At 72.0% G+C, this 57671-nt stretch carries 46 protein-coding genes (1 of these 46 running past the window's edge); 20 read left to right on the top strand and 26 right to left on the bottom strand.

The annotated features are described in order from the left end of the window. The 6 genes from dnaB to HCU62_RS10835 form a co-directional block, all read left to right on the top strand. Nucleotides 1-681 carry the final stretch of a replicative DNA helicase gene (dnaB, locus tag HCU62_RS10860; protein ID WP_163297599.1) on the top strand. Its footprint begins 690 nt before the window's first position, so the window shows 681 of its 1371 coding nt (coding positions 691-1371); its start codon lies beyond the left edge, outside the window; the stop codon is at nt 679-681. Then, entirely contained in the window at nt 650-1336 is a 687-nt protein-coding gene (rsmG, locus tag HCU62_RS10855; protein ID WP_163297595.1) for a 16S rRNA (guanine(527)-N(7))-methyltransferase RsmG, read from the top strand. Before dnaB ends, rsmG begins: the two co-directional genes overlap by 32 nt. Beyond that, nucleotides 1333-1839, top strand: a complete 507-nt coding sequence (locus HCU62_RS10850) for a CDP-archaeol synthase (protein ID WP_163297594.1) — start codon at nt 1333-1335, stop codon at nt 1837-1839. Before rsmG ends, HCU62_RS10850 begins: the two co-directional genes overlap by 4 nt. Then, nucleotides 1836-2531, top strand: coding sequence for a PHP-associated domain-containing protein (locus HCU62_RS12750; protein WP_163297593.1), 696 nt, complete (start codon nt 1836-1838; stop codon nt 2529-2531). Before HCU62_RS10850 ends, HCU62_RS12750 begins: the two co-directional genes overlap by 4 nt. A 128-nt stretch (nt 2532-2659) precedes the next feature. Then, nucleotides 2660-4810: an LPS-assembly protein LptD gene (locus tag HCU62_RS10840; protein ID WP_163297592.1), complete on the top strand. Its 2151-nt coding sequence runs from the start codon at nt 2660-2662 to the stop codon at nt 4808-4810. A gap of 264 nt (nt 4811-5074) precedes the next feature. Then, nucleotides 5075-7165, top strand: coding sequence for a putative bifunctional diguanylate cyclase/phosphodiesterase (locus tag HCU62_RS10835; protein ID WP_163297591.1), 2091 nt, complete (start codon nt 5075-5077; stop codon nt 7163-7165). 20 nt (nt 7166-7185) lie between these two features. Here the strand turns inward: HCU62_RS10835 and HCU62_RS10830 are convergent, their stop codons facing one another. The 3 genes from HCU62_RS10830 to HCU62_RS10820 are packed head-to-tail and all read right to left on the bottom strand — an operon-like array spanning nt 7186 to nt 9619. Continuing rightward, a complete protein-coding gene (locus HCU62_RS10830; protein ID WP_163297590.1) occupies nt 7186-7920 on the bottom strand; it encodes a segregation and condensation protein A in 735 nt (244 codons plus the stop codon). 17 nt (nt 7921-7937) lie between these two features. After that, on the bottom strand, nt 7938-8972 hold the full coding sequence (gene trpS / locus HCU62_RS10825) for a tryptophan--tRNA ligase (RefSeq protein WP_309474753.1): 1035 nt from the start codon (nt 8970-8972) through the stop codon (nt 7938-7940). Next, nucleotides 8969-9619, bottom strand: coding sequence for a site-2 protease family protein (locus HCU62_RS10820; RefSeq protein WP_163297589.1), 651 nt, complete (start codon nt 9617-9619; stop codon nt 8969-8971). Before HCU62_RS10820 ends, trpS begins: the two co-directional genes overlap by 4 nt. Before the next feature lie 292 nt (nt 9620-9911). Here HCU62_RS10820 and HCU62_RS10815 point away from each other — a divergent pair, with 292 nt between their 5' ends. Beyond that, the gene (locus HCU62_RS10815) at nt 9912-10184 is read left to right on the top strand and encodes a hypothetical protein (protein WP_163297588.1); all 273 of its coding nucleotides are present in this window, start codon (nt 9912-9914) and stop codon (nt 10182-10184) included. A gap of 301 nt (nt 10185-10485) precedes the next feature. Here the strand turns inward: HCU62_RS10815 and HCU62_RS10810 are convergent, their stop codons facing one another. The 3 genes from HCU62_RS10810 to HCU62_RS10800 all read right to left on the bottom strand — a co-directional run bounded on the left by HCU62_RS10810 (nt 10486) and on the right by HCU62_RS10800 (nt 16977). Beyond that, nucleotides 10486-13455 (bottom strand): PKD domain-containing protein, encoded by a 2970-nt coding sequence (locus HCU62_RS10810; protein ID WP_163297587.1) that lies wholly within the window; start codon nt 13453-13455, stop codon nt 10486-10488. Nucleotides 13456-13755: 300 nt separating this feature from the next. Then, entirely contained in the window at nt 13756-16566 is a 2811-nt protein-coding gene (locus tag HCU62_RS10805; RefSeq protein ID WP_163297586.1) for a PKD domain-containing protein, read from the bottom strand. Between the two features lie 30 nt (nt 16567-16596). Next, nucleotides 16597-16977: a cytochrome C gene (locus tag HCU62_RS10800; RefSeq protein WP_163297585.1), complete on the bottom strand. Its 381-nt coding sequence runs from the start codon at nt 16975-16977 to the stop codon at nt 16597-16599. Nucleotides 16978-17648: 671 nt separating this feature from the next. Here HCU62_RS10800 and HCU62_RS10795 point away from each other — a divergent pair. Next, complete coding sequence (locus HCU62_RS10795; protein ID WP_163297584.1) at nt 17649-19112, top strand: PAS domain-containing sensor histidine kinase; 1464 nt, start codon at nt 17649-17651, stop codon at nt 19110-19112. Continuing rightward, nucleotides 19075-19767 (top strand): response regulator, encoded by a 693-nt coding sequence (locus HCU62_RS10790; protein WP_163297583.1) that lies wholly within the window; start codon nt 19075-19077, stop codon nt 19765-19767. Before HCU62_RS10795 ends, HCU62_RS10790 begins: the two co-directional genes overlap by 38 nt. A gap of 96 nt (nt 19768-19863) precedes the next feature. Here the strand turns inward: HCU62_RS10790 and HCU62_RS10785 are convergent, their stop codons facing one another. The 18 genes from HCU62_RS10785 to HCU62_RS10700 form a co-directional block, all read right to left on the bottom strand. Continuing rightward, nucleotides 19864-22680, bottom strand: coding sequence for a PKD domain-containing protein (locus HCU62_RS10785; protein ID WP_163297582.1), 2817 nt, complete (start codon nt 22678-22680; stop codon nt 19864-19866). Between the two features lie 18 nt (nt 22681-22698). Further along, on the bottom strand, nt 22699-23097 hold the full coding sequence (locus HCU62_RS10780; RefSeq protein WP_163297581.1) for a cytochrome C: 399 nt from the start codon (nt 23095-23097) through the stop codon (nt 22699-22701). Nucleotides 23098-23555: 458 nt separating this feature from the next. Beyond that, a complete protein-coding gene (locus tag HCU62_RS10775) occupies nt 23556-24746 on the bottom strand; it encodes a multiheme c-type cytochrome (protein WP_163297580.1) in 1191 nt (396 codons plus the stop codon). A 123-nt stretch (nt 24747-24869) separates the two neighbouring features. After that, nucleotides 24870-26522, bottom strand: coding sequence for a cytochrome c3 family protein (locus HCU62_RS10770; protein WP_163297579.1), 1653 nt, complete (start codon nt 26520-26522; stop codon nt 24870-24872). A 10-nt stretch (nt 26523-26532) separates the two neighbouring features. Then, nucleotides 26533-27582, bottom strand: coding sequence for a 6-bladed beta-propeller (locus HCU62_RS10765; RefSeq protein ID WP_163297578.1), 1050 nt, complete (start codon nt 27580-27582; stop codon nt 26533-26535). Continuing rightward, entirely contained in the window at nt 27579-28169 is a 591-nt protein-coding gene (locus HCU62_RS10760; RefSeq protein ID WP_169755625.1) for a hypothetical protein, read from the bottom strand. Before HCU62_RS10760 ends, HCU62_RS10765 begins: the two co-directional genes overlap by 4 nt. Then, complete coding sequence (locus tag HCU62_RS10755) at nt 28166-28999, bottom strand: cytochrome c3 family protein (protein ID WP_163297576.1); 834 nt, start codon at nt 28997-28999, stop codon at nt 28166-28168. The genes HCU62_RS10760 and HCU62_RS10755 overlap by 4 nt, the downstream gene beginning before the upstream one ends. Then, nucleotides 28986-29525 (bottom strand): hypothetical protein, encoded by a 540-nt coding sequence (locus HCU62_RS10750; RefSeq protein WP_163297575.1) that lies wholly within the window; start codon nt 29523-29525, stop codon nt 28986-28988. Before HCU62_RS10750 ends, HCU62_RS10755 begins: the two co-directional genes overlap by 14 nt. Before the next feature lie 31 nt (nt 29526-29556). Continuing rightward, a complete protein-coding gene (locus tag HCU62_RS10745) occupies nt 29557-31521 on the bottom strand; it encodes a hypothetical protein (RefSeq protein ID WP_163297574.1) in 1965 nt (654 codons plus the stop codon). A 15-nt stretch (nt 31522-31536) separates the two neighbouring features. Continuing rightward, nucleotides 31537-32100 (bottom strand): cytochrome c3 family protein, encoded by a 564-nt coding sequence (locus HCU62_RS10740; RefSeq protein ID WP_163297573.1) that lies wholly within the window; start codon nt 32098-32100, stop codon nt 31537-31539. Between the two features lie 38 nt (nt 32101-32138). Next, on the bottom strand, nt 32139-33278 hold the full coding sequence (locus tag HCU62_RS10735) for an NHL repeat-containing protein (RefSeq protein ID WP_163297572.1): 1140 nt from the start codon (nt 33276-33278) through the stop codon (nt 32139-32141). A gap of 123 nt (nt 33279-33401) precedes the next feature. After that, nucleotides 33402-34157 (bottom strand): cytochrome c3 family protein, encoded by a 756-nt coding sequence (locus HCU62_RS10730; protein WP_163297571.1) that lies wholly within the window; start codon nt 34155-34157, stop codon nt 33402-33404. 523 nt (nt 34158-34680) lie between these two features. Further along, nucleotides 34681-36048, bottom strand: a complete 1368-nt coding sequence (locus HCU62_RS10725; RefSeq protein ID WP_163297570.1) for a cytochrome c3 family protein — start codon at nt 36046-36048, stop codon at nt 34681-34683. A gap of 1 nt (nt 36049) precedes the next feature. Further along, the gene (locus HCU62_RS10720; protein ID WP_163297569.1) at nt 36050-37561 is read right to left on the bottom strand and encodes a sigma-54-dependent transcriptional regulator; all 1512 of its coding nucleotides are present in this window, start codon (nt 37559-37561) and stop codon (nt 36050-36052) included. Beyond that, the gene (locus tag HCU62_RS10715; RefSeq protein ID WP_163297568.1) at nt 37527-39476 is read right to left on the bottom strand and encodes a two-component system sensor histidine kinase NtrB; all 1950 of its coding nucleotides are present in this window, start codon (nt 39474-39476) and stop codon (nt 37527-37529) included. The genes HCU62_RS10720 and HCU62_RS10715 overlap by 35 nt, the downstream gene beginning before the upstream one ends. Before the next feature lie 281 nt (nt 39477-39757). Beyond that, entirely contained in the window at nt 39758-40588 is an 831-nt protein-coding gene (locus HCU62_RS10710; RefSeq protein WP_163297567.1) for a cytochrome c3 family protein, read from the bottom strand. Nucleotides 40589-40798: 210 nt separating this feature from the next. Then, nucleotides 40799-43435: a CBS domain-containing protein gene (locus HCU62_RS10705; protein ID WP_246325469.1), complete on the bottom strand. Its 2637-nt coding sequence runs from the start codon at nt 43433-43435 to the stop codon at nt 40799-40801. Nucleotides 43436-43485: 50 nt separating this feature from the next. Beyond that, nucleotides 43486-43938, bottom strand: coding sequence for a universal stress protein (locus HCU62_RS10700; protein ID WP_163299783.1), 453 nt, complete (start codon nt 43936-43938; stop codon nt 43486-43488). 245 nt (nt 43939-44183) lie between these two features. Between HCU62_RS10700 and HCU62_RS10695 the strand changes: the two genes are divergently transcribed. From HCU62_RS10695 to HCU62_RS10635, 11 genes are all read left to right on the top strand, one after another. Continuing rightward, nucleotides 44184-46124 carry an aconitate hydratase gene (locus HCU62_RS10695; protein ID WP_163299786.1) on the top strand — a complete coding sequence of 647 codons (1941 nt, stop codon included), beginning with the start codon at nt 44184-44186 and terminating at the stop codon, nt 46122-46124. Between the two features lie 11 nt (nt 46125-46135). Continuing rightward, entirely contained in the window at nt 46136-46978 is an 843-nt protein-coding gene (locus HCU62_RS10690; protein WP_169755623.1) for a shikimate dehydrogenase, read from the top strand. A gap of 2 nt (nt 46979-46980) precedes the next feature. Next, nucleotides 46981-48276 (top strand): 3-phosphoshikimate 1-carboxyvinyltransferase, encoded by a 1296-nt coding sequence (gene aroA, locus HCU62_RS10685; protein ID WP_169755621.1) that lies wholly within the window; start codon nt 46981-46983, stop codon nt 48274-48276. Beyond that, on the top strand, nt 48273-48818 hold the full coding sequence (locus HCU62_RS10680; protein WP_163298933.1) for a shikimate kinase: 546 nt from the start codon (nt 48273-48275) through the stop codon (nt 48816-48818). Before aroA ends, HCU62_RS10680 begins: the two co-directional genes overlap by 4 nt. A gap of 2 nt (nt 48819-48820) precedes the next feature. Next, the gene (gene aroC, locus HCU62_RS10675; protein ID WP_163298934.1) at nt 48821-49906 is read left to right on the top strand and encodes a chorismate synthase; all 1086 of its coding nucleotides are present in this window, start codon (nt 48821-48823) and stop codon (nt 49904-49906) included. Beyond that, complete coding sequence (locus HCU62_RS10670) at nt 49903-50751, top strand: prephenate dehydrogenase/arogenate dehydrogenase family protein (RefSeq protein WP_163298935.1); 849 nt, start codon at nt 49903-49905, stop codon at nt 50749-50751. The genes aroC and HCU62_RS10670 overlap by 4 nt, the downstream gene beginning before the upstream one ends. A 14-nt stretch (nt 50752-50765) precedes the next feature. Further along, on the top strand, nt 50766-51065 hold the full coding sequence (locus tag HCU62_RS10665; RefSeq protein WP_163298936.1) for a DUF167 domain-containing protein: 300 nt from the start codon (nt 50766-50768) through the stop codon (nt 51063-51065). Nucleotides 51066-51182: 117 nt separating this feature from the next. After that, nucleotides 51183-52394 carry a type II secretion system F family protein gene (locus tag HCU62_RS10660; RefSeq protein WP_163298937.1) on the top strand — a complete coding sequence of 404 codons (1212 nt, stop codon included), beginning with the start codon at nt 51183-51185 and terminating at the stop codon, nt 52392-52394. A 94-nt stretch (nt 52395-52488) separates the two neighbouring features. Beyond that, nucleotides 52489-54498, top strand: a complete 2010-nt coding sequence (gene cobM / locus HCU62_RS12310) for a precorrin-4 C(11)-methyltransferase (RefSeq protein WP_163298938.1) — start codon at nt 52489-52491, stop codon at nt 54496-54498. Further along, a complete protein-coding gene (gene cobJ / locus HCU62_RS10640; RefSeq protein ID WP_343066734.1) occupies nt 54459-55259 on the top strand; it encodes a precorrin-3B C(17)-methyltransferase in 801 nt (266 codons plus the stop codon). Before cobM ends, cobJ begins: the two co-directional genes overlap by 40 nt. Continuing rightward, nucleotides 55256-55702: a PPC domain-containing DNA-binding protein gene (locus HCU62_RS10635; protein WP_163298939.1), complete on the top strand. Its 447-nt coding sequence runs from the start codon at nt 55256-55258 to the stop codon at nt 55700-55702. Before cobJ ends, HCU62_RS10635 begins: the two co-directional genes overlap by 4 nt. A 20-nt stretch (nt 55703-55722) precedes the next feature. Here the strand turns inward: HCU62_RS10635 and HCU62_RS10630 are convergent, their stop codons facing one another. After that, nucleotides 55723-57033: a radical SAM protein gene (locus HCU62_RS10630; RefSeq protein WP_163298940.1), complete on the bottom strand. Its 1311-nt coding sequence runs from the start codon at nt 57031-57033 to the stop codon at nt 55723-55725. 26 nt (nt 57034-57059) lie between these two features. Then, a partial coding sequence (locus tag HCU62_RS10625) for a hypothetical protein (protein ID WP_220096331.1) occupies nt 57060-57671 on the bottom strand: 612 nt, incomplete at its 5' end.

The raw sequence follows: 57671 nt of genomic DNA, 5'->3' as shown, positions 1-57671 counted from the left end.
ATCGCCCAGCATGCGGCCCTGGAGCACGGGGTGCCCGTGGCCGTCTTCTCGCTGGAGATGTCCAAGGAGCAGCTGGCCCTCCGGTTGCTCTGCTCCGAGGCCCGGGTGGACGCCCAGAAGGTCCGGACGGGCTTTCTCTCGGAGCAGGACTGGCCGCGGCTCATCCGGGCGGCCGGGAACCTGTCGGAGGCCCGGATCTTCATCGACGACACCCCGGCCCTCTCCGTGCTCGAGATGCGCGCCAAGGCCCGGCGGCTCAAGGCCGAGCACGGCCTGGGGTTGGTGGTGGTGGACTACCTCCAGCTCATGCGGGGCCGGGGGGGCAGCGAGCGCCGGGAGCAGGAGATCTCCGAGATCTCCCGGTCCCTGAAGGCCATGGCCAAGGAGCTGGACGTGCCGGTGGTGGCCCTCTCCCAGCTCAACCGAAAGGTGGAAGACCGGCCCAACAAGCGGCCCCAGATGGCGGATCTGCGGGAGTCGGGGGCCATCGAGCAGGACGCCGATGTCATCGCCTTCATCTACCGCGACGAGGTCTACAACCGCTCCGAGGACAACCCCAACCGGGGCACGGCCGAGGTCATCGTGGGCAAGCAGCGCAACGGTCCCACGGGGGTGGTCCGCCTGGCCTTCGTCTCGAAGTACTCCACCTTTGAAAACCTCGCCCGGGACCCCCTCGCCTGAGGCCCTCATCCGGGCCCTCCTGGCCGAGGCCGGAGAGGCGGGGGATGCCGCCGCGGCCCTCGGGGCCTACTTCGAGGAACTGGCCCGTTGGAACCGCCGGTTCAACTTGACCGGCCTGCGCGACCCCGCCGCCCGGGTCCGAAAGCACCTCGGCGACACCCTGACTCTCCTGCCCCTGGTCCCGCCGGGCCCCGCCCGGGTGATCGACATCGGGACCGGGGCGGGCGTTCCGGGCCTGCTGCTCAAGATCCTTCGCCCCCGCCTCCAGGTGGTGTTGGTGGACGCCGTGGCCCGGAAGGTCTCCTTCCTGCGCGCGGTCATCGCGCGCCTCGGCCTCGAGGGAATCTGGGCCGAGCACGGTCGGGTGGGGGAGCCGGAGGTGCCTCGGCGGCGGCCCGGGGGCGGCTTCGACCTCGCGGTGAGCCAGGCGGTGGGATCCCTGGCGCACCTGGCGGCGCTGGCCGGGCCGGTCCTCGGCCCCCGGGGGATGCTGGTCGCCATGAAGGGGCCAGGTGGGGCGGCGGAGCTCGAGGCCGCGCGGGCGGGGCTCCGGGCCGCCGGCTGGGCGGCGGAGCCGGTGACGGCCCGGGTTCCCCTCACCGGGCACCCGCGGTGCCTGGTGGTCCTCCGCCGCGTGGGGGAGGCGGCGCCGTGACCTCCGGGTTCCAGGAACTCCTCTCCCGGGACGCCGCCCTGCTGGCCGTCCTCGGGGCGGCGAACTTCCTCCCCATCCTGGGCCGGGCGCTCCTGGGGGAGCGCCTCGGGGCGCCGGTGGACCTCGGACGCCGCTTCCGGGACGGCCGGCCCGTCTTCGGGGACCACAAGACCTGGCGGGGGCTGGCGCTGGCGGTGGCGGGCGGCGCGGCCGTCGGCGGACTGACGCCCTTCGGCCGGGGCGGCGGCGCCCTCCTGGCGGCCCTTTCCATGGCGGGCGACCTCGCGGCCAGCTTCGCCAAGCGCCGGATGGGGCTCGAGGGCGGCCACCCCGTCCCGCTCCTCGACCACACCCTGGAGTCCCTGGTCCCGCTCCTCTTCGTCCGCCGGGGCGCCGGGCTCGGGTGGATCGAGACCGCGGTGCTGGTGGGGGCCTTCGCCGGGGCGGCGCGTCTCTTCTCCCCCGTCCTCCACCGGCTGCGCCTCAGGCGGAGACCGGCGTGACGGCCCTGCTCAAGGCCGACTTTCACCTCCACACCGCGGAGGACCCGGAGGACCTCGTCCGCTACACGGCCGAGGACCTCATCGACATGGCACGGGCGGCGGGCTACGGCGTGCTCGCCATCACCAACCACAACCGGGTCACCTGGAACGAGCGCCTGGCCGCCTACGCCCGGGACCGGGGCATCGTGCTGATCCCCGGCATGGAGGCCACCATCGAGGGGCGCCACGTCCTTCTCTACAACGTGGACCCCGCCGAGGTGGACCGATCCAGCCTCGAGGCCCTGGTGCGGCTGCGGCGGGAGGAGACCCTGGTCATCGCCCCGCACCCCTTCTACCCGAGCCCCTGTGCCCTCCGCGGGCGCTTCCGGGCCAACGTGCACCTCTTCGACGCGGTGGAGTACTGCCATTTCCGGGGGCGGGGCGTGGATTTCAACCGGCCGGCCCAGGCGCTGGCCGCCCGGTACGGCCTGCCCATGGTGGGGACCTCCGACGCGCACCAGCGGGTCCAGTTCCACACCACGTACACCCTGGTGGAGGCCGAGCCGGACGCGGCCTCCGTCATCCGGGCGGTGAAGGCCGGCCGCGTCCGGGTGGTGAGCCGGCCGCTCCCGCTGGCCACCCTGGCCCGGATCTGGCTCCGCATGACCTGGCGGAACAAGGTGGTCCGCCGCTTGTCCCGGCCCCGGGCTTGATGGAGGTGCCGGGGGCGGATCGAGGCCGCGCGCGGGCGGTGCGGCGCGCCCCGGCGGCGCCGGGATTGACCCGCCGGCGGCGTCCCCGTAGGGTAGGGCCGTCGAGCCCACGGAGACCCGGATACGACATGGCGAGATCCTCCTCTGCAGCGCACTGGTTTGCGGCCCTGGCCTGGGCGGTGGCCGTCCTCGCGGCCGGAACGGCGGCGGGAGCGGCCGTGCCCTGGCGGGTGGAGGCGGACCGGATCACCTACCATGCCGACGGGGACCTGGTGGTGGCGGAGGGGCACGTGCGTGCGAGCCGCGGCGGGATGACCTGCGAGGCGGACACCGTGGCCTACGACCGGCGCCGGTCCCGGCTGCAGGCCTGGGGCAACGTCACCCTCCGCACGGGGGGCGACGTGCTCCGGGGCAGCCGGGCCGACCTCGACCTCGCCACCGCCACCGGCACGGTGGAGGACGCGGAGCTCTTCCTGAGCCGGAACAACGTGACCCTGGCCGCCCGGACGATCCGGCGGACCGGCGAGGACGAGTACGAGGTGGAGGACGCCGTGGTGACTACCTGCCCGGTGCCGCGGTCGGCCTGGAGCTTCCGGTGCCGGCGGCTCCGGGTCCGGGCCTCGGGCCTGGCGGTGGCCGCCCACACCACGTTTCGGGTCAAGGATGTACCGGTCCTCTACGCGCCCCTGGCGGCCTGGCCCGTGAACCAGGAGCGGGAGACCGGGTTCCTCACCCCTTACTACACCTCCTCGAGCCGGAACGGGTTCGAGCTGGAACTGCCCTTTTTCTGGGCCTTGGGCGACAGCTTCGACGCCACCTTCTCGCCCCGGTACCTGGCCAACCGGGGGATGCTCCTGGGCGGGGAGTTCCGGTACGCTCTCTCCCCGGCATCCCTCGGGGTCATCCGGTACAGCTACCTCCACGACAACCTCGTGGACGACGACTTCGACGGGGACGGCCAGGTCCGCGGCAATGCCCGCCGGTGGTGGGTCCGGGCCAAGGCCGACCAGGACCTGCCCCTGGGCGTCGCGGCCAAGCTGGACGTGGACCTGGTGAGCGACCGCGACTACTTCGAGGAGTTCCGGGAGGGGCCCATGGGATTCGGCGCCACCAACCGGATGTTCCGGAAGTGGTTCAACCGCAGCCTCAACGACGAGACGGACGTGATCCGGCTCTCCACCTTCCAGTTGGCGCGGACGTGGGAGGACCACTTCTGGGGGGCCGAGGCGCGCTTCCACCAGAATCTGTTGGAGGACGCCCAGGACGAGACCCTGCAGACGCTCCCCCGGGTGGCGGTGGAGGGGTTCCGGCGCCGGCTGTGGCGGACGCCCCTCTACTACGACTGGCGCGCCGAGTACGTGAACTACTGGCGCGAGCGCGGACTCGAATCGCAGCGCCTCGACCTCGCCCCGCGCCTCGCCCTCCCGGTGGACTTCGGCGGCGTGGCGGACTTCCTCGTGAGCGCCACCGCGCGGGAGACGCTGTACCGGATCGGCGGCGACTGCCAGGGCTGGGCCACGGACCTCGACCGCAACCGTTTCACCCACGAGCTGGCGGCGGATCTCGGCACCACCCTCGGCCGGACCTTCGACCTCGGCGGCGGGCGGTTCGTCCGGCATACCCTCCGCCCCGTCCTCTCCTACCGTTACCGGCCGCCCAAGGACGTGGACGGCCTGCCGGGCATCGACGCCGTGGACCGGCTCGGCCAGGAAAACCTCCTCGTCCTATCCCTCCTGAACTTCGTGACCACCCGCCGGGATCGGCCGGGGGGGCGTTTCACCTACCGGGATCCCCTCGTCCTCCGGCTCGAGGAGGGCTTCGACGTCCGCGAGAGCCGGCGGCGCCTCGGCCCAGGGGAGAAACGGCGGCCCTTCACCGATCTCCTCGCCGAGCTGGAGCTGAACCCGAACGAGTTCGTGACCCTCCGGAGCGACACCACCTTCGGGGTCTACGGCCAGGGGGTGACCACGCACCGGACCCAGGCCACCTTCCGGTCCCCGGCCGGGGACCGGCTCGGCCTCACCTACCGCTACCACCGGGCGAAGCGGATCCATACCCTGGACGCCGTCCTGGACGCGGTGCTCACCCCCGCCTGGACCCTCACGCTGCGGACCCAGCGCTCCCTGGAGGAGCCCTGGGAGGAACTCCGCTCTTCTTACGGCTTCCGCTACAAGGCCGGGTGCTGGAGCCTCGAGTTCCGGGTCGACCACACCCCCGACGAGGATTCCTTCGTCTTCTACATCGACCTGGCCGGCCTCGGCGGCTGGGGCACCCGCTGAACCGCGGCCCCGGGGCCTCGCCGGGCCGGCGCCGCGTCTCGGCCCCTGCGGCTGCATTTTTGGTCCAAAAATTGCAAAAAGGTTCGGGCGGCGGTCATGCCCCGATTTCATGGCCCCGGACGGTTTTTTTTGACCATGCGCGACGGCTCTGGCATAATTCCACGAGGTTTCCACGAGGTGCCCGCCGGCGAGGCGGGCGGGGGCGGCCGGTCGTCCCGCTCCCGGGTTCGTGGAGCCGATTCCCCCGACGGGGGTGGGGGCCGCGTGGGAGATGGCGATTTCCGCATCCTGGTGACCGGGGATCCCGGCGCCTGGACGCCGCCGGGCGCCGGCGCGGGGGTGTCCTTCGTCTTCGAGTGGGTGGCCGGGCGGGGCCGGGTCCTGGCAGCGCTCCGCCGCGACCGTTACGATGCCGTCCTGGTGGATGCCGCCGGCCCGGGGTCGGAGGGCCTGGACCTCGCCCGCCGGATCCGGCGGCGGTACCCGGCCCTCCCGGTGGTGATGGTGCTGGGGCCCGAGGCCCCGGGGCCGCTCCAGGAGGCGGCCGAGGCCGCCGGGGTCCTGGAGTGCGTGGCCGCGGGCGCGCTGGATAGGGCCTTCTTCCGGCGGCTTCGCGGGGTCTTGGCCGCCCTGAGGGCCGGCCGGGAAGGGGCGCGGGCGATGGCCGCCCGGTGCGAGGCCCTGGCCCGGTGCCTTCCCCCGGAGTCGTGGGAGTGGGATCTGGCGGCCGGGACCTTCACCTGCAGCCCGGCGCTCGGGACGGCCCTCGGCCTCGGACGGGGTGAAGCCGCCGCCGGGGACCCCGAGGCGTTCTTCGCGCGCGTCCATCCCGACGACCGGCCGCGGCTGGAGGCCCGGATCGGGATGCACCTCGAGGGCGGCAACGAATGCTGGGAGTGCGACTTCCGGCTCCGGCAGGCCGACGGCGCCTACCGGTGGGTGAAGGGACGCGGGGCCGCCGTGCGGGACGGCGCGGGATGCCCGGTGCGGCTCCTCGGCGGGCACGAGGACCACAGCACCCGGGAGTCCGCCGGTGCCGAGGCGGTCCGGGCGGCCTTCCACGATCCCCTGACGGATCTCCCCAACCGGGTCCTCTTCCTCGACCGGCTCGGCCAGTGCCTGCGGTCGGCGCCCCGCCGCCGCCGGCGTTTCGCCGTGCTCTTCCTCGACCTCGACGGGTTCAAGCAGGTGAACGACACCTTCGGCCACCCGGCGGGCGACCGGGTGCTGCGGGAGGTGGGCCGGCGCCTCCTCCAGTGCGTCCGTCCCGGCGACACCGTGGCCCGGCTCGGCGGGGACGAGTTCACGGTGCTCGTGGACGGGATCCGGCACATCCGGGACGCCACCCGGGTGGCGGAGCGGATCCAGCGCGCCCTGGAGGCGCCCTTCCCCCTCGGCGACCGACGGGTCCGGGTCTCCGCCAGCATCGGGATCGCCTTCGGCGGCCAGGGTGCCGCGCGGGCGGAGGACCTCATCCGGGACGCCGACATGGCCATGTACCGGGCCAAGTCCCTGGGAAAGTCCCGCCACGAGGTCTTCGACGTTCAGCTCCACGCCCTGGCCGCGGAGAGCGAGCGGATCGAGGCACAGCTGCGCCGCGCCGTCGAGGCCGGCGAACTGCAGGTCTTCTACCAGCCCATCGTCACCCTCCGGACCGGCCGGGTGAGCGGCTTCGAGGCCCTTGTCCGGTGGCGGCACCCGGAGCGGGGGCTCCTCGAGCCCGAGGCCTTCCTCCCGGCCGCCGAGCGGGCCGGGCTCATGGAGCGCCTCGACCTGTGGGTGCTCCGGGAGGCGAGCCGCCAGGTCCACGATTGGCACCGGCGGATGAACGGCGGGCCGCGTCTCTTCCTCGGTGTCAACATCGGGGGCGGCACCCTGTCCCGGCCGGGCTTCGGCGGGGAGGTCCGCCGCGTGCTCGCCGACACGGGCCTGGAGCCGTGCCGGCTCCGCCTGGAGATCGCGGACCGGTCCCTGCTCTCGGACCCGGCGGCCTTGGCCGGGGCCCTCCTCGACCTTGCCGCCCTGGACGTCCAGGTGGGCATCGACGACTTCGGGGCCGGCGACGCCTCCTTGTCGCTGGCGGCCCTGGACCGCCTTCCCATCCATTCCCTCAAGATCGACCCCACCTTCATCCGGCGGGTGGGCGAGGGGGACGCCGGGCTCGAGATCGCCCATGCCATCGTGACCTTGGCCCACAACCTCGACATGGACGTCACGGCGGAGGGGATAGAGAGCGAGGCGCAGCTCGTCCACCTCCGGACGGTGGAGTGCGACTACGGGCAGGGGGCGGTGTTCTCCATGCCCATCGAGGCCGCCGCCGCCGAGGGGCTCATCGCCGACCGGTTCCGGGGGTAGCCCGCCCCCGCCGCCGTTCCCTACGATCCGTGGGCCGCCGCGGGTTCGGCGGTTTCCGGCTCCGGCGCGCGGGGCAGGATGAGGATGTCGCCGCCCGGGACCTCCTGGAGGAGGCGGATCTGGGCCAGCCGCGCCAGCTCCAGGATGGCCAGGAAGGTCACGATGGTGACCTGGAGGTCCTCCGGGGTGAAGAGGTCGAAGAAGCGGAGGCGGCCCGCGGCCGCCAGGCGCGCCGACAGTTCCTCCATCCGCTCCGACAGGCTCACCCGGGCCCGGGCGATCTCGAGGACGTGGGGCAGGCTCCGGTTGCCCAGGACCTTCCGGAAGGCGTCCAGGAGGTCGTAGAGGCTGGCCTCGATGGGGCGCGAGGCCTCCGCCTCGGCGCCGGAGACGGGGATCCCCATCTCCGCCAGGCTCTCCTCCAGGCGCCGTCCCCGCGTGAAGACGTCCCGGCCGAGGAGCGGCCGCCGTTCCAGCTGCTCGGCGGCGGCACGGACGGCCATGAGTTCCTGGAGCGGGCGGACGATCTCGAGGCGGGGGTCGTCCTCCGGCGAGAGGGGCTCCGGCCGCGGCAGCAGCATCCGCGACTTGATGTGCATGAGGGTCGCGGCCATGACCAGGTATTCCCCGGCCACCACGATGTCGAGGGCCTGCATGAGCTCGATGTACTCGAGGTACTGGCGCGTGACCAGCGCCATTGGGATGTCGGTCACGTCGAGCTTGTTCTTCGTGATGAGGTGGAGGAGAAGGTCCAAGGGACCTTCAAAGGCCTCTAGCCGGATCTGGCACTCGGGCTCCAAAGGGCGCTCCTGACCTGTTCCATGGTGGCGCGGGCCTCGTCCCGGGCCCGCTCCGCCCCCCGGCGCAGCAGCCGGTGGAGGCCTTCCCTGTCGTCTCCCAGGGCCGTGCGGCGTTCCCAGATGGGGGCCAGGGCGCGGACCACGGCCTCGGCGAGTTCCTTCTTGCAGGGGACGCAGCCGAGGGTGGCCGCCTTGCAGGCCTCGACGATCTCCCGGCGCCGGTCCGGCGCCACGTAGAGGCGGTGAAGGTTGAAGGCCACGCACCGGTTCTCGGGGTCACCGGGATCGGATTTGCGGGGGCGCTCGATGTCGGTGATCATGGTGGCGATCTTGCGCCGGACCTCGTCGGGCGTGTCCGAGAGGAAGATGGCGTTGCCGTAGCTCTTGCTCATCTTCCGGCCGTCGAGCCCGGGCAGTTTCGCCACCTCGGCCAGCATGGCCTCGGGCACCGGGAAGGTCTCCCCGTAGAGGTAGTTGAACCGCCGCGTGATCTCCCGGGTCAGTTCCACGTGGGGCAGCTGGTCCACCCCCACGGGCACCTTGTGGGCCCGGTAGATGATGATGTCCGCGGCCTGGAGGACGGGATAGCCGAGGAAGCCGTAGGTGGCCAGGTCCCGCTCCTTCAGTTCCTGCTGCTGCTCCTTGTAGGTGGGGTTCCGCTCCAGCCAGGAGACGGGGGTGATCATGGAGAGCAGGAGGTGGAGTTCCGCGTGTTCCTTCACGTCGGACTGGACGAAGACGGTGGCGCGCTCCGGGTCGATCCCCACCGCGAGCCAGTCGAGGACCATCTCCTCGGTGTCGGCGGGGATGCCGCCCGGGGACTCGTAGCAGGTGGTGAGGGCGTGCCAGTCGGCGGCGCAGAAGAAGCACTCGTAGGCCTCCTGGAGGCGCAGCCAGTTCTGGAGGACCCCGTGGAGGTGGCCGAGGTGCAGCCGCCCGGTGGGGCGCATGCCGCTCAGCACCCGAACGGATCGGTTCTCGGTGTCGGTACCTGGGGGAGGAGTCACGCCTGGAGTCCCATGAAGAGGCCGTAGATGCGGAAGACCAGCGGGACTATAATCCGGCCCGTCACCCCTGTAAAGACGAGCAAAAGGATGAGGACGAAGCCGTAGCGCTCGAAGCGGCGCCAGGGTTCGGCCAATCCCTCGGGGAGCAGCCCTTCCAGGACCTTGCTGCCGTCCAGGGGCGGGACCGGCAGGAGGTTGAAGACCGCGAGCCCGATGTTGACGAGGATGCCGACCTGGAGCATGGCCACCAGGGGGGCGAGGAAGGCGGCCCCCGGCGGGAGGTGGATGACGCCCGACGGTCCGGCGGCGAGCCCGCGGAGGAGCGCGGCGCCCGCGGCGGCCAGGGCCAGGTTGGCCGCGGGGCCGGCCAGGGAGACCCAGAGCATCCCCCGCCGGGGGTCCCGGAAGTGGTAGGGATTGACGGGGACGGGTTTCGCCCAGCCGATGGCCCGGGTCAGGAAGAAGACCAGGGTCCCCACCGGGTCGAGGTGGCGGAGGGGGTTCAGGGTGAGCCGCCCCGCCCGCCGGGGGGTCGGGTCCCCGAGCCGGTCCGCCGTCCATGCGTGGGCCGCCTCGTGGGCGGTCACGGCCAGCAGGATGGGCGGGGTGAGGAGCAGGACGTGGCGGATGGTGGCGTGGAGGTCCATGACGCCTGCACTATAACCACGGCCGCGGGCCGGCGCCATCCCCGGCGGAAGGGCCGGGGGCGGCGTTTGCAGTCCGGGACCAGGGGAGGCTTGGGCGGTGGGCTTCACCTGCGAATTCTTCAAGGTCTGGAATCGAAAAGTGGATGGGCGAGTTCGGCTGATCCGGCGAGGCGCGGCTGTCCCCGGGGGGAATCCCGCATGGCGTCTCTGAGAGTCTGAACAAACGAGGGGCACTTCTCATGTGTGTTTACTTCAAGGCGTTCCCACGGCGCCGTTGTGTTGATTTAAAGTCATGGAAATTTCGCTGGCCATCGCAACATTGCTTGGGGTAATCTCATCTGTATGCTTTTTCTGGGACAAGTTTAGAAACAAAGAAGATCAAAAAGAGACACGTAAAAGTATTCATGGAATGAAATCAGAAAAACATGAGGCTGTCCAACAGACAAAAGCAGAATTAAGTGACACCACTCTCAAAATACTGATGCCCTTTTTTGATTCTGGTGCAATGGTGGTCATTGACGCCTTTATCTCAGGGTTGTCGCTAACCAAATCTGAAGTTGGGTAACACTTAGATATCCTTTTGAAGAAAGGTCTCATCGCCCATACTGAAGCATTTGAGCCCGCAGACTAAATTACCGCTAAAGGAGGAGACTACACATATGTGTCAGCTGTATGTACAGCAAACTTTCTTTTCCGCCTGCCCGGCCGCCAGGGGTGAAGCCCTCGCGGCCAAGACCCACGGACGGGAATCGTAAAACTTGACGTCCCCTAACTTCGTAAAAGTTGGCGTCCCTTGACACTTGTCGAAAAGGCGGGGGCCCGGCCGGACGGCCGGGCCCCCGCGTGCGGCAGGCCGGCGAACCGGCTCAGGGGTTGTCCGCCTTGGGGATGGAGACCACCGCCTGCTTGACGTCCACCCGGGTGCTGCCGTCGTAGACGTAGGCCGTGACCTTGAACTCGTAGTGGTCGCCCTTGTCGTACTTGGCGTAGAGGCGGAAGTCGTGGTCCACGTCCTTGGGTGAGACGGTGTCGTAGACCCGTGACTTCAGCCCGTCCCCCCAGAAGATGTAGAGCATGGTGTGGGCCGGAAGGTTGGCGAAGCGGATGGTCTGGACGCCGCTTACGGTTCCCACGTAGGAGATGTCCGCCGCCGGTAGGTTGACGGCGTTCACCTCCTGGGAGACCTGGGCGAGCTTTCCCTCCTCGTCGGTCACCTTGAGGGTGACGAGCCAGGTGCCCACGGTGGAGAAGGTCTTCGAGACCGTGGCCCCGGGGAGGACCTCCCCCGCCGCATCGCTGGAGATCCATCCGTAGTCGATGTAGCCGGCGGTGTTCACGCTGGTGTCCGCCGCGAGCGTCACGGGCTCGCCCACCCGGACCGTGATGGGGGTGCCGCTCCCGTCGGGGACGGTGCCGTTGATGCTCGCGATCACCGCCACGGGGTCCACCCCGATCCCGTTGTCCGCCGCGGTGACTAGGTCCAGGCCGGCCGCCTCGGTGGCGGACAATCCCAACAGCTCGTAGCGCCTCGGGTTCCGGAGCGTGCTGCCCGATGTGCAGTCCAGCACGTGGCGGTTGCCGAACGCATCCCAGTACTCGGCCTCGGCGGAGACGTCGCCCGGATCGCTCCAGGAGAGCGCGAGGGGGGCCTCCGCGCCGGTGGCGATGTCGATGCCCTTGCCGAGGAGGTTCACCTCCCCGTTGTAGACGACCCCGGAGGGTCCGTGGCAGTCGCCGCAGCCGTAGGCCACTATGTTGCCCGCGTCGTCGCGGACGGGTTTGCCGAGGACGTGCCCGTTGGGCCCCTTGATGGGCATCACGTTGTGGACCAGGAGGTAGGGCTTCGCCTCCAGCCGGAGCTGGGGGGCGTAGCCGGGGTCTTCGCCGGAGAGAAGGGCCTGGTAGGCGTCGATCTCCCCGGGCCGCGTGAACATGACCCCGCCGGCCGCGTTGGCCATGGCCCACTCGCTGCGCTCGTCGTAGGCGGGGACCCCCGCCAGCCCGCTGGGCACCCGGTCGTTGGCGGTGTTGACGAAGTCGTAACGGAAGTGGGAGCGGGCCACCCGGCCGAAGAAGGGGTCGAGGAGGACGGTGGTGCCGCCGTTGGAGTCCCCGGAGCGGAAGCCGTCGCCGTTGGCGTCCTTGGTGCCCGTGTTGTTCCAGTAGATGGAGGTGACGTAGTTGAAGGGATGGACCTGCCGGCGCCACATGGGGTTCGGCGAGCCGTCGGGCAATACCCGGACGGGGGTGTTCTCGCGCCAGGTGTAGGCGATGGTCACGGTCTCCGGGCCGCCGGCCACGTCCGGCGGGTTCCCGTCGAAGGTGTAGAAGCGGCCGCCGGTGCTGAAGTCGTAGGCCCGGGCCGCCGTGTACTGCTTCCAGACGTGGCAGACGGTGCAGGCGATCACGTCGATGTGGCTGCCGCGGAAGGTCTCCTCCTGCCCGTTGGCCCCGATCCGGCGGGCGGTCCCGATGATGGCCGCGGAGAGCCCCGCCGCCGCGTGCCGCGGCCGCGGGTCCGGCGGCGCGAAGATCTCGATGTCCTTCACCCCGTCGCCGTCGAGGTCTCCGAAGAGGACGTGGCAGTCGGTGCAGAACTTGACCGTTCCCTCGCCGCCAATGGGATCCTTCAAGGGGTCGTACCCCTTGCCCGGGCTGTGGAGGTAGCCGGGGGCCGTGGCGTTGTCGGTCTGGAACTTGGCGGTCTGGAGGTGGCAGCCGCTGCATTCCATGAACTTGTGCACCTCGTCGGTGCGCCAGGTGGCACCCCGCTTGAGGAAGTCGTTGCGGAAGCCGGCCGGGCGCCTGTTGGCGGCGGCCAGGGGATCGGGGTTCTCGGGGTCGTCGCTGGGGACCGTGCCGGTGTTGAAGAATTCCCGCTTCCAGGCGTCACCGGAGACCGCCGCGTCTTCCCCCTCCACCACGCTGGGCATGTGGCAGTTCAGGCAGTTGGCGGAGGGCGGTGTGCGCTTGATCCGCTGGAGGAAGTTCCGCCCGAGGTAGAGGTGGTTGCTGCCGTTGCGCGCCACGTAGAAGGCGTCGTAGGCCATGCTGGCGCCGTCCGGCGCGGCGGGGTCCATGGCGGCCAGGCCCGCCCCCAGCGTCGGGGCGTTCTTGAACTTCTCGTACCGGACGATCTGCTCGTTCCTCGCCAGGATGTCGTAACCCTCCAGGTGACAGACCAGGCAGTCGAGCTTCAGGGTCCCGGCGCCGCCCCCGCCGAGCTGCACCCAGTTGGCCAGGGTCACGTTGCCGTCCTTGACGTAGTAGTTCTGGACGGTGAGGGAGAAGAGGTCCCGGTTGACGTCGTCGTGCTCGGCCAGGGTCAGCGGGTGGCGCACCCCCGGGCCGCCGCCCACGTGGCAGGTGCCGCACTGGAGGATGAAGTCGTAGAAGCCCATGTCCACCTGGGCCAGGAACTCCGCCTCGCTGGCGAAGGTCTTGGTGATGTCGCCCCACTGCCGGAAACCGGTGGGGCACCACCCGCCGAACTTCCTCGGACCGAAGATCCACGGGCGGGCGGGGTCGAGGGTGCCGCGGGGGAGCACCAGGTCGTTGCACCCGAGGCAGGCATGGAAGTTGGCCACCTCGTTGTTGAAGATGGAACCGTGGCAGCCGCGGCAGGTGGCCTCCGGGTCGTAGGGGGGCAGGCCGTCGTAGGTCCCGTCGGCCGGATCGTCGAGGCTCACCAGGGCGCCGCCCCTGCCGACGAGGTAGATCTGGTCGGGCATCCGGGGGTCTTCCCCGTAGACGGGATGGTCGGCCAGAGCCAGCCGGCTCGCCGGCGGAAGGACCGAGCAGGCCAGCACAAGGAGAAAAAGGATCTTCTTCGCCATCGCGCGCTCCTCTCCCTTCCCGGTGGGGCCCGGCGCCCGCACCGGCTCGCCCCGGGGAAAGCAAGAAGGGCGCCGAAGTCGGCGTTGGAGAATATGCTTGTTATTTCAAGTTGATCTAGGTTGCTGGCGGGGCCCTCGCGCCGCCGGGTGCCGCCAGGCGGCCGTTTCCCATAGCGAAATGGCCCGCCGCTGGGCCAAAAGACCCAAGGGGCCACCGAGCTCCCGGGCGAAAAAGGGCCCCGGGGGATCGCCCCGGGGCCCGGCTGTTGGAGGAAGGTGCTGGCCCTTCCGTGAGGTTGGTTAGGGGTTGTCGGCCTTGGGTATGGAGATCACCGCCTGCTTGACGTCCACCCGGGTGCTGCCGTCGTAGACGTAGGCCGTGACCTTGAACTCGTAGTGGTCGCCCTTGTCGTACTTGGCGTAGAGGCGGAAGTCGTGGTCCACGTCCTTGGGGGACGTGGTGTCGTAGACCCGTGACTTCAGCCCGTCACCCCAGAAGATGTAGAGCATGGTGTGGGCGGGCAGGTTGGCGAAGCGGATGGTCTGGACGCCGCTTGCGGTGCCCACGTAGGAGATGTCCGCCGCCGGTGCCGGCGCCACCGCGCTCACCTTCTGGGAGACCTGGGAGAGCTTTCCCTCCTCGTCGGTGACCTTGAGGGTGACGAGCCAGGTGCCCACGGTGGAGAAGGTCTTCGAGACCGTGGCCCCGGGGAGGACCTCCCCCGCCGCGTCGCTGGAGATCCAGCTGTAGGTGAAGGTGCCGGCGGTGTTCACGGTGGTGTCGGCCGCGAGTGTCACGGGCTGGCCCACTTCCACCTCGATGGGGGTGCCGTTGGCATCTGGGACGATGCCGTTGATGCTCGCGATCACCGCCACGGGGTCGATGCCGATCCCGTAGTTGGCCGCCGTCATGGTGGCGTTGTCCGTGAGGTAGGCCCGCTTGGCCGCAAATCCCGCGGGGTCGGTCTCCGCCAGGTGCGGGTAGAGGGCCTCGCCGCGGTCCATGTCGGTGGTCTGGACGCAACCGCGGGGGTCGTTGTCCGGGCAGGTGACGTTGGCCTCGAAGGGGAGATCGGCACCCGCGCCGTCCTTGGTCTGGAGCTCCGACGCGGTCCGGAGGTCCCCCTTGTAGCCGGTCACCTCGAAGTCGGCGGCGGGCTCCATCATCATGTTGGCGCCCACCTTGCTGGCGTTGACGCCGTTTCCGGTCATGTCGTAGTCGCCGTCGAAGAACCCGGCGCCCGGCGCGTGGCAGTCGCTGCAGCCGTAGCTGCCGTCGGCCCGCCGCTTGCCCAGGGCGAAGCGGCTGGTGTCGGCGATGTTGTGGGTGACCTGGAACGGGGCCCCGAAGTAGAGGAGCTCGGTGCCGTCCCAGGGCTTCCCGCCGAGGCTCGTCCGGTAGGCCTTGTAGGCCGCGATCTGGTCCGGGCGGGTGAAGATGACGTTGCCGCCGTAGACGCCGACCCAGTCCCAGGCGCCCGTGAAGGTGCCGTTGGCGTCGTAGGCGCTGGCGTAGGCAGGATCGCTGCCGAAGCCGACGGGGATGGGCGCGAAGCCGCTGGCCGCGAAGGTCATCCCGGCCTTGAGGTCACGCTGGATCCACGGGTCGAAGTTGGTGGGCGTGGCGTTGGCGCCGTCGCCGTTGGCGTCCACCGAGGGGTCCCGGTTGTTCCAGAACACCGCGGTGATCATGTTGATGTTGTAGATCTTCCGGCGCCACGCGGTGTTGATGGAGCCGTCGGGCAGCGTCTTGTCGCCGTTCTGCCACCAGGTCCGGAGCGGGGTCCATTCCTGGAGCTCGCCGCCGAACATCCCCCACGGATCCGGCGCGGAGAACATGCCGAGCATGCCCTTGGAGAGATCGAACCCGATCATGGTGGGGTAGCGGTTGCCGCTGGTGGCGTCGAGGGCCCGCACCGCCATGCTCTTCTTGTGGTTGTGGCAGACGGTGCAGTCGATGACGTCGAGGTGGCTGCCCGGGAAGGTGTATTCCACGGGGGTGCCGTTTCCGTCGTCCTTGACGCCCACGGCCGTGGTGATGAGGGCCGTCAACCCCGCCGCCTTGTGGGCGGGGGTGGGGTCGGGCGCGCCGAAGGTCTGGATGGGCACGCCGTCGGCGTTCTTCCCGGTGATGTGACAGTGCTCACACCGCTTGACGGTGTTCCTGGACGAGGGCCGGACGCCTGAGAGGCGGCCGTAGCCTCTCCCCGGGTCGCACTGGGTCATGTCGGGGCTCAGGGAGGCGGTGTCCATGTGGCAGCCCGCGCACCCGAGCCCGATGTGGACCTCCTGGCTCGCGTCGTCCCAGATGTCGCCCCGCTTGAAGAAGTCGGAGCGCGGGAAGGGCACCATGGCCTTCTTGATGGCGTTCTGGTCGCTGGCGTTGAAGTAGAGCGGTCCCGTCCCGTCCACCCACGGTGCGTCGAAGTCGTAGGCCGGCATCTCGAGACCCGTGAGCGACATGGGATTGGCCGGGTTGTACGACATGGGGGCCGCGGCCAGGAAGTTGGTCATCATGTCCGCCAGGGTCGCCATGGACTGCGGGATGTGGCACTGGCGGCAGTTGTCGCTGGGCGGGGTGCCCTTGATCCGGTCCAGCACCCAGGGCAGCAGCGTGCCGTTGGCGTCCACCATGGCCGTGTTGTAGCCGCCCGTGGCCATGTCCATGAGGCCGGAACCCGCCATGGGGGCGGCGTTCAGGAGGCCCATCTGGACGATGACCGAGCTCATCATGTTGTTGTAGCCCTCGAGGTGGCAGAAGAAGCAGTCCATCTCGCGGACGTTGGGCATCCATTCCGTGGTGCTGGTGTTGCCGTCGAGCTCCACCGGGTAGGTCCAGGGCGCCCGCTTGACGCTGAAGTTGGGAAGGCCCGTGGCCGGGTCCCAGTCCTCGGAGACGTAGTTCATGTAGGCGTTGATGGTGGTGTCCGTGAGCGCCCGGATGGAGAGCCGCTGGCCGTTCCGGTCACTCTCGACGAACCCGCCGCCGACGTGGCAGCTGCCGCAGGCCATGGCCATGTCCCACGCGGCCATGTCCACGGCGCCCAGGAAGCTCGCGTTGTCCGCGTAGACCTTGTCCTGGACGCCCGGGGTCGCCGGATCCTGATCCATGAAATTCGCCACCTGGCGAAGGGACGGCGGTCACCACTTGCCGAACATGGCCCCGGTCTGATTCCAGGGCTTGCTGGCGGTCAAGTCGAACTGGCCGTCGGCGGTGTCCTTCCACTCGTCTTTCCCAAGCTGCGAGTGGAAGGCATGGGCCTCGATGTCGCCGTAGCTGAGCAGCACCTTTCCGTTCACCACGGTGGTGCCGTCGTGGCAGCCGCTGGTGCTGCAGGTCTGCTTCGGGCTGTAGGGAAGGGGCATGTTCGGGCCGACGTCCATGGCGCCGAGCTCCTCGTAGGTCTTGAGCTGGATGGGGGGATGGGCCGCGAAGGCCGTCCCGGCCACCAGCACGAAGGCCGCGAGGAGGCTCCCGGCGAGCCACAGGCCCGAGGCCCGGTGTCCTCGTCTCGTGTCCATATCCATTGACTCCTCTCTCCGAAGGCCCGGCGCCGGAAGGCGCTCCGCTCGCGGTGGCGCCGCCGGCCGGCCTCCATTCATCGGTGAAACTCGCGGATGATCTGCACGGCGGACGGGCGGGCGGGGCGTATCCACCCCGTGGGCCGCGCCGTCCCGGCCGGGGCGCGACTGCCGGCGGCCCGGCGCCACGCTGCATCACTCGGTGTGCATCACCTCCTCTGGGCCGATCCCGCGGCACCGCCCGAGATGGGGGGAGGGCGGCGTTGCGGCCCCGGCCGTCGGTGGAATCACGGGGGAAAGGGCCGTCCAGGGTAAAGGCAATAGCCGTACCAGCCCCCAGACCCGGCGGCGGCCGCCGGGGGGGCGGTGGCTCGAAGGCCCCGTCCCCGCGGGGATCCAGGGGCCGGCCGCCGCCGGCCGGCAAGGCCGCCGCCCGGAGCTTCATGGGGTGACCGCCCCAGGTTCCCGGGAAGGATGGGGGTGACTCGCGGGTGGAATCGCGTTTGCGGCGCGGCATATCACGGGGTATATGGCCCAGGTGGGCGGGATTTCCCGCAAGGCGGGAAAAGGGGCCGGAATGTGCGAAATTTTCTGATATATCCATTCCTTTTGACTTTCGGGCCGCCTTGGGGCACACTGTCCTGGGGTGGGTGAGGAGACGCCGGGGCGAGATGACGGAACGGGACGCGCTCTTCCGGGCCGTGGCGGACGGCCTTCCCGACGGCCTCTACGTGGTCCGCGACGGCCGGCTCCTCTTCGCCAATCCGCGTTTCTCCCAGGTCTTCGGCCTCGACCCCGGCCGTTGCCTGGCGGGCCGGGACTTCCTCGGCGAGGTCTACCCGGACCCCTCGAGCGCCCATTTCTTCCGGGAGAACCACGACAGGCTCCTGTCGGGTGTCTCGGAGGAGGTCGCCTGGGGCCAGCCTTCCCGCCGGCGGGGCGGGGATCCCTTCTGGATCGAGGTGCGGGCCCGCCGCGTGGCCATGGGCGGCGGGGCCGCCGTCATGGGGGTCCTCCACGACGCCACGGAGTGCAAGCGCATCTCCGACGTCATGGCGGCCTCCCAGCGGACCCTGTCCCTCCTCTTCGATGCCATGGAGGACCGTGTCTACGTGGTGGGCCCGGGCTACCGGATCGCCTTCGCCAACCGGCGCATGCAGGAGGACGCCCGGGCGGATCTGGCCGCGTCTCCCTGCTACCGGGCCTGCTGGGGGCGGACGCGGCCCTGCCCCGACTGCCATCCGCCCGGCACCTTGACCCCCGGGGGCGCCTTCCACTGGGAGTGCCGCGACCGGCGGAGCGGCGCCTGGTTCTCGGTGGCCGAGCTTCCCGTCCGGATGCCGGGCGTGGAAGGGCCCGCCAAGCTGGTGGTGGCCCGGGACATCAGCGCTCGCAAGGCCATGGAAGAGCGCGCCCGGGCGCTGTCGCGGCGGCTCCTCACCCTCCAGGAGGCGGAACGCCGCCGGCTCTCCCGGGAGCTCCACGACGACCTCGGCCAGCGCCTGAACGCCGTCAAGATCGGCCTCGACATGTTGCACGAGGACCTCGGGGGGGCGGCCTCTCCCCTGGGGGAGCAGGCGGCCCGGCTCCGGGAGGACGTGGAGGGCTCCATCCGGGCGGTGCGGGAGCTCTCTTCCGGCCTCCGTCCCGCGGCGGTGGAGCGACTCGGCCTGGTGGAGGGACTCGCGGAGTACTGCGGCAAGCTCTCGGAGCGGCACGGGCTGCGGGTGGACTTCCAGACCGCCGGCATGGCCGGGGTCCGGGTGGACGAGGAGACCGCCATCAACCTCTTCCGCATCGTGCAGGAGGCGCTCCACAACGTGGTCAAGCACGCGGGGGCCCGCCGGGTCAGCGTCCGGATGGTGGCGACGCACCCGGTGCTCCGGCTCCAGGTCAAGGACGACGGCCGGGGGTTCGACGTGGCGGCCGCTTCCCGGGAGGCCCGCTTCGGCCTGGGGCTCGCCGGGATGGCCGAGCGGGTGGATCTTCTCCGGGGGAGCTTCCGGGTGGTCTCGCGCCCGGGCGGGGGCACCCTCGTCTCGGTGGAGGTCCCGTTCCAGCCCGTCCGGGCCGTCCGCAGAAACGGTGGAGAACGACGTGGAATCCAAGCAGCCGACCGTCCTCCTGGTGGATGACCACCCGCTCTTCCGGGAAGGGCTCAAGGCCCTCATCCGGCGGAGCGGGCGCTTCGAGGTGGCCGGAGAGGCCGGGACCGGGCGCGAGGCCCTGGACCTGGCCGCCGCCCTCCGTCCCGACCTCGTGACCCTGGACCTCGCCCTCCCGGACGCCAACGGCCACGAGCTCATCGGGGGGCTACGCCGGGCCGCCCCCTCGGCCCGCATCCTGGTGGTCAGCATGCACGGGCGGTTCGAGTACATCGCCGCGGCCTTTCGGGCGGGGGCCCACGGCTACATCGTGAAGGAGGCCACGGGCGAACGGCTCATCCAGGCCCTCGACGCGCTCCTGGCCGGGGAGCACTTCCTCGACGGGGCGGTCTCCCGGGAGGTCCTGGGGCGGCTCCTCGAGGCCCCGGATCGGGCCTCGCGGGTGCGGGACGACCGCTACGGCCTCCTCTCCCGCCGCGAGCAGGAGGTCATGCGGCTCATCGTGGAGGGGGTCCCCTCCCGGGAGATCGCCGCGCGTCTCCACATCAAGCCGAAGACCGTGGAGAACCACCGGAGCAACCTCATGGGGAAGCTCGGCGTCCACAGCCAGATGGAGCTCGTCCGCTACGCCGCCCGGATCGGCCTCGTCGACCTGGACCTCTGGAAGGAGCCGGGGGCGGGCTGAGGGCCTGGTGCTCGGGGCGGCCGCTGCACGGAAGAGGGCCGGGGGGACTCCCCCCGGCCCTTCTGGTTTGGGACCCAGGTCGAGAAGGGCCCGGGGTTAGGGGTTGTCGGCCTTGGGTATGGAGATCACCGCCTGCTTGACGTCCACCCGGGTGCTGCCGTCGTAGACGTAGGCCGTGACCTTGAACTCGTAGTGGTCGCCCTTGTCGTACTTGGCGTAGAGGCGGAAGTCGTGGTCCACGTCCTTGGGGGACGTGGTGTCGTAGACCCGTGACTTCAGCCCGTCACCCCAGAAGATGTAGAGCATGGTGTGGGCGGGCAGGTTGGCGAAGCGGATGGTCTGGACGCCGCTTGCGGTGCCCACGTAGGAGATGTCCGCCGCCGGTGCCGGCGCCACCGCGCTCACCTTCTGGGAGACCTGGGAGAGCTTTCCCTCCTCGTCGGTGACCTTGAGGGTGACGAGCCAGGTGCCCACGGTGGAGAAGGTCTTCGAGACCGTGGCCCCGGGGAGGACCTCCCCCGCCGCGTCGCTGGAGATCCAGCTGTAGGTGAAGGTGCCGGCGGTGTTCACGGTGGTGTCGGCCGCGAGTGTCACGGGCTGGCCCACTTCCACCTCGATGGGGGTGCCGTTGGCATCTGGGACGATGCCGTTGATGCTTGCGATCACCGCCACGGGGTCGATGCCGATCCCCACGGCCGCCGGGTCGTTCTGGCGGTCGAGGTAGGCCACCCAGTCGGCCCGGCCCGCGAAGGCCGTGCCGTTCACGGCGGTGACCGGGTGGTCCGTCCAGACCGCCCCCGCCATGCCGAAGGCCCCCGCGCTGCTTTGCGGGTGGAGCCGGACCCGGTAGCCGGGCTTCGCCGCGATGGTGATGGTGCCGGTGGCGTTGTCGGCCGTCACCGTGAACTCCGGCAGGTTGTCGGTGTAGGCCGGGCCGAGGGCCGCCACCAGCTCGTCCACGTTGGCGGCATGGGTCCCGACGATCTTGCTCCGGGTCACCACGTCACCCGTGAAGAGGTCCTTGGCCTCCACCTTGAAGAGCCAGCCCTTGGTGGTGGCCGTGGTCCCGTCGGGGAAGGTGATGGGCGCGCTGGTGAGGCTGTCCGCCCAGGCGGTGTTCCGGGTCTTGAAGGTGTTCTCGTAGAGGAGTTCGCTCCGGTCGACGTCGCGGAGGGTTCCTTGCTGGAAGGCGGCCTTCACCGGGATGGAGCGGACCCCGGCCTTGTCCTTGAGGTTCGGGTGGAAGTCCGTGGGGTCGGTGAAGGCGTTGGCCTTGGTGAAGGGCGTCACCTGGCCGCCGAAGCTCACCTCGAGCCCCTCGCCCTTGAGGCGGTAGGCGCCGTTGTAGAAGCCGGCCCCCGGGGCGTGGCAGTCGCCGCAGCCCCCGGCGCCCCAGGCGGCCCAGGCCGGCGAGACGTTGTGGTTCACCCGGAAGGGCACGGCCATGAAGGAGAGGCGCGTGATCTTGGCGGCGCCGGAGACCCCGGTGAGGGCCTCGATCTCGGCGTCGATCTGGGCGATTCGCTGGTCGAGCTCGGCACCGGAGACGTTGCCGTCCTCCGTGACCGGTCCCACGCCGTAGATCTCGTCGATGGTCCGGACGTGGGTGGGCAGGAGGGCGTCCATGCCGCCGGCTCGGCCGTCGCGGTTGGCGTCGAAGTCCACGTCGTTCTTGTCCCGCCAGAAGAGGGTGGTCAGGATGTTGGAGGCCACGAGTCTCCCCTTGTACCAGGAGACCGCAACGTTGCGTTCCATGGTGCGGGTGACGTAGGGGTTCTCGTGGTCGGCCAGGCGGCCCTCGGCATCCGGGCCGGTGGCGTCCACCAGGGCACCCCCGGTGAAGGGCCCGCCGAGGTTGAGCTTGCGGACGTGGCAGGCCGAGCAGGCGATGATGTCGATGTGGCTCGCGTCCGCCACTCCGTCGGTGCCGTCCTGGCACACCTTGGCGGTGAGCCCCGCCGCCGCGTGGGCGTTGGCGGGGTTCGGCGCGGCGAAGCTCTGGCCGCCGTCGCCGCCCCGGAGGTGGCAGTCCGCGCAGGTCTTCACGGTGTTGTCGGTCTTGTTCCAGAGGGAGCTGTACGGGGCGTCTCCCTTGGCCGGGTCACACTGGCCGAGCAGGGTGCTGGACGGGGCCCCGTCGGTGCCCACGTTGGAGAAGTCCTCGTCCTTGCGCTTGTGGCAGCCCATGCAGCCGATGGACAGGTGCACCTCGTTCAGGGCGTTTCCGGCCCAGACGTCGCCGCGCTTCTTCCAGTCCACCTGGTGGGCGTCGAAGTGGCACGAGGCGCAGTTGGCCGTGGGCGGCGTGGGCATGATCCTGGCCGCCACGGAGAGACCCAGCTTGAGCACGGTCCCGTTGTCCTCCACCAGGGAGGGATCGTAGACCACGCTCCGGCCGTTGGTGCCGGCCAGGATCCCCAGCCCGGCCCCCACGGTGCGCGAGGCATCGAAGTTGCCGTGGCGGACGGCCTCCTTCCGGGCCTCCCAGTCGTAACCCTCCAGGTGGCAGAGGAGGCAGTCGAACTCGAGGACCCCGGTCTGGGTGAAGTCGTTGTAGAGGACCTCGGACCGGTTGCCGTCCCCGTCGTCGTCGTAGATGTCCACGTAGTAGTTGAAGGCCGTCACGTTGGCCGCGGTGATGGGGCCGGCCCCGTTGACGTCGGCCGTGGCGATGTCACGGAGCGGCACCCGGGCGCCGGGCGTGGGCGCCGGCACGTACTCCATGGCCCCGCCGCCGGCGTGGCATTCACCGCAGTCCCGCATCTGGCCGGGGATGGAGTTGTCCACCCGGCGCTGGAACTCCAGGAGGCTCCCGTAGTCGTACGGCGTCATGGTGGTGAAGGGGTTGTCGAGGTAGGTGGCCGTGGTCGCGTTGTAGGAAGATCCTGCTCCGTCCAGGAACAGCCTCGCCATCTGGCGCGCCGACGGCGGTCACCACTTCCCCACGTGGCCGGGGCTCTGGACCCAGTTCTTCCCCTTGGCGGCGGGACCGCTCCGGAACTTGTCCGGGGAGTCCGGGTTCCAGGCGTTCCAGCCGCGGATCTCGTTGGCGGCGAGCTGGGCGTGGTAGGAGTGGCGCTCCAACTCGTCGTACGAGAGGAGCCCGTTGGTGCCGTCGTGGCAGCAGCCGCAGGTCCCCTTCACGCTGAAGGCGTTGTCGGTGGCGGCGGACGGGCTGATGGGGTTTCCGAGGTGGTCCCGGAGTACGATGTGCGCGTGCTCGGGGACGGCGGCCATGGCGGCGCCGGGCGGCGGCATGGAGAACGCCAGGCCCAGGGCGAGCGCCATCCCGGCCGGGACGAGGCACTGCCTTCCTCTCTTCCTCCTCATGGTTGCCTCCTCTCCTCCGGTTGGGGTGCCGGGTTTCTCCGAAGGCCCGTTCTCCGGAGAAACAAGGGCTGCCACCTCCGGGGCGCCGCACCGAACGGGCCGGCACGGCGTCCTCCTCTGCACCGGCCGGGCCTCCACGCATTGGAAGGGGGGACGGGGCGGCCCGGCCCGGCGTCATGGCGTGGGACAGCCGAACCCACCTTGGCGCATTGCACCCGCTGTGCCCGGCGGACGCGGGTGGGGCGGATTCACTCAACTTACTGTTTTAACGTAAAGAAATAGGTTTAGCCGGTTCCGGCCGGGCCGGCCGCTTCTGGGGCAATCCCCCAACTATCCGGGCAGAATAGGGGAAATACCCCAGGTCCTGGGGGTGCGCGGACGGCGCGGGGAAGGGGGCTTTCCCGCGGGCCGTCGTTCCGGCCCGCCGAACGAACCGCCCCGGGCCCGGCGGGCCGGTGCTAGCGCCCGGACCTGCCGTGGACCCCCATGTAGAGGTTGAGGCGGAAGGCCTTCGCCTCCCGGAGGAAGGCGCCGTATTCCTCCAGCAGGCGCCGTCGCTTCTTCCCGCGGGCATGCTTCAGCCGTTTCCGGAACCCGGCGAGCCTGGGGCGGACGGTCTCCGACTGGTAGCGGGCGAGCTTCTCGTCGGCCGAGGCGAAGAAGCGTTTCACCACGGAGGCCGCGTGGCACTGCTGGCAGACGCGATCCATGTTTCCCCGGAGGTCCTCGGGCCGGCCCTTCTCGGGCGCCTCCGGGTGGAGGAGGTCCCTGGTGAGCCGCCATGCCGGGTTGTGTCGGGTGACGAGGTCGCGGCCCGCCCCGTTGAAGTGGCAGAGGCCGCAGGTGGGCCCCTCGTACCGGGTGGTGTCGCAGAAGAAGCCGGGGCGGGAGAGGTCGTCCCGGGCCCGGCCCATGCCGGCCACCCGGCCGTGGGGGGAGTGGAGGTAGATGGCCCCCTCGGGGTAGTCGGGCCCGTCGTGGCAGCCGAGGCAGGCCTCGGGCCGCCGCGCGTCCTCTGCGGCGAAGCGGTGCGCCGGGTGGCAGGCGGCGCAGTTGCCGCGGCTCCCGTCCGGGTTGAGGCGGCCGATCCCGGCGTTGGGCCAGGTGCCGAGGCCGGGTCGCCGGTCCTCGTCGAGGCGGACCCTGGCCCCGTGGCATCCGGCGCATTCGGCGAAGCCGCCGTCCCGGTAAGGGGCCACGAGCGGGTACCGGGGGTCGTCCGGCCCCATCTTCTCGAGGCGGATCCGGGCCTCGGCATGGCCGCTGTTGTAGAAGTCGCGGATGGCGTCCGGGTGGCAGCGGGCGCAGTCGAAGGGGGTGACCGCCGTGGTGATGTAGAAGCGCTGCTGGTGGAGGAAGGCGTCCTTGTCCGAGGGGGAGGCCCCGTGGCAGTCGTTGCAGCCGACGCCGATCCGGGCGTGGGGGCCCTCCACCCAGGACCGGAAGAGGCCCGGCGTCTTCTCCCGGTGGCACTCGATGCAGTAGCCGCTCTTGTCCCGGATCTTCACGCGTTCCCGGGGTTCCCAGGGCCTGGGACGGGCGGTTCCGGCGGCCGGTTTCCCGGGGGGGGCGGCCGCCGGGGCGGCGCCCGTGGCGGGCGCGGCCATGGACAAGGCCAGGAAGACGGTAAGGGAGAGGAACCGGTTCATGGAACGACCTCCTTCTCATGGCGCCGCGATTGGCGTCGCGGCGATGCCTCTGGCTGTGCGTCACGGCGGCGGCCCGGGCCCCCTCCGCCTCGCATCTTCTCCGGCCTCCCGGCGGACGTCCGTTCAGTAGGACTTGGTGCCATGGCAGCTCACGGTGCAGCTCCGGGCCTGGGCGTCGTAGGTGCCGAAGGGCACGAACCGGGTGTCGAAGTTCACGAGGTGGGCGTTGGCCCTGGGGGTCGCGCCGTCGGCCACCGGGACGCCGTGGGGGTCGTGGCAGACCGAGCAGGGGACGCCCCGGCTCACCACGTGCAGCCCGTGCTTGGGGAAGGCCGATCCCGGGCCGAGGAGCACGGCCGGGTCGTGGCACCGGAAGCAGAGGGCGTAGTCGCCCTCGCTGTAGGGGAGGGGGTAGGTGTCGGCCTCGTAACGGGCGATGAGGATATGCCGGAAGTTGGAGCCGTGGGGCCCGTCGGGCCCCGCGCCTCCGGCCTTGGCGCTCTGGTCGCTGTTGTGGCAGTCGGTGCAGTAGATGAGGCTGGAGGTGGTGTACTCCGGCCGGAGGCTCGGCACGTTGGTTCCCCGCCCCATGGCGGCCACCGGGTGGTAGGAGGGGTTGGCGGGGTCGAACCGGAGCCGCTCGTTCACCTCCTGGAGGGCCCGGGGCACCGCGGTGGACGAGACGAAGGAGTTGTCGGCGTGGCAGCGGAAGCAGACCTCGTACTCCCGGCTCGCCTCCGCCACCACCGACCCGGTGATGTCCACGCCCGAGACGCCCACCAGGGCGCCCTCCACCGCCGGCGGGACGGCGGCCTGGTCCTTGACTCTGTGGCCGTTGTGGCAGTCGGCGCATTCCACGTGCTTCGGCGCGGCGAGGGGGTCTTCCGCCGCGTCGTGGATCCCCTCGGCGTAGTCGAGGGGATGGGACGAGGCCACCGCGGCGCCGAAGAGGCCGGAGACGTCGGTGCCGTTGCCGCTCCCGTTGTGGCACCGGGCCAGGCACGTGGCCTGTTCCGTCACGCCCCGGAGGAGGCGGACGGGCTGGTCGGCGTTGTGGGGCGCGTGGCAGGCCTCGCAGAAGACCGGCGCCGCCAGGGCGTCCTGGGGATGGGGATGGAGGGACTGGTCCCATCCGGTCTTCTCGTGGCACTGGATGCAGAGGCGGGAGTCGGTGTCATCCATCACCAGGAATCTGCCGTACCGGTTGTCGTGGGGGTCGTGGCAGGCGGTGCACTCGAGGCGGCCGCCTTCCAGCTTGATGCCCCGGGCGGGCAGGAGCGAGGGGTCCGCCAGCTCGTTTCCCAGGGCGAGGTCCGGCGTGTAGGCGAAGGAGATGGGGTGGTCGTCCCGGAGGGAGTGCTCGGGGTCGTCCAGGTTGGTGGGGCCGGGCGGGATGGGCCCCAGGGTGCTGATGGTGTAGCTGCCGTTCAGCTGGCCCAGGGCGATGGTGCCGTCGTGGCAGCTCAGGCACAGCCGGGAGGCCCCCGTGGGCTGGCCCGGGGCGGCCTTGAGCGTGGAGGACCGGTAGAGGTCGTAGACCCGGGTGGAGAGCTCGCGGCTCCAGAGCGGGGTGACGTGGGTGGCGTGGTGCGGGGTGTGGCAGAAGATGCAGACCCGTTTCTCCTCCGGGGCCTTGAGGTCGTGGAGGCCGCCGCCGCCGCTGGCGGAGAGGTTGTGGGGGCTGTGGACCACGTCGCCGCCCGGGGCCGGGCCGGCGGCCGCGAGAAGCGCCCCGAGGGCGAGGAGGACCACGCGGAGCGGTGGTGCCGGTTTCATGGGGCCCATATCACTCGTACCCGTTGGCGTCACGGTCCAGGTACTGGAAGACCTGGATCCGCCGGTTGTAGGTGTCGGCCACGTAGATGCGGTCCTCGGCGTCGATGAAGAGCCCCGAGGGCATCCAGAACTCACCGGGCCGGTGGCCGCTCTCGCCGAAGACCAGGAGGAGCCGGCCTTCCCGGTCGAAGACCTGGATCGCGTCGAAGAGGGCGTCGGCCACGTAAACGTGGCCCTCGCCGTCCACGGCCACGCCCTTTGGCTTGGCGAAGCAGCCGGGGCTTTTCCCGGGCCGGCCGATCTGGCGGAGGAACCGGCCCTCGGGGTCGAAGACCTGGATACGGGCGTTCAGGGCGTCGGTCACGTAGATAAGCCCCTCCCGGTCCACCCAGAGGTCCGTGGGGAAGTTGAACCGCCCGGGGCCCGTGCCGCGCCCCCCGAACCGGAACCGGGGCCGCCCGTCCGGGCCGAGGGCCACCACCTCGTGGGCGGTGGTGTCGGCCACGTAGATCAGGCCCCGGTCCGTGCCGCAGGCGATGCCGGTGGGACGTCCCAGGCGGAAGGGGGTGAAGGGCCGGAGCACCCATTCGCCCGGGGTGAAGACGTAGATGCGGCCCGTCTCGGAGTCGGTCACGAAGACCCGCCCGGAGGCGTCTTCCGCGATGCCGATGGGGCTGGCGAGGGGGTTGTCCTCGCGGCGCCGGGGGACGGTGACGGCCAGGCCCCGGCCGCGGTCCATGCAGTGGACGGCCCGTCCCGCCACGTCCACCACGAAGAGCCGGTCCGCCTCGTCGTGGAGGACCCCGTAGGGCCGGGCGATCCGACCCTTCTCCCCCCCCAGCAGGAAGTTCTTCACCCGGTCCCAGAGGCCGGGACGGACGCCGGCGTCCCGGGGGTCCCGGATCTCCCCCACCCATCGGATCCGGGGGGCGGCGGGGGGTGCCGGCCAGAGGAGTTCCGCGGCACCGGGCGGCGCCTCGGTCCGCTGCATGGGGCCGCAGGCGGCCAGGACGGCGGCGATCAAGAGGGGCCGGGCCCATCGGCGGAATCGTCGCATCATGACGGCAGGTCTCCTTCCAGGGCGGCCGCGGCGGCGGCGAGCCGCCGGCGGGCGGCGTGGGCGGCGCCGGCCGGGTCGTTCCGGGCGGCCTCCGCCGCGGCGAGGTATCGGCGCGCCTCCAGGAGGGCCCGCCGGGCCCGGACGGCCCGGGCCCGCAGGCGCCCCATGGCCCCATTGTAGTCGTCCAGGAGCGGGAGGAGGGGGTCGCCGGGTCGCGCCGGGACCGGCACCGGGCGGCCCGACCGGCTCCAGGCGCGCAGGTGGGGCAGGAAGCGCTCCATGGACCGGGCCAGGCGGCGGGCGTGCCAGACGGCCGTCCCGGCCGCCGCCGCGGCCGTGGCCGCCGCCGCGGCGAGGTTCACCCGGAAGAAGGCCGGCCCCAGGATCTCCCCGCACCGGTCCGCCTTGATGTGGGGGCAGTAGAGGCACGCCTCCAGGGCCTCCTTCAGCACCCGGTATCCGGCCGTGGCCGTGACGGCGGCCACGGCCGCGCAGGCGGCGGCCAGGGCGAGGCCGAGGGAGAGCTGGAGGCGCCGGTCCACAAGGCGGGTCCGGCGGCGGCCGGCGGGCGGCGGCGCGGCGGTCACTTCTCGTGGCAGGTGAGACACAGCCGGCTCCTTTCGTTGGAGACCACGAGCAGGTGGTCGTTCCGGGAATAGAGATCGTGGCAGGTGAGGCATTCCACCCTTCCGCCCGGCAGGCGGATGTAGGCCGGGAGTGCCGCCCTCGGCCGGAGGGCGGCGGCGCGCCGGCGGCCGGGCCGGTAGTCGACCCCCACCGGGTGGCTGACGGACCGCCCCGGAGGCGGCCCGTGCCGCCAGATCCCGCTGCCGATCCGGACGTTGCCGGTATCGGGCGAGATGGATCCGTCGTGGCAGGTGAGGCAGGCGGCGGAGGCCCGGTCCAAGGGTGAACCCGGGGCGGTCACCCGGAAGCCGCGGGCTTCGTGGGCCTTGCCGGCGGCCAGGCTGTGGCCCCGGCGCCCCGGAAGCCCCCCGGCCCGCCCGTGGCATTCCAGGCAGAAGCGGCGCCCCCGCGTGGCGCGCCGCAGGAGGCCGCCGGCCGTTCCGCCCGCCGGCCGCCGGGTGTCGAGGTGCATGAAGTGGCAGGTGGTGCAGGTCATCTCGCCCTTCCAGTCCAGGGGGAGGTCCGCCGGCAGCGCAAAGGTGGGGGCCACGGCCACGGGATGGGTCCGCCCGAGGCGGACGTCGGGGTGGCAGCCGCGGCAGAGGGCCTCGATGTCCCTGGCGAAGAGGTTCGGGCCGCCGGGTTCCGGGCGGGTGATGTGGCAGGTGCGGCAGTCCATGCTTCCCTCGTGCGGGTTTTGCCGGGTCTCGAGGCGGCAGCGCAGGGTCCAGGCCGCCAGCACCGCCAGGGCCGCCAGCGGCAGGACGGCGCACCGCCTAGCGGCCGGCATGGCGTTCCATCTCCTTCACCAGGCGGTCGAGGCGCTCCCGGACCTCCGCGAGCGCCGCGGCGTTCACACCGGTGCCCGGGAGGGCTTCCCCGATGGCCCGTATCTCCCCGGCCGCGGACCGGAGGAACCACTCCCACCGGATGAGGCCGGCGTTCCAGAGGCGGGGGATCTCCCGGTAGCGGTCGTTTCCCCGGAAGGGCCCCAGCCGCCGGGACTCGGACCCCGCCGGCCCGAGGGCCCGGAGAAGGGCGCGGAACCGGTGGAGCGGCCCGGCCACGCGGTGCGTCCACCAAATCGCCGCCGGCAGGAACACCGCCCCGAGGAGGCCCGCCTGGACGGCCGCCGAGGCGGCCAGCAGCCGCCGGAGGCTGCGGGTGACCTCGTCCAGCACCGAGAAGGCCGTGGCGTAGTCCCCGCCGAGCCCCCGGTCCAGGGCGAGGTAGAGGCCCACGGCGGTGCCGGCCACCCCGGCCAGGGCCAGGGCGGCGAGCCGCAGGGCGAAGACCGCCCGGTCCCGCCCGGTCACCGCCTGCCTCCCGTGGCCGCATCGAGCCGCATCAGAAGGTCCTCCGGATCCGAAGCCCCAGCCGGGCCGTGGTCTGCCGGGTGTCCTCGTAGTCTTCCCACGTGGTCTCGCCGAAGAGCGACAGCTCCGTCCGCCGCAGGTGCACCTGGTAGGTGAGCCGGAGGTTCAGGGTGTCGCGGTCGCGGCCCCGGCCCCGGTAGTCCAGGAACTCGGCCTCCGCCGAGAAGAAGCTCCGCCGTCCCGCCTGGCGCCGGTAGAAGGCGCTGGCGCCCAGGCTGTTGTCGTGGCCGCTGGTGCTGCGGGCACCCGGGTCGGCGTCCTCGAAGCGGCGCCAGGTGTCGCGGACGGCCCAGCCCACGTAGTGTCCCCCGAGGTAACGGGCGTAGCGCCAGTAGGCGCTGGTGGAGTCCGTGCGCTCGATGCGCGAGTCGGTGCGGTCGTACTCGAGGCCGAGGGTATGGAACCGGTAAGCGGCCTCCATGCCGGCCACGAAGGCGGCGGTGTTGTCCAGGCGGATGGCCTCGTCCGAACCCCCGAGGAGGTCCTGGTCGCTGCCGGTGTAGTTCACGAAGACCCGGTAGCGATTCCGGAAGAGCTGGAGCGTGGCCCCGAGGCCATGGGTGACGGTCCGGTACCGGATGGAAGGGTTCACGGTGTAGGTGTAGTCCACCGAGAGGACGTCGCCCACGGAGACGCCTCCCCCGGGGTGGGGGAGGAGCTCCAGGCGCCGTCCCACGGGGTGGAGGTCGTAGTCCACCCCGGGGCTGTAGCGCACCGTCCGGGTCTCGTTCCAGACCTGGACGGTGGCGGGATCGATGTCCGTCTTCTCCAGGAGGTTTCCCAGGGGATCCACGGTGAGGCGCTCGTCCCGCACCTCCAGGAATCGGGCCTTCACGTCGCGGTCGGTGACGTCCCGATTCAGGGAGAAGAAGAGGCTCAGGCGGCTTGCCGCGGGGAGGCGCTTTCGGTAGGAGACGTTGAGGAAGGCCGAGCGGTGGGTCTCCCGGCCGGAGAGGTACGTGGTCCTGGCGCCGCCGGCCCCGATCCGGGTGGTGAGGCTCTGGAAGAGTCGGTGCTCCAGCCAGGTCTGGCCCCGGTGTTCCCGGCGCTCGAAGGTCTCCGTCTCGTACCGGTTTCCCTCGTAGCGGAGGGACCACTTGAGGGCCCGGCCGAGGTCCCAGGCGATGTTCTCCCCCCAGTCGGCGGCCCGGGTCGGGCTGCTTCCCGTATCCTCGGCGTAGGAGAAGCTGGTGTCCAGGTTCCGGCCCCGTTCCCCCGAGGTCCAGGAGAGGTTGTTGGCGGCGGCGGCCGTGTTCCTGGAGACGGTGATCGGCGCGGCGGCGCCCGTGAAGGTGGTCCCCCCCGAGGTATGGGAAAGGAAGAGGGTGGTCCGGCTGAGGTCCCCGGCCCGGTGGGTGCCGGTGAAGGCGGCCGTCTCGCTGGTCTCCAGGCGGTCGAGGCCGAGCCCCTCGGTCTCCGTGGACCGGTAGCGGTAGAGGAGACGGGCGGGGAAGGTGGTGGAGCGGAGGGTGAGCCCCGCCCCCCGGGCATCCACGGTCTGGTCGTAGCTCTTGGCGAAGCGTCGGATGACCCGGCTCGCGGCGGAGCCCGCGAAGAAGTCCACGGGGTAGGGGTGGCGTTCCAGGAAGACCCCGTCCACCCGGTATTCCACGAGTTCCCCCGAGTCGGAGCCGCTTCGGCCCGGTTCGCGGTAGACGTCCTGCTTGAGGCCGAGGTCCGCCGAGAGGGAGCCCTTGAGGAAGCGGGGGTGGTAGACGGCGTAGTCCGCCCCGAGGTGGAGGGTCTCCTCCACCCGGTGCTGGGTGGATTCCAGGGCGGGGGCGCCCCTGGTCCGGGTGCGGCCGTAGTCGAAGTCGTAGGTCACGTCCAGCCAGTTGTTGAAGTGGTGGAGCCGGAAGAGGGCCCTTTGTTGCGCGGCGGCCGTTTGTACGGTCATGGCGAGGATCACCAGGGTTATCGCGCCGAGACGTCCCAAGGGTGCCTCCCGGGATCATCTCAGGAAATACCGGGCATCTCCGTAGTGCGGATCGTGGCAGTCCACGCAGTTCATGCCGTGTTCCACCACCTTCCGGTGCAGGGCCGCCGCCAGCCGTTCCTCCCGGTGGCACCTCTGGCAGATGGCGGTCCGGTCCTCGCGGAGGAGGGCCGGGTTCGGAGACGTGTGGGGGAGATGGCAGGCGAGGCAGTCGCCCACGGCCACGGGACCGTGGACGAAGGGGCCCCGGACGAAGCCCTTGTGGCAGGTGAAGCAGAGCTCGGTGCGGGGATGGAGGAGCCCCACCCGGGTGCTGAAGTCGTGGCAGTCGGTGCAGCGTTTTTCCGCGTAGGGCCGGTGGCTCGAGCGCCGCTCGGCCGGTTTCGCGGCCTCCCCGGCCTCGGACTTCGGCGGGGCCAGGGCCTCGGCCACCTTGCGGCGGGCGTAGGCCTCGCACATCTCCTCGGCCGGCGGCAGCTCCGGGACCCCGTCGAAGACCGTGGAGAGGACCTCGTGTCGGGTGACCGGGTCGCAGGCGGCAGCCAGCATGCCGATGCCGAGGACGCCGAGGAGGAGCATGGCGAGCCCCCCGATTCCGACTGGGCCACCACGGGGTCTCACGGCCCGGTGGCGTTGCCGTCCCCTGCCGCCGGGGCCGCCTCGTAATCCACCCCCTCCTTCCGGCCCAGGCCGTAGACGGCCAGCTTGTGGGGGCCGAACTGGTTGGTGACGTAGATCACGGTCTCGAGCTTGAACGAGGGGTCGGCCAGGGTCTGGAAGTAGTCGAGGTTGTCCCGGGAGACGGCGATCCCCGCCGGGAGGTTCATGGAGCCCACCGGGAGGCCCGGGTCGCCGAAGAACATGAGGAGCCGGCCTTCCGGGTCGAAGACCTGGACGTTCTGGTGCCCCGCGTCCACCACGTAGATCCGCCCCTCGTGGTCCACGGCGATTCCCTTGGGCCGGGCGAACTGGCCGAAGCCGTCGCCGAGGCGGCCGAAGGCCTGGAGGAGGTGGTTGTCGCGGTCGAACTTCATGACCCGCCCCGTGCCGATGTTGGTGCAGTAGATGAAGCCCCGGGCGTCGAGGTCGAGGTGGGTGGGGAGGGAGAGCCGTTCCCCGAGCCCCTCCCCCTGGCCCACGGCGCCCAGCTCGCGCCCGGTCCAGCGGTCCAGGATGCGGACGGCGCTGTGGCCGAAGTCCACCACGTAGAGCTCGCTGCCCGAGACGGCCACGTCGATGGGCTTCATGCCGAGGGGCCTTCCCACGGCCTTCACGTAGTTGCCCTCCGGGTCGTAGACCAGGATCTCCCGCCGGGCCACGTCGGTGACGTAGGCCGTTCCCTTGTCGTCCACGGCCACGTTGATGGGCTTCTTCATGGCCCCCATGCCGGCGTTGCCCTTGAGGAAGCGGAAGGTCCGCCCGGGGAAGTCGATGACGGCCACCCGGGCGGCGGAGGCGTCCACGAGGTAGACCTTCCCGTTCTTCGCCGTGACGCCGTAGGGCTTCACGATGGGCTTGACGCGCCGCGCCTCCTCGTCGCCCATCACGAAGAGGGAGAAGCCGCTGGGCCGGCCTTCCACGTCCCGCGAGTCGCCGACCCCGAGGAGGAACTGGATCCTCGGCGGGTTCGGGGCCGGCGGGAAGAAGACGGCCTCGGCGGGACCTCCCCGTTTCCCGGCGCAGCCGGGGAGCAGGAGGACGGCCAGGGCCGCGGCGGCGAGGAACCGATGGCGTCGGGCGGGATTCGTCGGCTTCATCTCTTCCTGTCCTCCTGGGTGGGGCCGGCCTCGCGCCGGCCGGAAAAAAAGGGCCGCCGACACTGCGATCGGCGGCCCCGGTTCGTGTGTCGTCGCAGGCGCCGTCAGCTGCCGGCTCCGCCGTTACTTGTCATGGCAGGAGAGGCAGATCTTGGCGTTGTTCTGCGGGGCGTAGAGGAACCACCCGCCGGGATCCGTCCCGGAGGTGGCGGTGCTCGGCCCGTTGTGGACGTCGTGGCACGTGGCGCAGGTCATGAGCTGGTTGCCGGAGCCGTCATCCCAGAGGACGTCGGCGATGGTGGTCCCCACGGCGTTCTCGATGAACACCGAGGAGGCGTCCTTGATCTCGGGATCGGCCAGGGCCACGCTGGGGTAGTCGAACCCGATGGGGTGGTCGTTGGAGAGGTCGCCGTTGAGGCCGATGCCGATCTCGCCGAAGGCGTCGCCCTCGGTGAGGGTGGCGGTGCCGTTGCTCCCGTAGTAGGCGTCGATGGCCACGGCACCGTCATGACAGCTCATGCAGAGCCGGGAGGGGCCGGCCACCGGGTCGGTGATGACGGCGTCCAGGGTCGGGCTGGAATACTCGATGAAGACGGGCTCCTGGGTGACCTGCCGGCTCCAGAGCGGCATGTAGTCGGCGTTGGGATCGTCCACCGCATGGTGCGGGGTGTGACAATAGGCGCAGACCCGGCCGTGGGGATCCACCACGCCGCCGTTGGCCGCCGTGTAGAGCAGCATGTCGTGCTTCGAGCCCACGATGCCTGTCCCGGGAGCGGCCCCGCCGAAGGCGGGGGCGCCGCCGAGGAGCGAAAGGGCGAAGGCCGCGGCCGCTGTGGCCATCCCGGCAAGTCCCATCCGGTGCAGTGTGTTCCGTCGCATGATCTCCTCCTCTTTGGGTGTTCCGGCGCGTCCCCGATGGACGGCCGGTTGGAATGTGGGGTCGGCCCTCTCCCACGTTCCCGGCCGGGTTCCTCCCCCCCAGGAGGGTGCCGGCCTGCCACCGGAATAGAGCAACCGCCGTGCCACGAAAGGCCCTCCGGCGTCGCGGTGCGGGTGCCCGGGAGGAGGCAGAAAAATCTAGAAATAAAAATATGTTAAGGATTTGCGTTGTATGTCCCGGCCCTCGGCCCCCCGGCACCCGGCTCGGGGTTCTCTGCGGCATATGGCCCAAAAGGGTGGTCGTGTGGTGATTTGGCCTGACCGGGAGGGCTGCCGCATCCCGGCGGGCGGGGACGGGCCGCCGCGCCACGCGGCGCCGGGTTCGGGCCCCGGCGGGCTATTGGGGGATCTCCCCCTTGACGGCGGCGTTTCGGGTGTGTTCGTCCCGGGGCGGTACCGAACCGTGCCTTGTGTCCCGGCACGGGGAGGAGGGCCGCTCGGAGCTTTCCGGCCGGACGGCCTTTTACGGGGTGTTCCCCCGGCCGGTTCCGGCGGCGCCCTTCCCCGAGCGGGAATAGGACAGCGGCCGGTGGCAGCCGGGGGCGCAGCGCCCGCCGTCGGGCAGCGGCGTGAAGCGGAGGGGGATCCGCCAGCCGCCGAAGGGGGCGCCCTCGTCGGCGAGAAGATGCGGGGCGTCGGCTGCGTGGGGGGCGTGGCAGGCCCGGCAGGTCCGGCCCTTTCGCCCCGAGGCCGTGTGGCGGACGTGGAGGTTCCGCTTTCCGTCCCGGAACCGGGTATAGAGGGTGGTTTCGGCGAAGCGGAGGAGGTTCCGCTCGTGGCACCGGAGGCAGAAGCCGTAGGTGCCGTCGGCGTAGGGGGCGTAGAAGGCGGCCGGGTACGGGCCGGTGAGGAGCCGGAAGTTGTCGGACCCGTGGGGTTCGTGGCAGGGCGAGCAGCGCCCCTCGGCCAGGGGGCCGTGGAGGTGCCGCTTTCCCTTGATCTCCTTCCGGATGTTCCGGAGGGGATGCGAGCGGGTCTCGTCGTCCTTTCCGTGGCAGCCGAGGCAGAGCTCCAGTTCCTTCTCCGGGAGAAGCCCCGGCGCGTCGGCATAGTGGGCCCCGTGGCAGGTGCCGCAGCTCTCCTCCCGGTAGAGGGGTTTGTGTTTCACCGCGGCCGAGCGGTAGGTGCGCTCCATGGCCGGATGGCACTCGAAGCAGAGGCCGGGCATGGGGCGCCGGAGGAGGTGCCCCTGGGCGGCGGAGTGAGGGTCGTGGCAGGCGGTGCAGCCGCGCCGGTCGAGGGCCGTGTGGCGCACCGGGGCCCGGGCGAGGGCCGCGGCGAAGTCCGAGTGGCATCCGAAGCAGAGGGCCGGGCCCTTCCGGCGCAGGAGGGCCGGTTCCGGGGACTCGTGGGGGTCGTGGCAGGCGGTGCAGTCGCCGGCGGCCACCGGGCCGTGGACGGCCGCACGGGTGAAGGCCTCGGCCTCGTGGCAGTCGAGGCAGACAGGGGCTCCGCCCGGGCCCGCCCTGACCAGGCCCTCCGTCTCGGCCCCGTGGGGGTCGTGGCAGGCGGTGCAGTCGCCGGCGGCCACCGGGTCGTGGACGTTCTTCCCCGTCCCCCTTTTCTCGTGGCACCGGGCGCAGAGGGCGGCGCCCCCTTCTCCGGCGGTCCGGAAGCCCGGCGGGCCCGTGCCCGGGTGCGGCGCTCCGGTGGGCTCGTGGCAGGCGGTGCATTCCCCCTCGGCCGCGGGGGGGTGGAGGACCCGATGCCGGGTGAGGCCGGCGTGGCAGTCGCCGGTGACGCAGGCGGCCGCGGCCGGGCCGGGGCCCGGAAGCGCGCAGAGGAAGGCGGCCGCGAACGCCGCGGCCGCCCGAAGCGGCGGGCGCGGCATGTTACGATCCGTTGGCGGCGGGCTTCGGCTCTCCGGCCGCTGGGGCGTCCTTGGGGGGGCGACCCCGCCGGGTGCGGGCCCGGGTGAAGAGGTGGAACTTCTTCATCCGGTACCGGAGGGTGTCGCGGGTGAGACCGAGGAGCTTCGCCGCCCGGGTCTGGTTGCCGCCGGCCGCCTCCAGGGCCTGCTCGATGAGGCTCCGTTCCACCTCCTCCAGGTTGACGCCCTCCGGGGGAAGGCGGAACCGGGGCGCCGCCGGCGCCGGCGGGTCCGCGGGCCGTTCCGGCGGAGAACCGGACCGGGGGCCGCCCTGCCCGTTGTTGTAACTCGGCTCGGCGCTCCGGATCTCGTAGTTCAGGGAAGTGGGCCTGAGGAGGTTGCCGGTCTCCATCATCATGGCGCGCTCCAGGGCGTTCTTGAGCTCCCGGACGTTTCCGGGCCAGGGGTACTGGAGCAGGAACTGCATGGTCTCCGGGGCCACGCCCTCCACGGACCGGCCGTATTCGCTGTTGAGGCACTGGAGGAAGTAGTTCACCAGGGCCGGGATGTCCTCCTTCCGCTCCCGGAGGGGCGGCAGGGTGATGGTCATGACGTTGAGGCGGAAGAAGAGGTCCGCGCGGAACCGGCCCTCGTTGGCCAGGGCGGGAAGGTCCTGGTTGGTGGCGGCGATGATCCGGACGTTGGCCTCGCGGTCCTTCTCGCTCCCGAGGCGGCGGTAGCGCTTGGTGTCGAGGAAGCGGAGGACCTTGGCCTGCATGGGCAGCGGCATGTCCCCGATCTCGTCCAGGAAGACGGTCCCCCCCTCGGCGGCCTCGAAGATGCCCCGGTGCCGGGCCCCGGCGTCGGTGAAGGCGCCCTTCTCGTGGCCGAAGAGCTCGTTCTCCAGGAGGTGCTCCGGGATGGCCGCGCAGTTGACCTCGATGAAGGGGGCCTTGGCCCGGGCGCTGTGGTAGTGGACGGCTCGGGCCACCAGCTCCTTCCCGGTGCCGCTCTCGCCGAGGATGAGCACGGTCTTGGTGTCGGTGTCCGCGCAGAGCTTGATCATCTTGAAGACCTCGATCATGCCCGGGGAATTGCCGATGAGGTTGTCGTACTCGTAGCGGCGCGGAAGCTCTTCGCGGCAGTCCTGGACGCGCCGCTTGAGGACCCGCTTGTCGAAGGCCTGTTTCACCATGTGGCGGATCTTGTCGAGGTCGAAGGGTTTGCCGATGTAGTCGTCGGCCCCGAGCTTGAGAGCCTTCACCGCCGAGTCGGCGTCGGCGTAGGCGGTGATCATGAGCACCAGGAGGTCCTGGTCCACCGCCTTGAAGTCCTTGAGGAGGTCCATCCCGTCGGCGTCCGGCAGGCGGACGTCCAGGAGGACCAGGTCCGGCCCGAAGGCCCGGAAGGCCTTCCGGGCCTCGGCACCGGTGGCGGCCGTTTCGCAGAGGTAGCCCGCCTCGGTCAGCGTGCGGGCCAGGGACCACTGGACCAGCTTCTCATCGTCGACCACAAGTACCCTGTTTCCGATCATGCTGTGCCTCCTCCCCCCTCGTCGGCAGGCAGATGGTGAACACGGTCCCCTCCCCCGGGGTGCTGTCCACGCGGATGGTGCCGTCGTGCTGCTCGATGAAACGGTGGGATATGGCCAGTCCCAGCCCCGTTCCCCCGCTCTTGGTGGTGTAGAAGGGATTGAATACGGCGTCCAGGGCCTCCGCCGGGATGCCGTGGCCGGTGTCGCGGAAGACCACCCGGACGGTGCCGGCGGCGTCCCGGCCCGCCGGGCTGATGCAGGCCGGGCGCCGGCAGGCGGCGGCCTTTTCGGGCCAGCAGGTGTGGATGGACAGGGTCCCCCCCGGCGCCATGGCATCGACGGCGTTCAGGACGAGGTTCAGAAACACCTGCTGGAGGAGGCTCGGGTCTCCCTGGACGGGCGGCTGCCCGGCCCCGAAGTCGAGTTCCACCCGGATGTCCTTGTCACGGACCTTCTTCGAGACCAGGAAGAGGGCGCTCTCGATGACCTCGTCCACGTTGACGCTGGAAAAGCGCGGCTGAAAGGGCCGGGCGAAGACCAGGAGGTTGGTCACGAAGCCGTCCAGGCGGCCGATTTGGCGGAAGATCTCGTCCAGGACCTCCTCCGGCGGCCCCCCGTCCTTGCGCAGGTCCTTGGCGATGACCTGGAGGGCGCCGGCCAGCCCGGCCAGGGGGTTTCGGATCTCGTGGGCGATCCCCGCGGCGAGTTCCCCCAGGGAGGCCAGCCGGTCGATCCGGGCCAGGCGCTGTTCCTCGAGGCGGCGCTCGGTGATGTCCCGGAAGATGCAGGTCATGCCGGAGACCTCCCCGGCCTGGTCGGTGATGGTGGAGAGGCAGGCCTCCACCGGGATCACCCGGCCGTCCCGGGTGCGCATCTCGTACTCGGAGAGGAACCCGCAGTGCTCCTCCATGTCGTCCACCGCCTCCGTGAAGAGACAGCCGCCCTGGATCTCCGAGGCGAAGAGGGTCTCCAGGGGCCGGCCCATCAGCTCCTGCCGCCGGTAGCCGAGGATCTCCTCCGCGGCCTTGTTGAGGTGGGTGATCCGCATGAACTGGTTCACCGTGACGAGGCCGCTCCGGAGGTTCTGGACGATGCTCTCGTAGAAACTCTTGAGCCGCCCGATTTCCTCGAGCTTCAGGGTGAGGTGCTCGTGGGCCCGCTGGAGATCGGCGTTCTGCCGCGCGATCTTCTCCAGCAGGGCGTTCTGCTTCCGGGCCCGCCCGATGGCCGCCGCGGAGTGGTCGGCGATGGCCGCGGCGAGCCGGGCCTCCTCGTAGGTGACCGTGGCGCCCGTCCGGGCCTTGTCGCCGAGCACGAATCCGTGGAAGGCGGTCTCGTCGCAGATGGGCAGGACGAGGTAGTTCGGGCTCCGGCCCAGGAGCCGGTCCGCGGTGACCTCGGCCGGGGAGACCGTGAGCAGGGAGCACTGGCGAAGGACCCCGGCCCGCGGCGGGGCGGCGGGCACCTGGTCGGGGGACAGCGCCCGGGCGAGGCAGAGGTTGATGTGCCGGCGGCGCTGGTGGCGGCGGCCCTCGAAGTCTTCCCGGTAGAGGGTGTAACGGACGGTGCTTTCGTCGTCCTCCGGCGGTTCGGTGGGCGGCAGGACGTTCATGGGCTCTCGGTCCACATAGGCCTTGCGGAGCAGGGCGTCCACCCGGTCGAGGGGGAAGACGGTCTCGCTCCGAATGCCGTCGAAGCCGTAGAAGACCCGCGTCTCGAGGAGCCGCCGCTCCTCGTCGAAGGAGAGGGCCACCAGCCGTTCGAGGCCCGTGGCCTCCACGATGTCTTCCACCAGGTAGCCGAAGAGGACGTCGAGTTCGTCGGGGGTGCCCATGCGCCGGGCGCTCCGGTAGAGCAGGCGGAGCCTCTCTGCGGCATCCGAGGGCGTGGCGGGGCGGGGGGTGGTCTCGATCATGGCGGTCCCGTTCCTCCTCCTGGCGGCGGGGGATCGGCCGTGGCCCGTTCGGCGGCGGAACGGGAGGCGAGCGGGGATCGCGCGCGGAGGAAGGAGAAGGGCTCGGCCGTTTCGCACATTAAAAATTCTATATCAATAGATTGTTTGAGGTCAAGAAACGACAAAATCCAGGGATGCCCTTCCGCAATCGGCGCCATGTGCCCCGTATGGGTGGAAACGGTCTCCAGCCCTTGCCTTTCCCTTTCCCTGGCGGCCCCCCGGTATCCGGACCGGCCGCCGGTTCACGGCTTCGGGGTGGCGGCCGGGGCGGCCCGGGCCACCGTCCAGTGGTTGAGGTCGTGGGCGTCCTTGTGGCAGTCCTCGCACCGGGGGAACTTGGCGAGGATGCCCGCGGGGTGCGGCACCCCGTGGCAATCGGCGCATTTGGGCACCATCTTGTGCTTGGCCTGGTGGCACTTGGCGCAGCCGAGATCCTTGTGGCGGGTCCCGCCGGCGGCGAGCAGCGCCGCCTTCTCCTCGTGGCAGGCTGCGCAGAGGGCGGCGGGGAGATCGGGGGCGTAGGCCACCTGGAGGGGCATGTGGGCCCGGTGGCACCGGGTGCAGTCAGCCTGGACCATGGCCGGGGCATGGGGCTCGTGGCAGTCGAGGCACCGGGGCACCAGCCCGTGCCGGCGATGGCAGGCGTTGCAGGTCATGGTGCTGTGGAAGCTCTTGAAGTCCCGGAGCTGGACGCCGGGCTCCTCGTGGCAGGTCATGCAGGCCGCGGTGGCGTTGCCCTCGAGGGTGATCTCGAGGGGCGTGTGGGGGTTGCGGTGGCAGCCGAGGCAGCCCTTGACCTGGAAGTGGGCGCCGTCGGCGTGGCAGCGGCTGCACGCCGGGATGATCTCCCGTTTTTCCGGCGGGTGGCCGTCGTGGCAGTCGAGGCAGGTGACTTCGCTCTTGTGGGCGCCGCCGCCGCTCTCGATGTCCCTCGGGGCCTCCTTGTGGCACTTGGCGCAGTCCTGCACCGAGAGCACGGGGCCGGCGCCGGCCCCGGCCGGGCCGGCGGGCGTCGTGCCCAGCAGAAAGACGAGCGCGAGGAGAGACCTCGATATCCGGGGCGGGCGTGGCATCGCCGGCGACCTCCGGGGCGTGGTGTCCGGCCCCTTCGGGCGGGGGCCTCGAGACGAAGTCGTGCAAGGGCCGTTCCCGGGGCGTCTCGGGTCGCCCCGGCGCCGGGGGACCGCGGGTGCGGCCCGGGCCGAGGGGCGGGGCGGGGGCCGGCCGCGGCCCCGGTGGATGGGGCAGGGGGCGCACGTGTGGGGCAAATGCCCCGTTCCGGGTCAGGGGGCGGGGAATTCCCGTCGGACGAGCGCCAGCTCCTCCTCCCGGGTGGTGACCTCGCCGTCCAGCCGGGCCGCCAGCAGGCGCTCCAGGATCCGGCCGATGACCGGCCCCGGCCGGTGCCCGAGGGCCAGGAGGTCGCCGCCCCGCAGATGCGGGCGCACGTCCTGGAGGTCGGTGATGAAACGGGAGATCCGCCGGCGCGCCCGCTCGGATCTCGCCAGGACCAGGGCGAGGAGGACCTCCTCGATCTCGCGGCCGTGGAAGAGGGCGAAAAGCTCGCTGTCACGGAGCCCTTCCCGGTCGGCGGCCGTCGCCCGCTCCCGGGCTTCGGCGGGACCGCGGGTGAAGACCCGGTGCCGGTCACCCGCCAGGGCTAGCCGTTCCATGAGGGCGGCCCGGGCCTCGCCGGGGAGGCCCGAGGCGAGGGCGAGCAGGTGGAGGGCCCAGCGCCGGGGGCGTTCCGGCCGGTAGAGGAGCTCGTACCAGGCCAGGACGTCGTAGGTGCGGGCGAGGACTTCCCGGGTCTCCTTGTCCAGCCGGAGCCCCGGGTGGAGGACCGGGAGGACCTGGAGCTCTTCCAGGCGGGCCAGGGCGGGGACCGGGTCCGGCTCGTCGAGGATGTGCCGGATCTCGTTCCGGAGCCGCGGGCCGGACAGGCGCTGGAAGACGTTCAACCGGACGGCGTTCCGGATGAGCCGGAGGGTGTGCTTGCCGATGGTGAACCCGAAGCGCTGCTCGAAGCGCACCGCCCGGAAGACCCGGGTGGGGTCCTCCACGAAGCTCAGGCTGTGGAGGACCCGGATGACCTTATCCTTGAGATCCCGCTGCCCGCCGAAGAAGTCCACCAGGAGGCCGAATTCCCTCGGGTTCAGCTTGACCGCCAGGGTGTTGATGGTGAAGTCGCGCCGGTAGAGGTCGAGCTTGATGGACGAGAGGGCCACCGTGGGCATGGCGGCCGGGTACTCGTAGTATTCCCAGCGGGCGGTGGCGACGTCCACCTTGAAGCCGTCGGGGAGCACCACCACGGCGGTGCCGAACTTCTCGTGGGGCCGGACCCGGCCCCCGCGCCGCGCCGCCAGCTCCCGGGCGAAGGCGATCCCGTCGCCTTCCACCACGAGGTCCACGTCGAGGTTGGGCTCCCTGAGGAGGAGGTCCCGGACGAAGCCGCCCACCACGTAGACCTGGAATCCCAGGGCCTCGGCCACCTCGCCGCCTTCCCGGAGGAGGTCCACGACCCCGGCGGGGATCCGCTCCCGGAGGAGGGCGGCCACGTTCTTCTGCTGGCCCCGGCCCTCCACCAGGGGCTCGGGCCGGCGGGCCGCGTCCCCGCTCAGGATCTGGAGGAGGTCCGTCCGGGTCATGACTCCCACCAGCCGGCCGTCCTCCACCACGGGCACGAAGCGCTGGCGCCCCTGGACGATGAGGTCCTGGACCCGGTCTAGGGGGTCCGAGGGGGCCGCCGCCTGGAATTCCGTGGTCATGTATTCCCGGGCGGGCAGGTGCGCGAGCCCGTGGTAGATGGCCTTCTCCACGGTCCGCCGGGAGATGATGCCCAGGATCCGCCCCTCCTCCACCAGGGGGATCACGGTGATGCCGTAGCGGGTCAGGGCGTCGTGGACCTCGGAGATGGGGGTCTCCGGCGGCAGGGAGAGCACGGGGTACGACATGACGTCCCGGACCCTGGGCTGGGTGCCGAGCTGGCGGTGGAGCTCGGCGAGCAGCCGCTCTTCCGCCTCGGCCAGGGTGGCGCCGCGCAGGGTGGCGGAGGCGGCCGAGGGATGGCCCCCGCCGCCGAGGGCCTTGAGCACCCGGCCCGCGTCCACCCGCTCCTCCCGGCTCCGGCCCACCACCAGGACGCGGTCCTCCATGAAGGCCAGGGCGAAGAGGACCCGGAGCTTCTCCATGTCCATGAGCTCGTGGACCAGGACCGCGAAGTCCTCGAGGTAGCCCGGGATGGCGGTCTTGGCCACGGTGACCGGGATGCCCGAGAGGGTGTAGGTGGCGGCGGTCTCGAGGAGGTCGTTCAGGAGCGCCACGTGCTGGGGGGTGAGGCGGGGGCCGAGGTGGTCGGAGACGACCTTGAGATCCGCCCCCATCTCCAGGGTCCAGGCCGCGGCCTCGAGGTCCGCCGGCGTGGTGGAGACGAAGGTGAAGGAGCCGGTGTCCTCGTAGATCCCCAGGGAGAGGAGGGTGGCCTCCTCGGGGGTGACCGCGAGCCCCCGTTCCCGGAGGAGGGCCACCATGAGGGTGGTGTTGGCGCCCACGGGCCGCTCGTGGATCTCCGCCGCGGGGATGTCGTCGGGGGCCGGTCCGTGGTGGTCGAAGACCGTCACCGCCACCCGGGGATCGTCCAGGAGGTCCGCCAGGGGCCCGATGCGCCCCCGGCTCCGGGTGTCCACCACCACCAGGCGGCGCACGGCGGCCAGGTCCACCTCTCGGAGCCGGGCCAGGGGGATGGGCGGCGCCGAGGGGCGCTCGAGGAAGCGCCGGATGGTCCGCTCCGTGGATCCGGGCAGGACCACCACGGCGCCGGGGTGGAGCCGGGCCGCCGCCATGGCGGAGGCCACCGCGTCGAAGTCCGCGTTGACGTGGGTGGTGACGAGGACGTCCGGGGTCTTGGGGGCGGTGGTCAAGTGGATGGGGGGAGAAGGCGGGGGCGGCGGGTTGCGCCGCCCCGCGGGGATCAGCGCTGCTTGAAGGGGTTCACCGTGAGGACCGGGCAGGCGGCGCGCCGGACGACGCCCTCGGCCACGCTGCCGAAGACCATCTTCTCGAGGCCCTTTCGGCCGTGGGTGCCCACCACCACCAGGTCGGCGTCCACCTCTTCGGCCTTCTTGAGGATCTCGTCCACGATGTCGCCCATGACCACGCTGGCGGAGGCGGGCGGGGCGTCGTGGAGGTGTTCGTCCACGAAGTTCTCCATGGCCTTGGCGGCGCCCTTGCGGAGCTCGGACTCGTAGGTGCTGAACCAGGCCGAACCGAGCTCGAAGCCCGTGTACTGTTCGGGGCCCCGGATCACGTAGATGAGGTGGAGCTTGGCGCCGAACTTCTCGGTCAGGAGCCGCGCGTAGGGAAGGACCTTGAGGGAACTCTCGGTGAAGTCGACGGGGAAGAGGATGTTCTTCACGTCCGCCATGGCAGCCTCCTTTCCGATTTGGGGCAAACGCCGCAGGCGCGCCGTTGTTGGTGACATCCGGCCCCGGCCGAAGGGCCGTTCCCGCGGTCGACGGGCCGATCTCCTAGTTCGCTTGTATCAAGGGCGGCTTCGCCCTGTCAAGCAACATGCGGCCGCCGGGCCTCCCCGGCCGGGTTGCCCGCCCGGGGGGCTTTCCCTATAATGCCTGGGTCCCGCGGACCCGCCGCCAAGGAGAACCGAAATCCATGGGCCTCACCGTCACCGAGAAGATCATCGCCGACCACCTCGTGGAGGGGGAGATGACCCCGGGGAGCCCCATCGCCCTCCGGATCGACCAGACCCTCACCCAGGACGCCACCGGCACCATGGCCTACCTCGAGTTCGAGGCCATCGGGCTCGACCGGGTCCGCACGGAGCTCTCGGTGAGCTACGTGGACCACAACCTCCTCCAGTCCGACTTCCGCAACGCCGACGACCACCGCTTCCTCCAGTCCATCGCGGCCCGCTACGGTGTCCATTTCTCCCGCCCCGGCAACGGGATCTGTCACCAGGTGCACTTCGAGCGCTTCGCCGTGCCCGGGAAGACCCTCCTCGGCTCGGACAGCCACACCCCCACCGCCGGCGGCTGCGGTATGCTGGCCATGGGGGCCGGCGGGCTCGACGTGGCCATGGCCATGGCCGGCCAGCCCTTCCACCTGCGGATGCCGGAGGTGGTGGGGGTGCGCCTCGTCGGGGCGCTCCGGCCCTGGGTCTCGGCCAAGGACGTGATCCTCGAGCTGCTCCGGCGCCTCACCGTCAAAGGGGGCGTGGGCAAGGTCATGGAGTACTTCGGGCCCGGGCTCTCCGGGCTCTCCGCCACGGACCGGGCCGCCATCGCCAACCTGGGGACCGAGCTCGGGGCCACCGGCACGGTCTTCCCCTCCGACGAGGTCACCCGGGCCTTCCTGGCGGCCCAGGACCGGGAACGGGACTGGCGGCCGCTCGCCGCCGACCCCGACGCCGACTACGCCGAGGTGATCGAGGTCGATCTCTCGGCCCTGGAACCCATGGTCGCCTGTCCCTCCTCCCCGGACAACGTGGTCCCCGTCCGCGAGGTGGCGGGGCGGCCCGTGGCCCAGGTCCTGGTGGGCTCTTGCGCCAACTCCTCGCTCCGGGACATCGCCGTGGTGGCCCGGGCCCTCGAGGGCCGGACCGTCCACGAGTGGGTCAGCCTCGAGGTCAACCCCGGCAGCCGCCAGGTCCTGGAGAACGCCGACGCCGAGGGCCACCTCCGCACCCTCATCCACGCCGGCGCCCGGATCCAGCAGTGCGGGTGCCTCGGCTGCATCGGCATGGGCCAGGCGCCGCCGACGGGCGGGGTCTCGCTCCGGACCTTCACCCGGAACTTCCCCGGGCGCAGCGGCACCAAGGACGACCAGGTCTACCTCTGCAGCCCCGAGACCGCCGTGGCGGCGGCCATCCGGGGGGTCATCACCGACCCGAGGGAGCTCGGGGCGGCCCCGGAGATCCGGCTCCCCGCCCGCTACATCATCAACGACGCGGGGATCCTGCCGCCCCCGGCCGACGGGAGCGGGGTCGAGGTCCTCAGGGGGCCCAACATCCGGCCCCTGCCCGAGTTCGACGTCCTGCCGGAGGACCTCGACCTGGAGGTGCTCCTCAAGGTGGGCGACAACATCACCACCGATCACATCATGCCCGCCGGGAGCCGCGTCCTCCCCCTCCGCAGCAACGTCCCGGCCATCAGCCGGTTCGTATTCGAGTCGGTGGACCCCTCCTTCGCGGAGCGGGCGGAGCGGGCCGGCGGCGGCATCGTGGTGGGCGGCGACAACTACGGGCAGGGCTCCTCCCGGGAGCACGCCGCCCTCGCCCCCCGCTACCTCGGCGTCCGGGCGAAGCTGGCCAAGGGCTTCGCCCGCATCCACAAGGCCAACCTCGTCAACTTCGGCATCGTGCCCATGACCTTCGCGGACCCGGCCGACTACGACCGGGTGCGCCAGGGCGACCGCCTCGCCATCCCCGGCCTCCGGAGGGCGCTCCTGGCCGGGGCCGAGACCGTGACGGTCCGCCTCGGCGGCGGCGGGACCTTCGATGTCCGCCTGGACCTCGGGGAACGGGACCGCCGGATCCTCGCCGAGGGGAGCCTCCTCGGATGGGTCCGGGCCCGCCTGGCCGCCGAGGCCGGATGACGCCGCGGCGCATGGAGGAGCGACCCCCGGTGCGGAGACCGGTGGACACGCAGACCCGGCTCTACGGGATCATCGGGCATCCCGTCCGGCACAGCCTGAGCCCGGCCATGCACAACGCGGCCTTCCTGGCGGCGGGCGAAAACGCGGTCTACCTGGCCTTCGACGTCACGGACCCGGCGGCCGCGCTGGCCGGGGCGCGGGCACTCGGCATCGGGGGGCTCTCCGTGACCATCCCCCACAAGGAGGCCGTCCTGCCCCTGCTGGACGAAGTGGATCCGCCGGCGCGGCGCATCGGCGCGGTCAACACCGTGATCCACCGCGACGGGCGCCTCTTGGGGGCCAACACCGATGCCGCCGGGGCCGTCCGGGCCCTCGAGGAGGCGATCCCCTTGGCCGGCCGGCGGGTGGTGGTGCTGGGGGCCGGGGGGGCGGCCCGGGCGGTGGCGGTGGGGGCGGCCGAGCGGGGGGCCTCGGTCCACGTGGCCAACCGGACGCCGGAACGGGCCCGGGCGGTGGCCGCCCTCTGCGGAGGCACCTTCTCGGGCCTTTCGGAGATGCCCGGGGAGGCCGACGTCCTGGTCAACACCACCCCGGTGGGCATGGCCCCCGCCGCCGGCGAGACGCCGGTCCCGGCGGACCGGCTCCCGGGCTTCCGGGTGGTCATGGACATCGTCTACGCTCCGGTGGAGACGCGGCTCCTCCGGGAGGCCGCGGCCGCGGGATGCCGGGTGGTGAACGGGCTCCGGATGCTCCTTTACCAGGCGGCGGCCCAGTTCGAGCTCTGGACCGGGCGCCCGGCCCCCGCGGCGGCCATGGAGGCGGCGCTGTACCGGGGCCTGGGGGAGGAGGGCTGAGCGTGGCGGCCGGGGCCTCCAGGCGCGTTTCGGCGGCGGCCGGACCCGTCCGGGGCGTCGTCCGGGTGCCCGGGTCCAAGAGCCTCACCCAGCGGGCCCTGGTGGCCGCGGCCCTGGCCGAGGGGACGAGCCGCCTCTTTGGCCCCCTCGACAGCGAGGACACCCGGCTCCTCCGGGAGGCCCTCGGGGCCCTGGGCGTCGGTTTCGACACGGGGACGGAGGCCTGGCGGGTCCGGGGGCGGGGCTGCCGGGTCGCGGCCCCGGCGGGGGAGCTCTACCTCGGCAACAACGGGACCGGCATCCGCTTCCTGGCCTCGGTGGCGGCCCTGGCGCCGGCGGCGGTCCGCCTCACCGGGACGCCGCGGATGGCCCAGCGACCCATCGGGCCCTTGCTCGAGGCCCTTCGGGGCTGGGGGGTCCGGGCCGAGAGCCTCCACGGGACGGGGTGCCCGCCCGTGGAGGTCCACGGCGGCGGGATCGAGGGCGGCGAGACCCGGCTCGATGCCTCGAAGAGCAGCCAGTTCCTCTCCTCGCTGCTCCTCGCCGCCCCCTGCGCCCGCCGTCCCGCCGAGATCGTCCTCTCCGGGCCCCTGGTCTCCCGGCCCTACGTGGACCTCACCACGGCGGTGATGGCGGCCTTCGGGGTTCGGGTGGAGGTCTCGGAGGACCGCCGGTTCCGGGTGCCGCGCCGGGCCTACCGGCCGGCGGACTACGCCGTGGAGGGCGACGCCTCCAGCGCGTCCTACTTCTGGGCGGCGGCCGCGGTGACGGGCGGGCGGGTCACCGTGGCCAACGTCCCGGCGGAGGCCCTCCAGGGGGACGCCGCCTTCGCCGATCTCCTCGGCCGGATGGGGTGCCGGGTGGAGAAGTCGGCCGAGGGGGTCACCGTGGAGGGGCCGCCGGAGGGGGAGCTTCGCGGCATCGAGGTGGACATGGGGCGGTGGCCCGACGTGGTGCCCACCCTGGCCGTGGTGGCCGCCTTCGCCCGGGGGGAGACCGTGGTGACCGGCGTGGCGCACCTGCGCATCAAGGAGTCCGACCGGATCCGGTCGGTGGTGACGGAGCTCGTCCGGCTGGGGGTTTCGGCCGAGGAACGCCCGGACGGGCTGGTGGTCCGGGGCGGCGGCCGCCTCCGCCCCGCCGAGGTGGCCACCTACGACGACCACCGGATGGCCATGTCCTTCGCGGTGGCGGGGCTGCGGGTCCCCGGCCTCCGGATCCGGGACCCGGGGTGCGTGGCCAAGTCGTTTCCCGGCTTCTGGGAGGTCTTCGAGGGGCTCGTCGGGGCCGGGGCATGAAGGAGAAGGTCCTCCTGGTGGGCGCCCGGGCCACGGGGAAGAGCGCCGTGGGCGGGGTCCTCGCCCGGCGCCTTGCCTGGCCGTTCGCGGACCTCGATCAGCGGATCGAGGCGGCGGCCGGCCGGTCCATCGCCGAGATCGTGGCCGCGGAGGGGTGGGAGGGCTTCCGCCGGCGCGAGGCGGCCCTCCTCGCCGAGCTACTCGAGGCTCCGGGCCGGCTGGTCCTCGCGGGCGGCGGCGGGGTGGTGCTCCATGCCTCCCTCCGGGAGCTTGCCCGGCGGCGGGCGTTGGTGGTATGGCTCAAGGCCGGGGTGGAGACCGTCCTGCGGCGGCTCGCCGCCGACCCGGGCACCGGGCGCCGCCGTCCCGCTCTGGTGGCGGGGGCCTCGCCCGAGGCGGAGGTGCGGCGGGTCCTGGCCGAGCGGGCGCCCCTGTATGCGGCCTGGGCCCACGCCGAGGTGGACACCGAGGGGTCCGGGCCTGAGGAGATCGCGGACCGGATCGCCGCCATGATCCGTCCGCCGGGACGGGAGGAGGGATGACCATGCCCGGCAACACCTTCGGCCAGCTCTTCCGGGTGACCACCTGGGGCGAATCCCACGGCCCGGCCATCGGGGCGGTGATCGACGGCTGCCCGCCCCGCCTGCCCCTCACCGAGGCGGTGGTCCAGGCCGCCTTGGATCTCCGCCGTCCCGGAAAGGGCGGCCCCGCGGAGACCGCCCGGTCGGAGCCCGACCGGGTGGAGATCCTCTCCGGCGTCTTCGAGGGGCGGACCACCGGGACGCCCATCTCGCTCCTCATCTGGAACCGGGACGCCCGGAGCGAGGCCTACGACGCCCTGCGGGAGGTCTTCCGGCCCGGCCACGGGGACATCACCTACCAGGCCAAGTACGGCATCCGGGACCACCGGGGCGGCGGCCGGGCCTCCGGGCGGGAGACCGCCGCCCGGGTGGCGGCGGGGGCCGTGGCCCAGGTCCTCCTCGACCGCCTGGGCATCCGGGTGACGGCGTACACCGTGGCCCTCGGGGGGGTCCGGGCCCGCGCCTTCGACCCGGAGGCCATCGAGACCAACCGCCTCTTCTGCCCCGACCCGGAGGCCGCCGCCCGGATGGAGGCCCGGGTGGCCGAGGCCCGGGCGGCGGGCGACTCCGTGGGCGGCGTGGTGGAGGTGCGGGCCGCCGGGGTGCCGGCCGGGCTCGGGGAGCCCGTCTTCGGGAAGCTCGACGGGGAACTCGCCGGGGCCCTCATGTCCATCGGCGCGGTGAAGGGCGTGGAGATCGGGGCTGGGTTCCGGGCCGCGGAGATGACCGGGTCCGAGCACAACGACCCCATCACCCCGGCCGGCTTCGAGGGAAACAACGCTGGCGGGATCCTCGCCGGGATCTCCAACGGCGACGAGCTGGTGATCCGGGCGGCGGTGAAGCCCATCCCCTCCATCGCCCGCCCGCAGCGGACCGTGAACCTCCGGGGCGAGGCCGTGGAACTCCGCGTGGGGGGCCGGCACGACGCCTCGGCCATCCCGCGCATCGTGCCGGTCTGCCAGGCCATGGTGCGCCTGGTGCTGGCCGACCACGTCCTCCGGGCCCGGGGGCAGGGCCAGGCGATCGACTGGCCGGGGGAGGGACGATGACGGACCCATCCGGGTTCCCGCCGCCGCCCGTGGCCGCCCCCGTGATCGGGATCGTGGGGGGGCTCGGGCGGATGGGCCGCTGGTTCGAGGCCTTCCTCCGGGGGGAGGGATACGAGGTGCTCGTGGCGGATCTCGCGACGTCCCTTTCGCCGGAGGACCTGGCGGCCCGGTGCGACGTGGTGATCCTGGCCGTCCCCATGGAGGCCTTCGGGGAGGTGGCCGCCCGGGTGGGACCCCGGATGCGGGAAGCGGCCTTCCTCACCGACCTCTGTTCCCTCAAGGCGCCCCAGGTGGCGGTCATGCTGGAGGCGGCCCGGTGCGAGGTGGCCGGCACCCATCCCCTCTTCGGCCCCGGGGAGACCGAGGCGGCGGGCCTCCGGGTGGCCCTCTGCCCCGGGCGGGGCGAGGTGTGGATCCGCTGGTGGGAGGGCGTCTTCCGGCGCCGCGGGGTCCAGACCGTGGTCCTTTCCGCGGAGCGCCACGACCGGGCCATGGCCTGGGTCCAGGCGCTCAACCACTTCATCCTGGTGGCGCTTGGGCAGGCCGCCGCCGAGACCACGGCGGCGGAGCTGTGCGACATCGCCGCCCTGGCCACCCCCAGCTTCCAGCGCCAGGTGGAGATCCTCGCCCGCCTCGCCCAGCAGGACCCGGCCCTCTACGCCGCCATCCAGGGGGGGAACCCCCATGCCGCCGCGGTGCTGGACCGCTTCTGCGGCAAGGCGGAGCGGCTTCGCGCCCTCCTGGCGGCGGGCGACATGGAGGGTTTCGGCCGCTGCTTCCGGGCGGCCCAGGCCCTGGGGGCCCGGTTGGCGAAGGGGTGCGGCCGGATCCCGGGGGAAGGGTAACGGGGCCGGGCGCCGTGGACCTTCCCCCGTACCTCGCGGACACCCCGGAGGGGGCCGTCCTCCGGGTCCGGGTGCAGCCCCGGGCCTCCCGGACGGAATTCGCGGGCCGCCACGGCGACCTCGTGCGGCTCCGGGTCCAGGCCCCGCCGGTGGAGGGCGCGGCCAACGAGGCGTGCACCCGGTTTCTGGCCAAGTTCTTCGGCCTTGCCCGGTCCAGGGTCCGGCTCCGGGCCGGGGCGCGGGGACGCGAGAAGGCCTTCCTCCTCGCGGGGCTCTCCGCCGCCGAGGTCCGCCGGCGCCTGCCGGAATCCTAGCCCCCCGGGGGCGCCGCCCCGGGCCTCAAGTCCGGCGGGCCCGGGGCCGATAGGAGGGAGTGAGGCGCTCGGCCGCCGGACGCCGGGAAACCGCCCGAGGGCGAAGGAGCAGCAGCCATGCCGGTCTACATCTGGGAAGGGACCACGCGGAGCGGGGAGAAGCGCAAGGGCGAGCTCGAGGCCCAGGACGAGAAGACCCTGCGCCTCGTCCTCCAGCGCCAGCGCATCACCCCCACCAAGGTCAAGAAGAAGCCCAAGGACCTCTTCGAGAACGTCGCCTTCCTCCAGCCCAAGGTGAAGACCAAGGACGTGGTGGTCTTCACCCGCCAGCTCTCCACCATGATCGACGCGGGGCTCCCGCTCATCCAGGCCCTGGACGTCCTGGCCACCCAGCAGGAGAACAAGACCTTCCAGGTCATCCTGAAGGGGATCAAGGCCGACGTGGAGGGCGGCGGGACCTTCGCCGACGCCCTCCGCAAGCATCCCAAGCAGTTCGACGGGCTCTACTGCAACATGGTCCAGGCCGGCGAGATCGGCGGCAACCTCGACGAGGTCCTGAACCGCCTGGCCGAGTACATGGAAAAGGCCGAGCGGCTGAAGGCCAAGGTGAAGAGCGCCATGACCTACCCGGCCATCGTCCTCTGCATCGCGGGCGGCGTCCTCGCGGTGATCATGATCTTCGTGATCCCCACCTTCGAGAAGATGTTCGCCGACTTCGGCGGGGCCCTCCCCGGGCCCACCCAGCTGGTCATCGACATCAGCAAGCTGGTCAAGAAGTACTTCCTCGCCGGGATCGGGGCCGCCGTGGTGGCCGTCTTCCTCTTCAAGCGCTACTACGCCACCGACGCCGGGCGGAAGGTGGTGGACCGGCTCCTCCTCAAGGCCCCGGTCTTCGGGATCCTTCTCAAGAAGGTCGCGGTGGCCAAGTTCACCCGGACGCTCGGGACCCTCCTGAACAGCGGCGTCGCCATCATCGAGGCCCTCAACGTGGCCGCCGGCACCGCCGGCAACCGCATCGTGGAGGAGGCCATCTACCAGGTCCGGGCGAGCATCAGCGAGGGCCGGACCATCGCCCAGCCCCTGGAGGAGAGCGGCATCTTCCCGAGCATGGTGGTCTCCATGATCGGGGTGGGCGAGACCAGCGGCGCCCTGGACGAGATGCTGAACAAGATCGCCGACTTCTACGACGAGGAGGTGGACACCGCCGTGGACGGGCTCACCAGCATGATCGAGCCCTTCATGATCGTCTTCCTCGGCGGGTCCGTGGGCTCCATCATCATCGCCATGTATCTGCCCATCTTCAAGATGGCCAGCGTGGTCGGCGGCTAGGGGGGACGGGGCCGGGCGCAGGCTGCCGGTTGTCGCCGCCGGGCCCGTGGTTTAAGCTTCGGCCTCGAACCCCGTTTCCGCCGAGGCCCCGTCCATGTCGCCCTACCCGGATCCCGAGCAGCATTCCGCCCCGCCGTACCCCGTCGCCTTCGTGGGGGCGGGGCCCGGGGACCCGGAGCTCCTCACCGTGCTCGGCGCCCGGCTCCTCCGGGAGGCCGACCTCGTCCTCTACACGGGCTCCCTGGTACCGGCCGAGGTGGTGGCCGGCCTCCGCGCTGAGGTCCGCAGCTCCGCCGGGATGACCCTCGAGGAGGCCCTGGACCTCATGGTGTCGGCGGCCCGGGCCGGCCGGCGGGTGGTCCGCCTCCACACCGGCGACCCCGCCCTCTACAGCGCCGTCCAGGAGCAGATCGAGGGCCTCAGGCGGGCGGGGATCCCCTACCGGATCGTCCCTGGGGTCACCGCGGGATTCGCCGCCGCCGCGGCCATCGGCCAGGAGCTCACCATCCCCGGCGTGAGCCAGACCGTGATCTTCTCCCGCATCGGGGGGAAGACCCCCGTCCCGCCCGGCGAGGACCTCGCCCGGCTCGCCGCCGCGGGGGGGACCCTGGTGCTCTACCTCAGCGCCGGCCACCTCCGCCGGGTGGTCCGCGCCCTGGTGGACGGGGGCCGGGAGCCGGACACCCCGGCCGTTGTGGTGGCGGAGGCGAGTCGTCCCGCCGAGCGTGTGGTCCGGGGGACTCTGGCCACCATCGCGGACGAGGCGGAACGGGCGGGGATCCGGAAGACCGCCGTCATCCTGGTGGGCCGGGCCCTGGCGGCCTCCGAGCTGGACCTCGGCCGCCGTTCCCTGCTCTATGCCCCTTCCTTCGGCCATGGTTTCCGGGAGGCCGAGGTGCGGCCGCCCGCCGACTCCGCCCGGGTGCGGGCGCCGGAGCCGCCCTCCTGGGCGGAGTCGGCCCCGGCGGCGGCCGGGCCGGCCCCGGAGGCGCCGCCGAAAGTGGCGGGGGCCTTCCACGGGTGGGACTCCGGTGGGTATGCCTACCCGGAGGCGGGTTTTCCGGAGGCCCCCGCCGGTCCCGCCGGGGAGGGCCCATCCCCCGCCGCCTGGAGCAGGGGACGGCTCACCCTGGTCTACGTGACCCCGGGCGGCCGGGTCCTGGCGGAACGGATCGCCGCCGCCGTCCCGGGGTCCGAGATCCTGCCCTACGCCGATCTGCGGCGTCCCGGGGCCCTGGAGGCCCGGTGGGCCTGGGGGCGCGGCCTGGTCTTCGTCATGGCGGCGGGGATCGTCCTCCGGTTCCTCGCCCCCTACCTCAAGGACAAGCGCACCGACCCGGCGGTGGTGGTGGTGGACGAGCGGGGGCGCCACGCCGTCAGTCTCCTCTCCGGCCATCTCGGCGGGGCCAACCACCTGGCCCGGGTCGTGGCCGAGCTGACGGGGGGAGAGGCCGTGGTCACCACGGCCTCGGACACCCTCGGCCTGGTGGCCCTGGACGCCTGGGCCATGGAACGGGACCTCCGCGTCCGGGATTTCGAGGCCTTCAAGCTGGCCGCCTCGGCCCTGGTGGCCAAGGGTCGGCTCACCCTCTACACCGACTGCCGGGTGGCGGCGCTGCCCCGGGGGCTCGAGGCCGCCGCCGAGGTCGAGACCGCCGACGTGGTGGTGAGCCCCTACGAGCTGCCCGGCGCCTCTCCCATCCTGCGGCTCTTTCCGCCCGTCCTCGCCCTGGGGGTGGGGTGCAACCGGGGGACCTCCGCGGCGGTCCTGGAGCGGCAGGCCGAGGCCTTCCTCGAGGCCCACGGCGCGGCCCGGGAGGCCCTCTTCTGCCTGGCCACCATCGATGTCAAGCGGGACGAGCCGGGCCTCGTGGAACTGGCCCGGCGCTGGCACCTCCCGCTGCACTGCTTCCCGGCGGCGGAGCTCGACCGGGTCCCGGTGCGCCGGCCTTCATCCCGGGTGGCCCGGGCGGTGGGGGCCCACGGGGTGGCCGAGCCCGCGGCGATCCTCGCCTCGGGCGGCGGGCGTCTCCTGGTCCCGAAGGAGAAGAAAGGAGCGGTCACATTCGCGCTGGCACGGCGAGACTGGACGTTGTCGGCATAGGCCCGGGGGACCCGGCGTGGCTGCCCCCCGCCGCCGCCGAGTGCCTGCGGGCGGCGGAGGTGGTGGTGGGGTACAAGACCTACGTGGATCTCCTGGCGCCGGTCCTCCGGCCCGGCCAGGAGGTCCATGCCACCGGCATGCGCCAGGAGGTGGACCGCTGCCGGTTCGCGGTGGACCAGGCCCTCTCGGGCCGCCGCGTGGCCCTGGTCTGCAGCGGGGACCCGGGCATCTACGCCCTGGCGGGGCTCGTCTTCGAGGTCCTCAGGACCCGGCCGGAGGGCGCCGGGCTCCCGGTCCGGGTCGTCCCGGGGATCTCCGCCTTGAACGCCTGCGCGGCGCTCCTCGGGGCGCCCCTGGTCCACGACTTCGCCGTGGTCAGCCTGAGCGATCTTCTTACCCCGTGGGAGGTGATCCGCCGCCGGGTCGAGGCCGCGGCCGCGGCGGACTTCGTGCTGGTGCTCTACAACCCCCGGAGCCGCCGCCGGGTGCGGCAGCTCGGCGAGGCCGTGGAGATCCTCCTCCGCCACCGGCCCGAGGCCACCCCGGCAGGGGTGGTCCGGCGGGCCGCCCGCGGGGGCGAGGAGGTCCGGGTCCTCACCCTCGGGGAACTCGCCGGGGCCGACGTGGACATGCAGACCACGGTGATCGTGGGCAACAGCCGGACCTTCACCTGGAACGGGCGGATGGTGACCCCCCGGGGCTACGAGGCGAAGTACCGCCTGGACGCGCCCGGCGGCGCCGACGGGGGGGAAACCGCGTGAAGGTCTCGCGCGAGGGGCGCATCGGCCGGGTCTTCGTGCTGCGGCTCGAGGACGGGGACGAAATCCCCGGCTGCATCGAGGCCTTCGCGGCGGAACGGAAGCTCTCGGCGGCCTGTTGCCTGCTCGTCGGGGGGGCCGCCGGCGGGACCCTGGTGGTGGGCCCGGCGGACGGTTCCCTGCGGCCGCCGGTCCCCGTTCGGGCGGCCGTGGAGGGCGTCCACGAGGTCGTGGCCGCCGGGACGCTCTTTCCGGGGGAGGACGGCCGGCCCCGCCTCCACGTGCACGGCGCCCTCGGCCGCGGGGACCGGGCCCGCGTGGGGTGCCTCCGGGAGGGGGTCCGCGTCTGGACCGTGGCGGAGGTGGTGCTCCTCGAGCTCCTCGACACCGGGATGGTCCGCCGCCGGGACCCGGCCACGGGCCTCGAGCTCCTCCTGCCCGGGTAGGGCCCCGGGCGAATCCCACCCTAGACCGGTTCCACCGGGTAGAGGAAGACCGGCCAGGCGGAGCGGGCCTTCAGGGAGAGCACCGTCCGGCGCAGTTCCCTGAAGGAGCCCGGGGGCCAGTCCAGGGGGGCCAGGTAGACCGCGCCCTTCGGCACGGGACGGCCGGGGGCCGTGAGGATCGCCTCGAGCCGCCGGTGGTGGCGGTCCGGGAGGCCGGATCCGACCAGGAAGTTCAGCCCCACCTCGAGGGGGCCCGGGGCGCGGTTGACGGCCTCGGCCCGTCGGAGGACCTCGGCCGCCGCCTCCGGGTAGAGGGCCTTTCCGAGGCGGGCCAGGGTCTCCGGGTCCGGGGACTCGAGACCCACGTTCACGTGGATGCCCTCGAAGGGGAGGGCGCCGAGGGCCTCGAGCGCCGCGTCGTCGAGCTGGAGGAAGGCGGCCGGGTCCGCGAACAGGAAGAGCCTGGGCCGGCGGTGGTAGGCCTCCCGGGGGCGCAGGACCTCACGGACCGCTTCCGCGGCCTCGACCACGGCCGCCGCCCCGGCGGCCAGGGCGTCGTTCTGGCCGAGGAAGACCGAGGCGAAGTTCACCAGTTCCGGCCCCAGGAGGTCCCGGAGTCCCTCCGCCTGGGCCCGGACGTCTTCCAAGGGCCGCCGCCGGAAGGCCGCCCCCGTCCTGAACCGGCAGAAGCGGCACTCGGACGGGCATCCCTCCGCCAAGATCACGGGGAGCACCGCGTAGTCCACGCGGGCGCACTCCGGCGGCAGGACGGGGAGGGGGGCCCGCAGGATCCGGCGCAGCCGCCGGGCCCGGCGCTCGAGGCCGGCGCGGCCGTGGGCCCCCACGCGCCGGAGGAGGGCCGCAAGGGCCGGCTCCGATACCGAGGGGGCCAGCTCCGCCGCCAGGGCCGCCGCCTCGTCCCACGCCCGGATCGCCTCGTGCAGGGCCGGCCCCGCCCACGGGTCCCAGCCGGTCCACCGGTCGCCGGCCAGGACGTGGGGCAGGTAGTGGCGGCCCGTGAGGGCGAAGGTCTCCCCGTAGAGGGCGGGGCTCCGGTAGACCCACCGGTGGGCGAGCCCGCACCGGAGGTAGCCGCCGGGTTCCGGCCAGTCGGGCCGCCGGGAGTGGATGCGCCGGACCGCCCCGTCGAGGCCGACCTCGAAGGTGTAGTCCCCCCGGCGGATCTCGTGACAGCGCCCGTCGGGCGCCGGGTAGCTCACCGGCGGGAAGTCCCGGAGGCCGCGGCGGTCCGGCCGGATCTCGAGCCCGGAGATCCGGGCCGCGTCCCCCGGCCGCCTTGCCCCGGCCGGGCCGCCGGTCACGTCCGGCACGGGTCCCGTGCCGCGCGCCCGGGGCTTCAGCCCGGCCGCCAGCCCAGGCGCTCCCGGACCAGGCGCTCGAGGCGCCAGGCGAGGAAGAGCTCCGCCCCGTTCTGGGCCTGGAGGCGGGCATGGGCGGCGGGGGCCAGGCTCTCGGGCACCCGGTGGCAGAGGTAGTTGACGCAGAAGTCGTGGCGGGCCGTGAGCCGGCACCCCGCGGGGCCGAGGAAGCGGCAGTGGCCCGGCAGGGCGGATTCTTCGGGGATGGGGGTCTCCAGGAGGAGGTTCAGGAGGAGGAGGTACTCGTCGTACCAGTCCTCTATGCCCTCGCCGCAGCAGGTCCCGCCCGGGGTCCGCTCGGCGCACCGGGCGCAGAGGGCCACCACCCCGAGCCGCCGCATGAGATCGCGGGTGCGGGCCACCTCCTCCCGGTAGCGGGCGAGGAGGTCCCGGACCTCGCCGTCGGCCAGCAGGGCGGGGCCGTGGCGGGCCATCAGGGCATGGGCCCGGGCGATCTTTTCGGCGATGGAGGGGGCGGCCGGCGTCACGGTCTCTCTCCGGGCGCCGCCGTGGGCCGGGGCGCCGCTGTCGGGGGCATAGTGCCCCGCGGCGCCCGCCGTGTCAAACCGGGTGCGTGCGGCGGGTGCTAC

Origin of the sequence: Dissulfurirhabdus thermomarina, from assembly GCF_012979235.1 — a bacterium.
GTDB lineage: Bacteria > Desulfobacterota > Dissulfuribacteria > Dissulfuribacterales > Dissulfurirhabdaceae > Dissulfurirhabdus > Dissulfurirhabdus thermomarina.
Note: the sequence above shows the minus strand (reverse complement) of the source record. Positions and strands in the feature narration are given on the sequence as shown.

Coding starts and splice junctions, on each gene's coding strand:
- HCU62_RS10780 (WP_163297581.1), bottom strand. CDS start 23,097: ATGAGGAGGAAGAGAGGAAGGCAGTGCCTCGTCCCGGCCGGGATGGCG.
- HCU62_RS10775 (WP_163297580.1), bottom strand. CDS start 24,746: ATGAACCGGTTCCTCTCCCTTACCGTCTTCCTGGCCTTGTCCATGGCC.
- HCU62_RS10730 (WP_163297571.1), bottom strand. CDS start 34,157: ATGCGACGGAACACACTGCACCGGATGGGACTTGCCGGGATGGCCACA.
- HCU62_RS10720 (WP_163297569.1), bottom strand. CDS start 37,561: ATGATCGGAAACAGGGTACTTGTGGTCGACGATGAGAAGCTGGTCCAG.
- HCU62_RS10820 (WP_163297589.1), bottom strand. CDS start 9,619: ATGGACCTCCACGCCACCATCCGCCACGTCCTGCTCCTCACCCCGCCC.
- HCU62_RS10770 (WP_163297579.1), bottom strand. CDS start 26,522: ATGAAACCGGCACCACCGCTCCGCGTGGTCCTCCTCGCCCTCGGGGCG.
- cobM (WP_163298938.1), top strand. CDS start 52,489: ATGTCGCCCTACCCGGATCCCGAGCAGCATTCCGCCCCGCCGTACCCC.
- HCU62_RS10725 (WP_163297570.1), bottom strand. CDS start 36,048: ATGCCGCGCCCGCCGCTTCGGGCGGCCGCGGCGTTCGCGGCCGCCTTC.
- HCU62_RS10680 (WP_163298933.1), top strand. CDS start 48,273: ATGAAGGAGAAGGTCCTCCTGGTGGGCGCCCGGGCCACGGGGAAGAGC.
- HCU62_RS10805 (WP_163297586.1), bottom strand. CDS start 16,566: ATGGATCAGGATCCGGCGACCCCGGGCGTCCAGGACAAGGTCTACGCG.
- HCU62_RS10710 (WP_163297567.1), bottom strand. CDS start 40,588: ATGCCACGCCCGCCCCGGATATCGAGGTCTCTCCTCGCGCTCGTCTTT.
- HCU62_RS10755 (WP_163297576.1), bottom strand. CDS start 28,999: ATGCCGGCCGCTAGGCGGTGCGCCGTCCTGCCGCTGGCGGCCCTGGCG.
- HCU62_RS10840 (WP_163297592.1), top strand. CDS start 2,660: ATGGCGAGATCCTCCTCTGCAGCGCACTGGTTTGCGGCCCTGGCCTGG.
- HCU62_RS10735 (WP_163297572.1), bottom strand. CDS start 33,278: ATGAAGCCGACGAATCCCGCCCGACGCCATCGGTTCCTCGCCGCCGCG.
- HCU62_RS10670 (WP_163298935.1), top strand. CDS start 49,903: ATGACGGACCCATCCGGGTTCCCGCCGCCGCCCGTGGCCGCCCCCGTG.
- HCU62_RS10660 (WP_163298937.1), top strand. CDS start 51,183: ATGCCGGTCTACATCTGGGAAGGGACCACGCGGAGCGGGGAGAAGCGC.
- HCU62_RS10785 (WP_163297582.1), bottom strand. CDS start 22,680: ATGGCGAGGCTGTTCCTGGACGGAGCAGGATCTTCCTACAACGCGACC.
- HCU62_RS10700 (WP_163299783.1), bottom strand. CDS start 43,938: ATGGCGGACGTGAAGAACATCCTCTTCCCCGTCGACTTCACCGAGAGT.
- HCU62_RS10740 (WP_163297573.1), bottom strand. CDS start 32,100: ATGCTCCTCCTCGGCGTCCTCGGCATCGGCATGCTGGCTGCCGCCTGC.
- HCU62_RS10800 (WP_163297585.1), bottom strand. CDS start 16,977: ATGGACACGAGACGAGGACACCGGGCCTCGGGCCTGTGGCTCGCCGGG.
- HCU62_RS10810 (WP_163297587.1), bottom strand. CDS start 13,455: ATGGCGAAGAAGATCCTTTTTCTCCTTGTGCTGGCCTGCTCGGTCCTT.
- HCU62_RS10795 (WP_163297584.1), top strand. CDS start 17,649: ATGACGGAACGGGACGCGCTCTTCCGGGCCGTGGCGGACGGCCTTCCC.
- HCU62_RS10695 (WP_163299786.1), top strand. CDS start 44,184: ATGGGCCTCACCGTCACCGAGAAGATCATCGCCGACCACCTCGTGGAG.
- HCU62_RS10690 (WP_169755623.1), top strand. CDS start 46,136: ATGGAGGAGCGACCCCCGGTGCGGAGACCGGTGGACACGCAGACCCGG.
- HCU62_RS10715 (WP_163297568.1), bottom strand. CDS start 39,476: ATGATCGAGACCACCCCCCGCCCCGCCACGCCCTCGGATGCCGCAGAG.
- HCU62_RS10815 (WP_163297588.1), top strand. CDS start 9,912: ATGGAAATTTCGCTGGCCATCGCAACATTGCTTGGGGTAATCTCATCT.
- aroC (WP_163298934.1), top strand. CDS start 48,821: ATGCCCGGCAACACCTTCGGCCAGCTCTTCCGGGTGACCACCTGGGGC.
- HCU62_RS10765 (WP_163297578.1), bottom strand. CDS start 27,582: ATGATGCGACGATTCCGCCGATGGGCCCGGCCCCTCTTGATCGCCGCC.